The 54,148-nt window shown below is 65.8% G+C and carries 60 protein-coding genes (1 of these 60 cut by a window edge); 34 read left to right on the plus strand and 26 right to left on the minus strand.

The features are described 5' to 3' along the window. Positions 1 to 369 (minus strand): PLP-dependent transferase (locus BMZ97_RS22135; protein WP_139221286.1); only part of this gene is annotated, 369 nt, incomplete at its 3' end. Positions 370 to 390: 21 nt separating this feature from the next. Here BMZ97_RS22135 and BMZ97_RS22140 point away from each other — a divergent pair. Continuing rightward, complete coding sequence (locus BMZ97_RS22140) at positions 391 to 990, plus strand: TspO/MBR family protein (protein ID WP_348272126.1); 600 nt, start codon at positions 391 to 393, stop codon at positions 988 to 990. Positions 991 to 993: 3 nt separating this feature from the next. On the opposite strand, the gene BMZ97_RS22145 is transcribed toward BMZ97_RS22140, so the two are convergent. The 3 genes from BMZ97_RS22145 to BMZ97_RS22155 all read right to left on the minus strand — a co-directional run bounded on the left by BMZ97_RS22145 (position 994) and on the right by BMZ97_RS22155 (position 2,901). After that, positions 994 to 1,368 (minus strand): response regulator, encoded by a 375-nt coding sequence (locus BMZ97_RS22145; RefSeq protein ID WP_069688669.1) that lies wholly within the window; start codon positions 1,366 to 1,368, stop codon positions 994 to 996. 3 nt (positions 1,369 to 1,371) lie between these two features. Continuing rightward, the gene (gene hpt / locus BMZ97_RS22150; protein ID WP_092174793.1) at positions 1,372 to 1,932 is read right to left on the minus strand and encodes a hypoxanthine phosphoribosyltransferase; all 561 of its coding nucleotides are present in this window, start codon (positions 1,930 to 1,932) and stop codon (positions 1,372 to 1,374) included. A 189-nt stretch (positions 1,933 to 2,121) separates the two neighbouring features. After that, entirely contained in the window at positions 2,122 to 2,901 is a 780-nt protein-coding gene (locus tag BMZ97_RS22155; protein WP_092174796.1) for a zinc-ribbon domain-containing protein, read from the minus strand. Positions 2,902 to 3,194: 293 nt separating this feature from the next. Between BMZ97_RS22155 and ftsE the strand changes: the two genes are divergently transcribed. The 5 genes from ftsE (at position 3,195) to BMZ97_RS22180 (ending at position 7,007) form a co-directional block, all read left to right on the plus strand. Further along, positions 3,195 to 3,854, plus strand: a complete 660-nt coding sequence (gene ftsE / locus BMZ97_RS22160; RefSeq protein ID WP_092174798.1) for a cell division ATP-binding protein FtsE — start codon at positions 3,195 to 3,197, stop codon at positions 3,852 to 3,854. After that, on the plus strand, positions 3,841 to 4,803 hold the full coding sequence (locus BMZ97_RS22165) for a cell division protein FtsX (protein WP_244546547.1): 963 nt from the start codon (positions 3,841 to 3,843) through the stop codon (positions 4,801 to 4,803). The genes ftsE and BMZ97_RS22165 overlap by 14 nt, the downstream gene beginning before the upstream one ends. 136 nt (positions 4,804 to 4,939) lie before the next feature. After that, positions 4,940 to 5,695, plus strand: a complete 756-nt coding sequence (locus BMZ97_RS22170; RefSeq protein WP_175525670.1) for a YdcF family protein — start codon at positions 4,940 to 4,942, stop codon at positions 5,693 to 5,695. 50 nt (positions 5,696 to 5,745) lie between these two features. Continuing rightward, a complete protein-coding gene (locus tag BMZ97_RS22175) occupies positions 5,746 to 6,510 on the plus strand; it encodes a lysophospholipid acyltransferase family protein (protein ID WP_092174801.1) in 765 nt (254 codons plus the stop codon). A 107-nt stretch (positions 6,511 to 6,617) separates the two neighbouring features. Further along, entirely contained in the window at positions 6,618 to 7,007 is a 390-nt protein-coding gene (locus tag BMZ97_RS22180) for a hypothetical protein (RefSeq protein ID WP_092174803.1), read from the plus strand. A gap of 218 nt (positions 7,008 to 7,225) precedes the next feature. Here the strand turns inward: BMZ97_RS22180 and BMZ97_RS22185 are convergent, their stop codons facing one another. Then, complete coding sequence (locus BMZ97_RS22185) at positions 7,226 to 7,789, minus strand: gamma-glutamylcyclotransferase (RefSeq protein ID WP_092174806.1); 564 nt, start codon at positions 7,787 to 7,789, stop codon at positions 7,226 to 7,228. Between the two features lie 107 nt (positions 7,790 to 7,896). Here BMZ97_RS22185 and BMZ97_RS22190 point away from each other — a divergent pair, with 107 nt between their 5' ends. Then, positions 7,897 to 8,949: a DUF2125 domain-containing protein gene (locus tag BMZ97_RS22190; RefSeq protein ID WP_175525671.1), complete on the plus strand. Its 1,053-nt coding sequence runs from the start codon at positions 7,897 to 7,899 to the stop codon at positions 8,947 to 8,949. 75 nt (positions 8,950 to 9,024) lie between these two features. Here BMZ97_RS22190 and rpoH read toward each other — a convergent pair whose 3' ends face one another. The 4 genes from rpoH to BMZ97_RS22210 all read right to left on the minus strand — a co-directional run bounded on the left by rpoH (position 9,025) and on the right by BMZ97_RS22210 (position 14,948). Next, a complete protein-coding gene (rpoH, locus tag BMZ97_RS22195; protein ID WP_092174811.1) occupies positions 9,025 to 9,921 on the minus strand; it encodes an RNA polymerase sigma factor RpoH in 897 nt (298 codons plus the stop codon). A gap of 214 nt (positions 9,922 to 10,135) precedes the next feature. Next, a complete protein-coding gene (locus BMZ97_RS22200; RefSeq protein WP_348272127.1) occupies positions 10,136 to 11,122 on the minus strand; it encodes an RluA family pseudouridine synthase in 987 nt (328 codons plus the stop codon). A 154-nt stretch (positions 11,123 to 11,276) separates the two neighbouring features. Beyond that, positions 11,277 to 12,956 (minus strand): heme biosynthesis HemY N-terminal domain-containing protein, encoded by a 1,680-nt coding sequence (locus tag BMZ97_RS22205; RefSeq protein WP_092174816.1) that lies wholly within the window; start codon positions 12,954 to 12,956, stop codon positions 11,277 to 11,279. Between the two features lie 15 nt (positions 12,957 to 12,971). Continuing rightward, the gene (locus BMZ97_RS22210; RefSeq protein WP_175525673.1) at positions 12,972 to 14,948 is read right to left on the minus strand and encodes a uroporphyrinogen-III synthase; all 1,977 of its coding nucleotides are present in this window, start codon (positions 14,946 to 14,948) and stop codon (positions 12,972 to 12,974) included. Positions 14,949 to 15,376: 428 nt separating this feature from the next. Between BMZ97_RS22210 and tsaD the strand changes: the two genes are divergently transcribed. The 6 genes from tsaD to acs all read left to right on the plus strand — a co-directional run bounded on the left by tsaD (position 15,377) and on the right by acs (position 20,891). After that, positions 15,377 to 16,465, plus strand: coding sequence for a tRNA (adenosine(37)-N6)-threonylcarbamoyltransferase complex transferase subunit TsaD (tsaD, locus tag BMZ97_RS22215; protein ID WP_092174822.1), 1,089 nt, complete (start codon positions 15,377 to 15,379; stop codon positions 16,463 to 16,465). Then, positions 16,462 to 17,460: an NAD(P)H-dependent glycerol-3-phosphate dehydrogenase gene (locus BMZ97_RS22220; protein WP_092174824.1), complete on the plus strand. Its 999-nt coding sequence runs from the start codon at positions 16,462 to 16,464 to the stop codon at positions 17,458 to 17,460. The genes tsaD and BMZ97_RS22220 overlap by 4 nt, the downstream gene beginning before the upstream one ends. 13 nt (positions 17,461 to 17,473) lie before the next feature. After that, positions 17,474 to 18,004 carry a L,D-transpeptidase family protein gene (locus BMZ97_RS22225; RefSeq protein WP_244546548.1) on the plus strand — a complete coding sequence of 177 codons (531 nt, stop codon included), beginning with the start codon at positions 17,474 to 17,476 and terminating at the stop codon, positions 18,002 to 18,004. Between the two features lie 24 nt (positions 18,005 to 18,028). After that, positions 18,029 to 18,358: a hypothetical protein gene (locus tag BMZ97_RS22230; RefSeq protein WP_092174829.1), complete on the plus strand. Its 330-nt coding sequence runs from the start codon at positions 18,029 to 18,031 to the stop codon at positions 18,356 to 18,358. Continuing rightward, positions 18,358 to 18,765 carry an EVE domain-containing protein gene (locus BMZ97_RS22235; protein ID WP_092174832.1) on the plus strand — a complete coding sequence of 136 codons (408 nt, stop codon included), beginning with the start codon at positions 18,358 to 18,360 and terminating at the stop codon, positions 18,763 to 18,765. The genes BMZ97_RS22230 and BMZ97_RS22235 overlap by 1 nt, the downstream gene beginning before the upstream one ends. Positions 18,766 to 18,938: 173 nt before the next feature. Continuing rightward, positions 18,939 to 20,891 carry an acetate--CoA ligase gene (acs, locus tag BMZ97_RS22240; protein ID WP_092174834.1) on the plus strand — a complete coding sequence of 651 codons (1,953 nt, stop codon included), beginning with the start codon at positions 18,939 to 18,941 and terminating at the stop codon, positions 20,889 to 20,891. Positions 20,892 to 21,123: 232 nt separating this feature from the next. Here the strand turns inward: acs and BMZ97_RS22245 are convergent, their stop codons facing one another. Further along, positions 21,124 to 21,582 (minus strand): Fur family transcriptional regulator, encoded by a 459-nt coding sequence (locus tag BMZ97_RS22245; RefSeq protein ID WP_092174837.1) that lies wholly within the window; start codon positions 21,580 to 21,582, stop codon positions 21,124 to 21,126. Between the two features lie 310 nt (positions 21,583 to 21,892). Here BMZ97_RS22245 and BMZ97_RS22250 point away from each other — a divergent pair, with 310 nt between their 5' ends. After that, a complete protein-coding gene (locus BMZ97_RS22250; RefSeq protein ID WP_092174840.1) occupies positions 21,893 to 22,132 on the plus strand; it encodes a metal ABC transporter permease in 240 nt (79 codons plus the stop codon). A 4-nt stretch (positions 22,133 to 22,136) separates the two neighbouring features. On the opposite strand, the gene BMZ97_RS22255 is transcribed toward BMZ97_RS22250, so the two are convergent. The 4 genes from BMZ97_RS22255 to BMZ97_RS22270 all read right to left on the minus strand — a co-directional run bounded on the left by BMZ97_RS22255 (position 22,137) and on the right by BMZ97_RS22270 (position 25,329). Next, positions 22,137 to 22,943: a transglutaminase-like domain-containing protein gene (locus tag BMZ97_RS22255; RefSeq protein ID WP_092174842.1), complete on the minus strand. Its 807-nt coding sequence runs from the start codon at positions 22,941 to 22,943 to the stop codon at positions 22,137 to 22,139. Between the two features lie 73 nt (positions 22,944 to 23,016). Further along, on the minus strand, positions 23,017 to 24,024 hold the full coding sequence (locus BMZ97_RS22260; RefSeq protein ID WP_092174845.1) for an LLM class flavin-dependent oxidoreductase: 1,008 nt from the start codon (positions 24,022 to 24,024) through the stop codon (positions 23,017 to 23,019). A gap of 196 nt (positions 24,025 to 24,220) precedes the next feature. Continuing rightward, positions 24,221 to 24,991: an SGNH/GDSL hydrolase family protein gene (locus BMZ97_RS22265; RefSeq protein WP_092174848.1), complete on the minus strand. Its 771-nt coding sequence runs from the start codon at positions 24,989 to 24,991 to the stop codon at positions 24,221 to 24,223. Further along, the gene (locus BMZ97_RS22270; protein ID WP_139221287.1) at positions 24,988 to 25,329 is read right to left on the minus strand and encodes a hypothetical protein; all 342 of its coding nucleotides are present in this window, start codon (positions 25,327 to 25,329) and stop codon (positions 24,988 to 24,990) included. Before BMZ97_RS22270 ends, BMZ97_RS22265 begins: the two co-directional genes overlap by 4 nt. Positions 25,330 to 25,478: 149 nt before the next feature. Here BMZ97_RS22270 and BMZ97_RS22275 point away from each other — a divergent pair, with 149 nt between their 5' ends. From BMZ97_RS22275 to BMZ97_RS22285, 3 genes are all read left to right on the plus strand, one after another. Further along, the gene (locus tag BMZ97_RS22275) at positions 25,479 to 26,195 is read left to right on the plus strand and encodes a response regulator (protein ID WP_092174853.1); all 717 of its coding nucleotides are present in this window, start codon (positions 25,479 to 25,481) and stop codon (positions 26,193 to 26,195) included. Next, positions 26,192 to 27,541 (plus strand): sensor histidine kinase, encoded by a 1,350-nt coding sequence (locus BMZ97_RS22280; protein ID WP_092174857.1) that lies wholly within the window; start codon positions 26,192 to 26,194, stop codon positions 27,539 to 27,541. Before BMZ97_RS22275 ends, BMZ97_RS22280 begins: the two co-directional genes overlap by 4 nt. An 81-nt stretch (positions 27,542 to 27,622) precedes the next feature. Continuing rightward, on the plus strand, positions 27,623 to 27,808 hold the full coding sequence (locus BMZ97_RS22285; RefSeq protein WP_092174860.1) for a hypothetical protein: 186 nt from the start codon (positions 27,623 to 27,625) through the stop codon (positions 27,806 to 27,808). A gap of 7 nt (positions 27,809 to 27,815) precedes the next feature. Here the strand turns inward: BMZ97_RS22285 and BMZ97_RS22290 are convergent, their stop codons facing one another. Further along, a complete protein-coding gene (locus BMZ97_RS22290) occupies positions 27,816 to 28,418 on the minus strand; it encodes a HutD/Ves family protein (protein ID WP_092174862.1) in 603 nt (200 codons plus the stop codon). Positions 28,419 to 28,580: 162 nt separating this feature from the next. Next, positions 28,581 to 29,267, minus strand: a complete 687-nt coding sequence (locus BMZ97_RS22295; protein ID WP_092174865.1) for an IclR family transcriptional regulator — start codon at positions 29,265 to 29,267, stop codon at positions 28,581 to 28,583. A gap of 160 nt (positions 29,268 to 29,427) precedes the next feature. Here BMZ97_RS22295 and BMZ97_RS22300 point away from each other — a divergent pair, with 160 nt between their 5' ends. The 12 genes from BMZ97_RS22300 to soxA all read left to right on the plus strand — a co-directional run bounded on the left by BMZ97_RS22300 (position 29,428) and on the right by soxA (position 40,613). Further along, positions 29,428 to 30,216 carry an ABC transporter ATP-binding protein gene (locus tag BMZ97_RS22300; protein WP_092174867.1) on the plus strand — a complete coding sequence of 263 codons (789 nt, stop codon included), beginning with the start codon at positions 29,428 to 29,430 and terminating at the stop codon, positions 30,214 to 30,216. Continuing rightward, complete coding sequence (locus tag BMZ97_RS22305; RefSeq protein WP_092174870.1) at positions 30,200 to 30,973, plus strand: ABC transporter permease; 774 nt, start codon at positions 30,200 to 30,202, stop codon at positions 30,971 to 30,973. Before BMZ97_RS22300 ends, BMZ97_RS22305 begins: the two co-directional genes overlap by 17 nt. A 45-nt stretch (positions 30,974 to 31,018) precedes the next feature. Continuing rightward, entirely contained in the window at positions 31,019 to 32,038 is a 1,020-nt protein-coding gene (locus BMZ97_RS22310) for an ABC transporter substrate-binding protein (protein ID WP_092174872.1), read from the plus strand. 29 nt (positions 32,039 to 32,067) lie between these two features. After that, positions 32,068 to 33,321, plus strand: a complete 1,254-nt coding sequence (locus tag BMZ97_RS22315; RefSeq protein WP_092174875.1) for a CaiB/BaiF CoA transferase family protein — start codon at positions 32,068 to 32,070, stop codon at positions 33,319 to 33,321. Further along, on the plus strand, positions 33,318 to 34,145 hold the full coding sequence (locus BMZ97_RS22320; RefSeq protein ID WP_092175356.1) for a citryl-CoA lyase: 828 nt from the start codon (positions 33,318 to 33,320) through the stop codon (positions 34,143 to 34,145). The genes BMZ97_RS22315 and BMZ97_RS22320 overlap by 4 nt, the downstream gene beginning before the upstream one ends. A gap of 26 nt (positions 34,146 to 34,171) precedes the next feature. Continuing rightward, positions 34,172 to 35,062, plus strand: coding sequence for an SMP-30/gluconolactonase/LRE family protein (locus BMZ97_RS22325; RefSeq protein WP_175525674.1), 891 nt, complete (start codon positions 34,172 to 34,174; stop codon positions 35,060 to 35,062). 753 nt (positions 35,063 to 35,815) lie between these two features. Next, positions 35,816 to 36,283 (plus strand): (2Fe-2S)-binding protein, encoded by a 468-nt coding sequence (locus BMZ97_RS22330; protein ID WP_092174877.1) that lies wholly within the window; start codon positions 35,816 to 35,818, stop codon positions 36,281 to 36,283. Between the two features lie 97 nt (positions 36,284 to 36,380). Then, a complete protein-coding gene (locus BMZ97_RS22335) occupies positions 36,381 to 38,591 on the plus strand; it encodes a xanthine dehydrogenase family protein molybdopterin-binding subunit (protein WP_092174880.1) in 2,211 nt (736 codons plus the stop codon). A 10-nt stretch (positions 38,592 to 38,601) separates the two neighbouring features. Further along, entirely contained in the window at positions 38,602 to 39,048 is a 447-nt protein-coding gene (soxX, locus tag BMZ97_RS22340) for a sulfur oxidation c-type cytochrome SoxX (protein WP_210188309.1), read from the plus strand. A 22-nt stretch (positions 39,049 to 39,070) separates the two neighbouring features. Further along, positions 39,071 to 39,505: a thiosulfate oxidation carrier protein SoxY gene (locus BMZ97_RS22345; RefSeq protein WP_244546550.1), complete on the plus strand. Its 435-nt coding sequence runs from the start codon at positions 39,071 to 39,073 to the stop codon at positions 39,503 to 39,505. 11 nt (positions 39,506 to 39,516) lie between these two features. Further along, positions 39,517 to 39,840 carry a thiosulfate oxidation carrier complex protein SoxZ gene (locus tag BMZ97_RS22350; protein WP_092175361.1) on the plus strand — a complete coding sequence of 108 codons (324 nt, stop codon included), beginning with the start codon at positions 39,517 to 39,519 and terminating at the stop codon, positions 39,838 to 39,840. Continuing rightward, positions 39,837 to 40,613, plus strand: a complete 777-nt coding sequence (gene soxA / locus BMZ97_RS22355) for a sulfur oxidation c-type cytochrome SoxA (protein ID WP_210188310.1) — start codon at positions 39,837 to 39,839, stop codon at positions 40,611 to 40,613. The genes BMZ97_RS22350 and soxA overlap by 4 nt, the downstream gene beginning before the upstream one ends. Positions 40,614 to 40,670: 57 nt before the next feature. Here soxA and BMZ97_RS22360 read toward each other — a convergent pair whose 3' ends face one another. The 5 genes from BMZ97_RS22360 to BMZ97_RS22380 form a co-directional block, all read right to left on the minus strand. Further along, entirely contained in the window at positions 40,671 to 41,054 is a 384-nt protein-coding gene (locus BMZ97_RS22360; RefSeq protein ID WP_092175364.1) for a c-type cytochrome, read from the minus strand. Positions 41,055 to 41,164: 110 nt separating this feature from the next. Further along, complete coding sequence (locus BMZ97_RS22365) at positions 41,165 to 42,442, minus strand: NAD(P)/FAD-dependent oxidoreductase (RefSeq protein ID WP_092175366.1); 1,278 nt, start codon at positions 42,440 to 42,442, stop codon at positions 41,165 to 41,167. 19 nt (positions 42,443 to 42,461) lie between these two features. After that, complete coding sequence (locus BMZ97_RS22370; RefSeq protein WP_244546551.1) at positions 42,462 to 42,812, minus strand: c-type cytochrome; 351 nt, start codon at positions 42,810 to 42,812, stop codon at positions 42,462 to 42,464. Positions 42,813 to 43,250: 438 nt separating this feature from the next. Next, positions 43,251 to 44,180 carry a site-specific tyrosine recombinase XerD gene (locus BMZ97_RS22375; RefSeq protein ID WP_092174890.1) on the minus strand — a complete coding sequence of 310 codons (930 nt, stop codon included), beginning with the start codon at positions 44,178 to 44,180 and terminating at the stop codon, positions 43,251 to 43,253. Next, complete coding sequence (locus BMZ97_RS22380) at positions 44,177 to 44,323, minus strand: histidine kinase (RefSeq protein WP_092174892.1); 147 nt, start codon at positions 44,321 to 44,323, stop codon at positions 44,177 to 44,179. The genes BMZ97_RS22375 and BMZ97_RS22380 overlap by 4 nt, the downstream gene beginning before the upstream one ends. A gap of 274 nt (positions 44,324 to 44,597) precedes the next feature. On the opposite strand from BMZ97_RS22380, the gene BMZ97_RS22385 reads away from it, so the two are divergent. Both BMZ97_RS22385 and aroB read left to right on the plus strand, forming a co-directional pair. Next, positions 44,598 to 45,116 carry a shikimate kinase gene (locus BMZ97_RS22385; RefSeq protein ID WP_244546562.1) on the plus strand — a complete coding sequence of 173 codons (519 nt, stop codon included), beginning with the start codon at positions 44,598 to 44,600 and terminating at the stop codon, positions 45,114 to 45,116. After that, on the plus strand, positions 45,113 to 46,267 hold the full coding sequence (gene aroB / locus BMZ97_RS22390) for a 3-dehydroquinate synthase (protein ID WP_092174895.1): 1,155 nt from the start codon (positions 45,113 to 45,115) through the stop codon (positions 46,265 to 46,267). Before BMZ97_RS22385 ends, aroB begins: the two co-directional genes overlap by 4 nt. A 9-nt stretch (positions 46,268 to 46,276) precedes the next feature. Here the strand turns inward: aroB and BMZ97_RS22395 are convergent, their stop codons facing one another. From BMZ97_RS22395 to BMZ97_RS22405, 3 genes are all read right to left on the minus strand, one after another. Next, a complete protein-coding gene (locus BMZ97_RS22395; RefSeq protein WP_092174897.1) occupies positions 46,277 to 46,606 on the minus strand; it encodes a DUF1330 domain-containing protein in 330 nt (109 codons plus the stop codon). Between the two features lie 100 nt (positions 46,607 to 46,706). After that, positions 46,707 to 47,834, minus strand: a complete 1,128-nt coding sequence (locus BMZ97_RS22400) for a calcium:cation antiporter (protein WP_092174899.1) — start codon at positions 47,832 to 47,834, stop codon at positions 46,707 to 46,709. Between the two features lie 156 nt (positions 47,835 to 47,990). Continuing rightward, entirely contained in the window at positions 47,991 to 49,805 is a 1,815-nt protein-coding gene (locus BMZ97_RS22405; RefSeq protein ID WP_092174901.1) for a glucan ABC transporter ATP-binding protein/ permease, read from the minus strand. 141 nt (positions 49,806 to 49,946) lie between these two features. Between BMZ97_RS22405 and BMZ97_RS22410 the strand changes: the two genes are divergently transcribed. The 3 genes from BMZ97_RS22410 to BMZ97_RS22420 all read left to right on the plus strand — a co-directional run bounded on the left by BMZ97_RS22410 (position 49,947) and on the right by BMZ97_RS22420 (position 52,432). Continuing rightward, positions 49,947 to 50,714, plus strand: a complete 768-nt coding sequence (locus BMZ97_RS22410; RefSeq protein ID WP_092174904.1) for a motility protein A — start codon at positions 49,947 to 49,949, stop codon at positions 50,712 to 50,714. 86 nt (positions 50,715 to 50,800) lie between these two features. After that, complete coding sequence (locus tag BMZ97_RS22415; protein WP_092174906.1) at positions 50,801 to 51,625, plus strand: OmpA/MotB family protein; 825 nt, start codon at positions 50,801 to 50,803, stop codon at positions 51,623 to 51,625. A gap of 39 nt (positions 51,626 to 51,664) precedes the next feature. Next, complete coding sequence (locus BMZ97_RS22420; protein WP_092174909.1) at positions 51,665 to 52,432, plus strand: M15 family metallopeptidase; 768 nt, start codon at positions 51,665 to 51,667, stop codon at positions 52,430 to 52,432. A 55-nt stretch (positions 52,433 to 52,487) separates the two neighbouring features. On the opposite strand, the gene BMZ97_RS22425 is transcribed toward BMZ97_RS22420, so the two are convergent. Continuing rightward, entirely contained in the window at positions 52,488 to 52,973 is a 486-nt protein-coding gene (locus BMZ97_RS22425; protein WP_244546552.1) for a CAP domain-containing protein, read from the minus strand. A 43-nt stretch (positions 52,974 to 53,016) separates the two neighbouring features. Then, positions 53,017 to 54,148, minus strand: the 3' end of a protein-coding gene (locus tag BMZ97_RS22430) for a DUF3772 domain-containing protein (RefSeq protein ID WP_092174914.1). Its footprint extends 1,493 nt past the window's final position; only the last 1,132 of its 2,625 coding nucleotides appear in the window; its start codon lies off the right edge, out of view; the stop codon is at positions 53,017 to 53,019.

Here is a 54,148-nt window from a genome sequence, read left to right on the forward strand (position 1 = left end):
GACGATCAGCCCCCAGCGCGTCGCTTCGGTCAGGAGCCAGGCGCGCAGCGCCCAGTACATCACCTTGGAGGCGACGACATGGTCGCCCGGCGACAGTGCCTGGAAGACGGCGGTCGCCGCCGCCATGCCGGAGCCGAAGAGCAGCGCGCCGGCCTTGGCTTCCTCCAGCATGGCGAGCACGCTCTCGGCCTCGCGGATCGTCTCGTTGTCGGGGCGGCCATAGACGAAGCCCGAGGAATAGGCGTTGTCCTCGTCGCGGATATAGGTCGTGGCGATATGGATCGGGGTGACCACGCCCTTGGTCAGCGGGTCGATCTTGCCCATGGCCTGCGCGGCGAGAGAGCGGGGATGGAGCGAGCGCTTGGACATGAGGCGATCCCGAATGGTTCCATGGGTGACGAGAACGGCCATCTGGAGCAGGGCAGGCAGGTGACGCAAGTGCGCGGCCTTGCCGGGGCCGCGCGCCTGCCCCATTTCGTGCGCATGAGCGCCCCGTCCGCACCCCGCACCCATATCTCCGGACCCTGGCGCAATGCGCTGATCGCGATCGTCCCTGTCGTCGTCGCCTCGATTGTCGGCAGCGCAGTGACCGTGCCGCAGATCCCTGGTTGGTATGCGGGCCTCGCCAAGCCGGTCTTCAATCCACCGAACTGGGTGTTCGGGCCGGTCTGGACCCTGCTCTTTGCGATGATGGCCTATGCCGTCTATCGCATCCTGCGTCTGCCGGCGGTGACGCCGGGCAAGGCGCGGGCGCTCTGCGTCTATCATGTCCAGCTCGCGCTGAACCTGCTGTGGTCCTGCGTTTTCTTTGGGCTCAATAGCCCGGTTGGCGGAATCCTGGTGATCCTGCCACTGCTGGCGCTGGTTCTGACGACGATCGCGCAATTCCGGCCGCTTGACCGGCTTTCGGCCGGTCTGCTCTGGCCCTATGCGGCCTGGGTTTCGTTCGCGGCGCTGCTCAACGTCTCGATTTGGTGGCTAAACAAATAGGCTTTAGCCGATCGAGCGCTCGATGACCTTCATCACGGTCGCGCGCAGGTCGGCGATGGTGAACGGCTTTACCATGACCTCGGAGATGATCGCCTCCAGGCTCTTCGCCCGCTCGCGCTGCTCGGCATAGCCCGTCATCAGCATGATGGTCAGTTCGGGGAACTCCTGCTTCGCCGCGAGGGCAAGCGCGATCCCGTCCATCAACGGCATGCGGATATCCGTAAGCAGCAGGTCGAAGCGGCCCTTCTCGGCGATCAGGATATCGAGCGCCTCGGCGCCGTCGGCCGCCATCAGGCAGGTATGCCCATCCATGGTGAGGCCGCGCGCCACGAGCGTGCGCAGGGGTTCCTCGTCATCGACGACCAGAATTCGCGACATCGTTCAGATCCCGGGCAGGCCAGCCTGATCGGCGGTCTCGATGACGCCGACATAGGGTAATTGCCGATAGGCATGAGCAACGTCCATGCCATAGCCGACGACGAAATAGTCCGGGCATTCGAAGCCGATATAATCCGCCTTGATGTTGACGGCGCGCTTGCCCGGCTTTTCCAGCAACACGGCGCTCGAGACCTTGGCGGCTCCGCGCGCCGACAGCAGATCCTTGGCGAAGGCGAGCGTGCGCCCGGATTCAAGAATATCGTCGACCAGCAGCACCTCGCGGCCGCGCACGTCGCTTTGGACGTCGCGCAGGATCTCGACCTGGCCGGACGAGATCGTGGCGTTGCGATAGCTGGAGAGGTGCACGAATTCGACTTGCGGGGTCATGCCGGCGCGATGCATGGCACGGATCAGGTCGGCGACGAACATGAAGCTGCCCTTCAGCACTGCCACTACGAGCAGATCCGGCGGCGAATTCGCCGCGATCATCCGCGCCATTTCCTCATTGCGCTGCGCGATCGCGCCTTCGTCGTAGAGCACCCTGATGCGCCGGGCTTCAGCCATCGTCTCGTCGTCCTTTCGCGGCTGGCCGGGAACCGGCCAGCCTTTCGGCGCAGAATGTCGCGCGGTTCGTCTTTCAGGCAGGTTTATAGCATCCACCTGGATCGGCCAGAGGCTCTATTCGCCTAGTGCATTGTGTAAGAAAGGTGGGCGCCGGCTTTTCGCAAGAGCAGTGCTTTCAAGAGCAGTGCTTTAATGCGCGCTGGCGAGGCCTGCCGGCTTGGCCGAGGTGAAGCGTACCAGCACGGATTTTCCGGCCTCGGGCGGGGAGGCGAGCCTGGCACGGAAGCGGACGAGCTCGGCTGGCTCCAGGCTCGGTCGCGGCGGCTCGGTCGTCCATGTGTAGAGTGTCTGGCCGGCGGCATCCTTGACCGCAACCTCGATCGGCGGCATCGGCGCTCTGCCTTTGCTGATATTGGTCACGTCGCCCTCGACGACAAGGAAGCGATTCTGCCCGTCTTCGACCAGCCCGCTTTCGACCGCGCTCCAGCTGAGGCCGCGGACATTGATGGGAAGGCCGAGCTTCTCGAAGACGATGGCGAGCTGCGGTGCGCCACGCACGGCGAGATTGCGCTGCCAGACGAGGAGGCCGAGCAGCGCTGCGCCGCCAAGGCCGAGTGCGACGAAGGTTGCAGCATGGCGCGGGCGTGGTTGGCCGGTCTGGGCGCCGTTCGCCGGGGAGTGCTTGCCTTTGCCGGGCTTGCGCGGCTGCGGTGGGAGGGCCTCGACCGTGTCCGTGTGTTCGGAGGCGACGGCGCTGATCTGCGCGTCGATTTCGCTGGCGCGCTCGAGCTCCTCGTTCAGGAGGGCCTGCGTTTCCGCCGCGCTCGGAGCCTCCGGAAAATCCTCCTGCGCCGGGTCGACATGCCACGAAGTCTGGCAGGAGGCGCAGCGAACCTTGCGCCCGGCCGGGCCGAGCTTGGCCGCGTCGAGTTCATACCGGCTGGAGCAGGATGGACAGACGATCAGCATGGGCTTGCCAGGCTCGCTCCTTGCCTTGCGTTGAATAGTCTTGGCGTTGAACAGTCTTGCCGTTGAACAGTCTTGGCCGGCCTCGCCAGGAAGCCTTCACCGCGCGCCATCGCGGTTCAAGCTCCGTTACCCATGGTTGCGGGCGCCGTTCTCCATTGAGCCGATTTATGGTTAACGCCTCGTGAAGAACCTGTGCGCCAAGGTGCCTGTCGCTCACGTCGCATTCCGGGGCGGCGCGCTTGAGGTGTAGGATCGCAAGCGAGATTCGCAATGCGGCTCGAAGGGATGGCGGTTTGGTTCGGTTCGAGAATGTCGGCCTGCGATATGGCATGGGCCCGGAGGTGCTGAAGGACATCAACTTCAGCATCGCGCCGCGTTCGTTCCAGTATCTCACCGGCCCTTCGGGCGCCGGCAAGACCACGCTGATCCGTCTCGTCCTGATGGCGCTGAAGCCGACGCGGGGACTGGTCAACCTGTTCGGGCAGGATGTCTCGCGCCTGGACGCGACGACGCTGACCGGCTTTCGCCGCCGCATGGGCGTGGTGTTCCAGGATTTCCGCCTGCTCGATCATCTCACGCTCTATGAGAATGTGGCGTTGCCCCTGCGCGTGCTTGGCAAGGAAGAGACGAGCTATCGCGCCGAGGTCGTCGAACTGCTCCGCTGGGTTGGGCTGGGCGAGCGCATGCATGCGGTGCCGCCGGTCCTGTCGGGCGGCGAGAAGCAGCGCGCCGCGATCGCTCGCGCGCTGATCAGCCGGCCTGAATTGCTGCTGGCCGACGAGCCCACAGGCAATGTCGATCCCGGCCTAGGCCGGCGCCTGCTCCGGCTGTTCATGGAGTTGCAATCGCTGGGCACGGCGGTGGTGATCGCGACGCATGATCTTGCGCTGATGGAGCTCTACGACGCGCCGCGTCTTGTCCTCGTCGACGGGCATCTGCATGTCGATGCATGAAGCCGACAGCGATGAAGTCGGACATGACGGGCTGGCCTTGCCGCCGAACCTGCGGCGTGACCAGCCTCTGGTGCCGCTCGATTCGGTGGCGGGGCGGGCGCTGATGGCGGTCATCGCTATCCTCACCTTCCTGGCGGCGTTGAGCGCCGGCGCGGCCGTGCTGGCGGCGCGCGCCTCGGAGCAATGGCGCGGCGCGGTCGCCAATGAGATGACGATCCAGATCAGGCCGGATTCGCGCCGCGACATGGAGGCGGATCTTTCGCGGGCGGTGGCGATGGCGGCGGGCGTCGCCAGCATCGAGACGGTCCGCGTGGTGCCGAAGGCGGAATCGGACAAGCTGCTCGAGCCCTGGCTCGGCACGGGGCTCGACCTCGTCGAATTGCCGGTGCCCCGATTGATCGTGATCAAGCTGAGTTCGAATGTCGGGCCGGATCTTTCCACTTTCAGCGCTGCGCTGCGCCACGAGATCCCGAGCGCAATCCTCGACGATCACCGCCTCTGGGTGCGCCGGCTTTCGACCATGGCGAGCACCATCATCCTGTCCGGCGCCGCCGTCGTACTGCTGGTGCTGACGGCGGCTGCGCTCGCCGTCGCCTTCGCCACGCGCGGCGCCATGGCCGGCAGCCGCGACAGCGTCGAGGTGCTGCATCTTGTGGGGGCCGACGATGCCTTCATCGCGCGTGAATTCCAGAGCCGCTTCGTCAGGCTGGGCCTGAGGGGCGGCGCGATCGGTGGAGCGGGTGCGATTGTCGTGATCGCCCTGCTCGGCTTCGTAGCATCGCGCTTGGGCGCGGCGCCCGAGGCAGAACAATTGCAGGCTTTATTCGGGGCTTTCGAGATTGGCTGGTCGGGCTATGTCGCGGTGATCATGGTGGCGGCAGTCGTGGCGGCAATCGCGGGGCTCGTCTCACGCTTCACGGTGCGGCATTATTTACGCGCGTTGGCTTAACAAGCCTTAACCCTTGTGGCGGCAGGAATGCCGAGCCCGCCGCCGTTATGCCCGATTGGCGGTTTAACCTAACCAAGACATGGTGATGATCGGAAGCAGTCACGAGCATCTGCTGGCAGGACGAAACGAGCGATCCATGGCGCCCGGGCAGTCCGGCATGCATGCGGCCGGCTGGAGTTGGCCAAGGCGTCTGGGATGGCTCCTGGGCTGCCTGCTGGTTGCCGCCTCCGTGGCGCTCGGATTGGGCTATGCCGAATTCGCCTCCGGAATCGAGCCGCGGGAGCCTGTCGCCGTGCCGCGTACGGACGCGATCGTCGTCGTCACCGGCGGCTCGCAGCGTATCGGCGACGCCATCGGCCTGCTCGGTGCCGAGCGCGGTTCGCGCCTGCTGATCAGCGGCGTCAATGAGAAGACGAGTCGCGAGGAGCTCGCCAAGCTCAACCCCTCGGCGCGCGAGCTGCTCGCTTGCTGCGTCGATCTCGACTACCGCGCCCGCAACACCATCGGCAATGCCATCGAGACCCGCCGCTGGGTCCGCCAGCATGAATTCCAGTCGCTTTTGGTCGTAACCTCGAACTACCACATGCCGCGCGTGCTGGCCGAATTCGCCCATGCGATGCCGGGCGTGCGCCTTGTGCCGCATCCGGTCGTGACCGACCAGATCGACACCACCGGCTGGTGGCGGAGTTGGAACACAGTCCGGCTGCTCGGGCCCGAATACGGCAAATATCTTGTCGCGCGCCTGCGCAGCGCCTTCGAGGGAGATCCCGAGACGTCGCGGCTCTCGGTCATCATAGGCGGCCGCAAGCCGGTTTCGCCGAAGCCCGCGGGGTTGCTCGGGCCAGACTATGAGAAGCGTACGCGCCTGCATGACCATCGCAACAACGCCTGATCCGCGTTCGCACGCTTGACGGCGGCGAGCTGACGGGGTCTTTGCGCGCCATGCTGATCCTGCGCTCCCTGCTCGCCAATGTCGCGTTCTACGTCAACCTGTCACTCTGGCTGGTGTTTGCGGCATTTCCCGCTCTGCTGCTGCCGCGACGCTACCTGATGAAGGTCGCTGCCGGCTGGTCCCGCAGCGCGCTGTTCCTGATGCGGCTGACGTCGGGCACGGGCCTTGAGATCAAGGGGCTCGAGAATATCCCGAGCGGTGGGCTCATCGTCGCGTCGAAGCACCAGTCTTCCTGGGAAACCTTCGTCCTGATCGGGCTGTTTCCCGATCCGGTCTTCATCCTGAAGCGCGAACTGACCTGGATTCCGTTCTTTGGCTGGTGCCTGCTCAAGCTCAGGATGATCCCGGTGGATCGCGGTGGGCGGGCGCGGGCTCTGGCCCAGGTCACGCGGCGCTCGCGGATCGAGATGCGCGAGAACGGGCGCCAGCTCCTGATCTTTCCGGAAGGCACGCGCCGGCCGGCCGGGGCTCCGCCCGACTACAAATACGGCGTTGCGCATCTCTATGCCGATCTCAACGTGCCTTGTGTGCCCGTCGCGCTGAATTCCGGCCTGTACTGGCCGCGCCGCAAGTTCCTGCGCCCGCCAGGCACGATCCGCCTGACATTCCTGCCGGCGATTCCGCCAGGGCTGAACAAGATGGAGTTCCAGGCACTGCTGCAGGACAGGATCGAGACGGAAAGCGACCGGCTGCTGGCACTGGGGCGGAGCGAACTGGCCAAGCTCGGTCTCGATCCGCTGGCGAAAGGCTCCTGACAGCAGCTGTCAGCAAAGCCGACTGACCAAGCCGGCTGACCGGGCCGTCGGCCCTTGACAGTTAGCGTGTTCGTTCTCATTTTGTTCTGGAACAAAAGGAGGAACGGATGGCCGCTCTCGCCTATTCCCACGCCGATCTTTTCGCTGACGAGCCCGTGGTCTCGGCGCGCGAAATGCCGCTGCGCAGTACGGCTGGCCTGTCCGAGCGTCGTTTCACCGCCTGGCGCGGACGTTCGGGCCGGCGCTACGTCGCCTCGGTCTTCACGGTCTCGGACGATCACGCGCTCGGCTTCACCGATGCGGTGCTGCTGGCGGTCTCGCCGGATCGCCAGATTCTTGCCGCGCGCGACAGCGGGCCGTTCGGGGTCGAGGCGGCGCTGACGCGTTGGCGGCAGGCGGTGACGCAAGCCGGCGCGCGCGAAATCCATGTCCATCTGCTGGCGGAGGACGGCATGAGCCGCCGCGCGGCGCTGCTCGACCTGATGCCCGAGGTTTGAGCCGATATCAGAGCATTTTGTTTTGACGCGTTTTCTCCGCGCAAACGCTTCGCGTTTGTCGCGGGGGAACCGGCATCCACTTCGCTCGAAAACGCTCTAGAGCCGGATGATTTCAGACGGGATCACGAAGCGACCCCGTCTGAAATCATCCGGCTCTCATCTAAGAGATAGCGCAGGATCAATGCGAAAAAACGGTTCCCACTTTTTCGCATCCTGCTCTAGAGCGGCGGGCGCGGCTCTCCGAGGCCGGGTGCGAGTTTTTGCGCGAGATCGGCGAGGACAGGATCGAAGACGCCCATCTTGCGCAGATGCTCATGGGTCTGCAGCACATAGTCCGGGTTCTCGCCCGAGCCGCCGCGCCCGTTGCGCACCAGCTCCAGCACCTTGTCCGGCGGCAGCCGCCCGGCATATTGCAGGTGCCTGCGGTCGGCGACATAGACCAGCGCCTTGACGTTGCGCCCGTCGTCAAGCCGCACCGGCATGTGGCGCTCGAGATAGACCGCGGTCGCCTGTTCGCGGGCGCGCAGATAGGTCACGGTCTCGGCCGCCTCACGGGCTGCGACCCGGAAGGCGAGGCCGCGGCAGATGCCGCCGCGATCGAGGCCCAGTACGAGGCCGGGACGTTCGGGCGTGCCGCGATGGACATGCGAGAAGATGCAAAGCGAACGGTGGTAGCCGTGCAGCCGCGCGACGACGCTTTCCTCAAAGGGAAAACCCGGCCGCCAGATCAGCGAGCCATAGCCGAAGACCCAGAGATCGCCCGCACCGAGATCAGCTGTCATCGTCACCCCATAATTTAGCCGTGGCAGCCTGCTTGATGGGCGCACTGGCGTCCTTGCTCGGCGGCAGCTAACAATCCGCTCGCTTTTTCGCAATGGACTGCCGCCGTATGACCGATCTTGCTCCCACGCGTCGCCGCAGCCGGTTTTGGCTCTATGCGCCCTTCGTACTGCTCGCATTATTGGCCGCCGCCTGGAGCGGCTTCTGGTTCGTGGTGCGCGGACGCGTCGCCGATGCGGTCGATACGGCGCTGGCGCGCGAGGCTGGGCTCGGCCGCAGGTGGAGCTGCCTGGACCGTTCGATCAGTGGTTTTCCGTTTCGCGTCGAACTGCGTTGCGCATCGCTGGAACTGACCTCGACGCGCTGGGGCGATGCGGTGAAACTGCAGACGGGCCCGAGCCTGGCGCTCGGACAGATCTATTCGCCTGGGCTCGTCATTGTGCAGATCACCGGCCCGCTGCAGGCCAGCCTGCCCGAGGGCCGCAAGCTCGATCTGGCCTGGGCCCGGCTTGAGGCCAGCCTGACGCATAATGGCACGGCACCCCAGCAGGTCTCGCTCGTCATGACCGAGCCGAATGCGACCCTCGCCGCACCGGGCCAGGCCAATGAAGCTTGGCGCGCGGCCAGCCTTGAAATCCATCTGCGCCGCAATCCGACACGCCCGGCGAGCGATCAGGCCACCGATCTTGCCATCAGCACCAAGGGTTCCGTCCTGCCCGCGCTCGATGCCCTGCTCGGCATGAGTGAGGCCGGCGATGTCGACATCCAGGCGACCCTGACGCAGGCCGAGGCCTTCAAGCTCGGTTTCAATCCCGATGCGCTGGAGCGCTGGCGCAGCGCTGGCGGGCAGATCGAGTTGACGAAGCTGGTCTCCGTCAAGGGCCCGGCCCGCGTCGAGGCGAGCGGCCTGCTGCTGCTCGACCAGACCCATCGTGTCTCCGGGCAGATCCAGGCCTCGCTCGCCGGCATCAGGCAGATCGCCGGCGTTCCGGTCGGGGGCTTGCTCGGGGGTCTTGGAGGCCTGCTCGGCGGCAAGGCCAGCGCGCAGGCGCCGGGTGCGGCGCCCGGCCTGACAGCGTTGCCGCCGGTCGTGCTGCGCGAGGGCCGCGTCTATCTCGGGCCGATCCGACTGCCGGTCCAGCCGCTCCTACCCTTGTACTGATCTTGCCCTTGTACTGAGGCGACATGAAAAAGGGGCGCAGCGCGCCCCTTTTTTGTGCTCATGAACGGCGGCGGATCACGCCGCCGGCAGTGCCGCGCGCGGCGCCTCGATGCGGGTCAGGGCCTTCTTGACCGCATCCTGCACCTTCTCGAAGGCGCGCACCTCGATCTGGCGGACGCGTTCGCGCGAGACGTTGAACTCCTCGGAGAGCTCCTCCAGCGTGATCGGGTCCTCGGCCAGCCGGCGCGCCTCGAAGATGCGCCGCTCGCGCGGGTTCAGGACATCGAGCGCCTCGCGCAGGGCCGAGTGGCGGTTGTCGCTCTCCTGCGATTCCGCATAGCGGCGCTCCTGGCTCTCGCTGTCGTCGACCAGCCAGTCCTGCCATTCGCCATCGCCATCCTCGCGCAGCGGCGTGTTCAGCGAGGCGTCGCCGCCGAGGCGGCGGTTCATGTCGATGACGTCCTGCTCGTTGACGCCGAGCTTGGTGGCGATGGTCTTGACCTGTTCGGGGCGCAGATCGCCCTCGCCAAGCGCCGAGATCTTGCTCTTGGCTTTGCGCAGGTTGAAGAACAGCTTCTTCTGGTTGGCGGTGGTGCCCATCTTCACCAGCGACCAAGACCGCAGGATGTATTCCTGGATCGAGGCCTTGATCCACCACATTGCATAGGTCGCAAGCCGGAAGCCCTTGTCGGGCTCAAAGCGCTTGACCGCCTGCATCAGGCCGACATTGCCTTCGGACACGACCTCGCCGATCGGCAGGCCATAGCCGCGATAACCCATGGCGATCTTGGCCACGAGCCGCAGATGGGACGTAACGAGCCGGTGCGCCGCATCGCGGTCGCCATGCTCGCGCCAGCGTTTCGCCAGCATGAATTCCTCGTTCGGTTCCAGCATCGGGAACTTACGAATTTCGTCGAGGTAACGTGACAGTCCGCCTTCCGCGGACATGACGGGCAGCGACGCAATCGCCATGCTCGTTCTCCTTCTTGGCCCCCGCTTCGCGGCAAACCAACCGCGCGATCAACCTTCGCGCAGGCTTTGGACGTCGTGAAAGATACAACGCCGGAACCGGCTAACGGTTCGGCGTTGTTTCAAGCCACGTGCGGCGCCCCTTAGCCATCCGCATCCAACACGCACTCTATGCCAAGACAGCTTGGCGGAAAATGGGCAGGATGGCGAGATTGCCTCACAGCCTCGCGAGTTCTTCTTGCAATTTTGCAAACTCAGGCGGCGGCTCGGATTCGAAAAGCAACTCTTCGCCCGTGGCGGGATGAGCAAAACCCAGTAGCGCCGCATGCAGCGCCTGCCGTCCCAATTGCGCCAGCGCCAGGCGGGCCGGCTCGGGCAGGCGGCTCGCCTTGGTCGCGAAGCCGGAGCCGTAGAGCTGGTCGCCGAGCAGGGGATGGCCGAGATGGCTCATATGGACGCGGATCTGATGCGTGCGGCCGGTCTCGAGCCGGCACTCGACCAGGCTGGCGAGCGCCTCGGTCTCCTCCCGCCCCTTGAGCAAGGCGGGGTAGCGTTCCAAGACCGTGAAGTGGGTGATGGCCTCGCGCCCGCGCTCCTCGCCCACGACCATCATCTTTTCGCGGTTCTTGTTCGAGCGTTCGATATTGGCCTCGATCGTGCCGTGCGCTCGGCGCGGAAAGCCCCAGACAATGGCGAGATAGGCGCGCTGGAGCGGGCCGGTGCGGCCATGATCGGCGAACTGCTTCGCCAGGCCCTGATGGGCCTTGTCGTTCTTGGCGACGACGAGGAGCCCGCTGGTGTCCTTGTCGAGCCGATGCACGATGCCCGGTCGCCTGACGCCGCCAATGCCTGAGAGGCTTTCGCCGCAATGGGCGATCAGGGCATTGACCAACGTGCCGTCCTCATGGCCGCCGGCAGGATGCACGACGAGGCCGGCGGGCTTGTCGATGACGATCAGGTGCTCGTCCTCGAACACCACGGTGAGCGGGATGTCCTGCCCCGCCGGGGCAGGGGGCTTGGCCTCCGGCATGATCAGCGTCAAAGCGTCGCCCTCAACGACCTTGCGGCTGCCGTCGGTTGTGACCGCGCCGTTCAGGCTGACGCCGCCATCCTTGACGATCTGCTGCAGGCGGGCGCGCGAGATCTCGCCGGCCAGCAAGGCGAGCGCCTTGTCGAGGCGCGCGCCGGCCTGTTCGGCTGTCACATGCAAGGTCACGCCCGCAGGCGGGGCGGTCTCAAATTGGCTTGGCTGCGATGTCATGACCGACGCTATAAGCGCCCGGGCCGAAAGCCGCACTTCTTTTCGCACGCGCCTTGCGTCGCGTGCGAGCGGGCTTGCCTCAGCCGACGATCTTGCCTCAGCTGAAGATGCGGAACTTCGCCTTCTTCTCCTCGACGATCTGCGCCTCGTCCGGTCCCGGATCGTCGGGCGCATGCGAGACGGGGAAGATCACGGGCGTGGCGCGCGCGTCGCCCTTCACCGGTGCCGCGTCGGGTTTGGCTGCGGCCGGCTTTGGCTCCACGGCAGATTTGGGCTCCACGGCAGGCTTTGCCTCCGCGGCGGATTTGGGCTCCGCGGCAGGTTTGGCCTCCTCGGGCGGCGTGGGCGCCGGCATGGGCTCGACGATAACCGGCGGCGGCATGGCTGGAATGCCGGCAGGTTCGGTCGTCACGGTTTCGGCGCGGGCCTCGATCAGGGGCGTGGAATCGTCGAGATCGGCCAGGACGTCGTCGAGCGCCGGAGCATGGCTGCCGAGCGTGGCGGGCGGCACCGTCCAGACGAAGGCATCGAGCCGGCCCGAAATCGGCGAGACCGGCAGCCATTGATCGGAAACCAGCCCGTCGGCGACCCAGGCGGCGTCACGCGGTGCGCGGGTCGCCCGCGCCAGCCATTCGCGCACCTTGCCGGCTGCACCGTGCTCGGCCTCCTCGAGCTCCGCCATTAGCAGGCAGGCGCGCACCGAGGCGCCGCCGGCGAGCAGCGGCTTCAGGGTCGTGCGGGCTTTGGCGAAATCGCGGGCGTGGATGGCGGCGCCGGCAAGTGCCAGCACGCCTTCAGGGTCGGCCGGGCGCAATTTCGTCAGCGTGATCGCGCGGTTGAGCCGGTCCTGGGCGCTGTCGCCGGAGCGGACATCGAGATAGGCGGCGGCGATGTCGGGATGGGAGACCTCTTTCCAGGCCGCCTCCAGGATCTTGGAGGCTTTGCGGATGTCGCCGCGCTCGGCCAGCATGCGGCCCGCCAGCACCGCGGCCGGCGTCAGGCCGGGCGCGAGCTTGGTCGCCTCCAGCGCGGCGGCGAGCGCCTTTTCCGGCTCTCCGTCACGGGCCTGCAGGGCTTCCGCCGCGAGCAGCACGGCGCGCTGGCGCTTGGCCTCGGCCTTCTCGGCCAGCCTCAGGGCGGCGCGGCGTTCGACGGCGGTGCGCGCCGCCTGCCAGTCGCCGGCGCTGGTGTGGAAATCGAGCAAGGCGTCATTGGCCCAGGCGAGCGAGGGCGAGCGGCGCACGGCGTCGTCGGCGAAGGCGCGCGCGGCGGTCATGTCGCCGCGACGCCTGGCCTCGACGAAGAGGCCGCGCAGGCCGAGCACGCGGGTCTCGGGCTTGTCGAGCATGGTCTTGAAGGCGGCTTCGGCCCGGCCGCGATCGCCCGAGAGCTGGGCGGCCTGCGCCTCCAGCAGCAGGGTCAGGGGCTCGTTGCCGGAGAAGCGGCGGGCATCGACGGCGTGGCGGCTGGCGGCGATGGGGTCGCCCGCGCCGATCGCGACCATGCCGCGCGAGACAGCTTCAAAGCCGCGGGCGCGGCGGCGTGCCCGCGAGGCGAAGCTGAAGGCCGAGGGCAGGCCGAGCACGAAGCGCGCAAGCGCCCAGGCGAGCATCGCCAGCATCGCCAACACGACGACGCCGATGGCGGCGATCGCGACGCTGGTTTCGATGCGGTAGCCCTGCCACAGAATCGAAACCTCACCGGGACGATCGGCGAGCCAGACGGCGCCGACGGCGAGGCAGGCGAAGACAAGGAGATAGAGCAGAACCCGAACCATGAACTCTATCCTCCGTCAGCCCGCCGCGCCGAGCGCGGCGATGGCATCCTGTGCGATTTTTGCAATCGCGGCATCTGCCTGGGCTCGTTTTTGCAAAGCCGCGCCGAAATCGGCGCTGGCGCGCCGCGCCGGCTCGGGCAGCTGGTTCCAGAGGCCGGCTGCCACGACGATATTCCCGCTCGCCAGCGCGTTCTCCAGCCGGATCAGCAATGTGGCGGGATCATTGGAGCCGGTGTCGCCCACGGGGCGGATCGTGACGATGCGGCTGGCGAGCCCGAGCAGGCGGTCCTGCCAGTTGGCGGTCGCCGGCGTCATTTCCCTGGCGAACATGGCCCGCTGCTCACGGAATTGCGCGAGCAGCGCGTCGCGGGTCGGGGCGCCGGTCGTCGCGACCGCGTTCAGCGCCGCGATCTGCTCGGGCGCGCCGCCGCCCTTGGCGAGCGCGGTGACATCGCCGGCGAAGGGCTGCCCCGAGGCGATGGCGCTCTGGATGCGTTCGGCCAGGACGATGCGAGCGGCGGCAAGAGCCTGCGGGCTGGGGGCGGAGGCGGTCTTGGCGAGGGTCTCGACCATGCCGAGCCGCTGGCCGAGCGCATTGGCGGCGGCTTCGGCGCGCTGGGCCTGGGCACTCAAACTTGCGATGGCACCGGCATCGGCGCTCTGGGTACCTTGCGCCTTCGCCTGCTCAACGAGCCGGGTCGCGGCGGCCTGCGCCTCCGTCCCGGCCTTGACGGCGGCCTCCGCCTTGCGGTCGAGCGCGGTGGTGGCGCCTTGCAGGCTGTCGATCCGGGCGCGGAGCTCGGCGATCTGCGCGACGTCGACGGCAGGCGTCGCGCGGCTCCAGGCCAACATGGTGAACCCGGCGCCGACCACGCCGCCGACGATGCCCGCGAGCGCCAGGGCAGGCCAGGGCAGGCGCGATCTCGTCTCTGGGAGAGATGGTGTTCCGGTAGCGCCGGGGTGATGCGATCCTTCGTCGCCGGGGCCGGCATGCCCGGTCGAGGGCTTGGCCTCGGGCGCGGCGAACTCTTGGGGCAGCGCCTCGGTCGGCAGCACAGCCTCGGATGCGGCTGCGCTTGCGGTCGCCGTGTCCGGGGCGGATGGCGTGGTGTCCCGCGCCTGTGACGACGTATCCCGTGCTGTCAGATCGATGGTCGGCGGCGTGCGGCGAGCACGGCCACGCTTCATCGCTTCAGCGTCGGGCTCGTTCATCGGGCCTGTCTCCGTCTCGACGCCTGTCGTCGCAGCCGGTTCGTCTCTAACATCGTCGCGCAGGCGATTGCGAGCGGACACTTGATCGAGGGCGGCGAGCAGGCCCGCTTCCTCCGGATGCTCGGCGACCAGAACCGTGCTGGCTCCAGCCGTGATCAATGGCGCCGCAACGTCTGCCGAGAGCGCGACATGGGTCAGCGCCAAGGCAGGCTCTGCGAGGCCAGCCTCCCGCGCCAGCGCCAGGAAGGTTCGGGCGCCGCGCGGGGAATAATGCAGGGCGGCATCGACCTTGCCATCGCGTAGGGCCTCGGCTGCATTGGCCGGGAGCGCGGTCACTGCCTCGGCTGCATAAGCCGTCCAGATCGTCACGTCGTAACCGGCGTCCCGCAAGCGCTGCGGCACATCCTCATGGTTGTCGCGGCCGGCGATCAGGAGCAGCCGCGACGGCGGCGGCACATTGCGGCTGATCAGATCGATCAGGTCATGGCGATTGCCGTCGGCGCTGCGGGCATCGGCATAGCCGGCTTCGCGGGCCTTGCCGGCGGTGCGCGCGCCGACGCTGAAGACGGGCAGGTTGCGCCAGCCCAGGGGCGCGTCGGCAAGCGCGCCAACTGCATTGGCGCTGGTCAGGACCAGGGCGGAGAAATCTCCGACCGGCGCAGGCTCAGGCAGGCGCACGATTGTGAATAGCGGCGCGATCAACGGCTCGCAGCCGCGCGCGGCAACCGCGCGGGCGCTGCGCTCGGCATCGGCCTGCGGCCTCAGGACGAGTATGCGCATGCGGTCTCCTCTCGCGCCGGGTATCATCAGGCAAGGCTCCCATCTGAAGCATGAACGCCTGGACTGCGCTCGTGTTCGCCGTCGAATTGGTTAGCGATCGCGGCTGGGCCGCCATTCGGACCGATGACGATGCAGCTCGGGGTTTTGTCGCGGAGCGAGGTTGCGATTTCGGCCATGCCTCAGGTCCCCCCTCAAATGGCCGCTCTGCCGGCGGCTTCGGATATGTCGTCCCAGACCGGCATCCCGGACTCGGTAATCCCAGACTTGGTATTCCAGACTTGCATCCGGGCTGCATAACGGCCTCTTGGCCTTATGCTCGCTCGCGCACTATACGGGGGAATTCCCGGCGCGAAACTGCCGGTTCTTCACGACCGAATTCCTGCGCCCGCCTATTCCGTCACAGCTGCTGCGAGACCAACCGGCCGATCATGCGAGTTTTGGGCATAGAGACGACTTGTGACGAGACCGCGGCTGCGATCGTCGAGGTCACGCGCTCCGGCGAGGCAAAAATCCTGTCGAACGAGGTGCTGAGTCAGATCGCCGCACATGCGGCTTTTGGCGGCGTCGTGCCGGAGATTGCGGCGCGTGCCCATGTCGAGGCGATCGACCGCATCGTCGGCAGCGCCTTCGCGCGCGCCGGGCTCAAGCCCGCCGAGATCGATGCGGTGGCGGCCGCCGCCGGTCCGGGGCTCGTCGGCGGCGTCATGGTCGGGCTGACCACGGGGAAAGCCATTGCGCTGGTGACGGGCAAGCCCTTCATCGCGATCAACCATCTCGAGGCCCATGCGCTGACGGCGCGACTGACCGACGATCTCGCCTTTCCCTATCTGCTGCTGCTGGTGTCGGGCGGGCACACGCAGTTGCTCGCCGTGCGCGGCGTCGGCGACTATCTCAAGCTCGGCGGCACGATCGACGACGCCGTCGGTGAGGCCTTCGACAAGATCGCCAAGATGCTGGGCCTGGCCTATCCGGGCGGCCCTTCGGTGGAGCGCGAGGCGGAGAAGGGCGATCCCGAGCGCTTCGACTTTCCCCGCCCGATGAGCGGCCGGCCGAATCCGGATTTCTCGCTGTCTGGCCTCAAGACGGCCGTGCGTCTCGTCGCCGAGCGGATCGCACCCTTGTCGGATCGCGATGTCGCCGATCTCTGCGCCTCCTTCCAGGCGGCGGTCGTGGATGTGATGGTCGACCGGACACGGGCCGGCCTGCGCGCCTGCCGCGCCGCCGGTATCACGCCGTCGGCGCTGGTCGTGGCAGGTGGCGTCGCCGCCAATCAGCCGATCCGGCGCGGGCTGACGCGGCTTGCAACCGAAGCCGGCCTGCCGATGGTGGCGCCGCCGGTCGCGCTCTGCGGGGATAATGGCGCGATGATCGCCTGGGCCGGGTTGGAGCGGCTGCGCCTGGGGCTGATCGACGATATGAGCGCGGTCGCGCGCCCGCGCTGGCCGCTGGACGAGCTCAGGCCGCAAGATCTCGTACCGCAAGATCTTGCGCCGCGCGACGCCAAGGCTGGGGAATGAGCGGGCACACGGCCTCTTCCGTCATCGGCATCGTCGGCGGCGGCGCCTATGGCACGGCCCTGGCGTTGGCCGCAGCGCGCGCGGGCCGCGAGGTCCTGTTCTGGGCTCGCGATGCGGCGACAATCACGGCGATCCGGGAGACCCGCCAGACGCCGCATCTGCCAGGTGTGATCCTGCCGGAGGCGATCGCCGCGACATCGTCGCTTGCGGCGTTGAGCGCCGCTGGCGCCTTCGTGGTCGCGGTGCCGACGCAGAGCCTGAGGCAGGTCTGCGAGGGGCTGGCGCAGGCGCTGCCGGCCGGCCGGCCGGTGATCTCGGCTGCCAAGGGCATCGAGCAGGCGACCGGCCTGTTCACCACGCAAGTGATCGCGCAGGCCTGGCCCGGCTCGCCGGCTGCGATCCTGTCGGGTCCAAGCTTCGCCGCGGATATCGGGCGCGGCCTGCCCACGGCGGTGACGCTTGCCGCGCGGGACGCCGATCTGGCACGGGCTCTGGCCGAGGCGCTGAGCTCCTCGGCTTTCCGCATCTATCACAGCGCTGATCCGCGCGGCGTCGAGATCGGCGGAGCGGCCAAGAACGTGCTCGCCATCGCGGCCGGAATCACGATCGGCCTCGGCTATGGCGAGAGCGCCCGCGCCGCGCTGGTGGCGCGCGGTTTCTCCGAATTGCGCCGCTTCGGTGAGGCTTTTGGCGCGCAAGGCGAGACGCTGATGGGGTTGTCGGGGCTCGGCGATGTCGTGCTGAGCTGCGCCTCGCCGCAATCGCGCAACTTCGCCTTCGGCCTGGCGCTGGGGCAGGGGCGGCCGATTGCGGAAGCCTCGGGCGGCAAGCTGGCGGAGGGGGCGTTCACCGCCTCGGTGCTGGCGCGCATTGCGCGGGAGCACAAGGTCGAGATGCCGATCGCGGATGCGGTCGCGGCGATCATCGCAGGCGAGATCGGCGTGCGCGAGGCTGTGGCCGGGCTCCTGGCACGACCGATCCGCGCCGAGAATTGAGGCGGGCCGGAGCGTGCTGAAGCGAGCTGCGGTCTTGCTCTCCGTCGGGCTCGTCCTTGCCCTGGGCTTGGAGGTCTCGCAGTTCTTGCGAGTGACGCCGGTGCTTGCAGCTCAAAACGAGCAGGCGACGCGTGTCGTGATCGAGAAGGGTAGGCGGAGGCTGACGCTGGAGCGAGATGGCCAAGTGCTGGCGCGCTATGCGGTGGCCCTCGGCTCAGACCCGGTTGGCCAAAAGCAGAAGGAGGGCGACGGCCGCACTCCGGAAGGCGTCTATGCTGTCGACTTCAAGCATCCGCGCAGCCGCTATCACCTGGCCCTGCGCATCTCCTATCCGGATCAGCAGGCGCGCGAGACTGCGCTGCGGGCCGGTGTTTCGCCCGGCGGCGACATCATGATCCACGGCATCCGCAATGGCCTCGGCTGGCTCGGCTGGCTGCATCGCAACCGCGACTGGACGGATGGCTGCATTGCGGTCACCAATGCCGAGATTCGCGAGATTTGGTCGCGTGTTCCGGATGGGACGCGCGTGGAGATCCGGCCGTGAGACGGTGGGACGAAGGAGGCGGCAATGGCCAATGACTGGTCCGACCTGACGAAGCGCGTGGCGCGCGGCATCGCCGAAGTCCGCAAGACGACGGGCTCGGAGCTCGTCGCCGAGAGCCTGCCGGTGGCGCTGGCGGGCCGTGTGCCGGCCGGCCCCGTGATCCAGCATCGCCGCCGCCGCGCCGAGGATACGCATCGCTTCGTGCTGATCCTGCCTTTCGGCGAGGGCGAGGTCCGGGTCGAGCTTGATCCGCAGGACTACGCCGCCCTGACGCGCGAGATGGTGCGGTTCTGGAACGAGCAGGGGCAAGCGGCCTCGAAACCGCCGAGCCCGATGAAAGAGGAAGAGGCCTGATGGCACATTGGCTGATCAAATCCGAACCGGTGAAATGGTCCTGGGAACAGCAGGTCGCGGCCGGTGCCAAGGGCACGCATTGGGACGGCGTCAAGAACCATACCGCCAAGCTCAACCTGATGGCGATGAAGCAGGGCGAACAGGTCTTCTTCTATCACTCCAATGAGGGGCTGGAGGTCGTCGGCATCGTCGAGGTGATCAAGGAGGCCTATATCTGGATTCCGGGCGAGCCCTGGGTGCTGGTCGACTTCAAGGCGGTGAAGCCGTTGCCGAAGCCGGTGACGCTGGCGCAGGTCAAGGCGGAACCGAAGCTCGCCAAGATGTCGCTCGTCACTTCGTTTCGCCTCTCGGTGCAGCCGGTGACCGACGAGGAATGGGCGCTGGTCTGCAAGATGGGCGGGCTTTGAACCCCGGCGCGGCAGCCGAAAGTCTTTGAAACGAAAGTGCGAGGCCATCCAGCTTGCCGCCTTGGCTGCCGGGACTATGATGCAGCGCATTCAAACCAAGCGGACGAGGCGAATCCCGCGATGCGCCCCCGAAGCCGCAATTCAGACGGCCCAGGTCTGGGGAGACGCCTACAATGTCCGAGACGATCTATGATGTGCCCGCCGCCTGGGCCAAGAAGGCGCATCTGAACGACGCCAAATACAAGAAGATGTATGCGGCTTCGATCAAGGATCCCGACAAGTTCTGGGGCGAGCAAGGCCAGCGCATCGACTGGTTCAAGCCCTACAGCAAAGTCCGCAACGCCAGCTACAAGCCCGGCAAGGTCTCGATCAAATGGTACGAGGACGGCACCACCAACGTCGCCTATAACTGCGTCGACCGGCATCTGGCGACGCGGGCCAAGCAGACCGCGATCATCTGGGAGGGCGATGACCCCTCGGAATCCAAGAAGATCAGCTACGGCCAGCTTTATACCGAGGTCTGCAAGTTTGCGAACGTGCTGAAGGCTAACGGGGTCAAGAAGGGCGATCGCGTCACCATCTACCTGCCGATGATCCCCGAGGCGGCCTATGCGATGCTCGCCTGCGCGCGTATCGGCGCGATCCATTCCGTGGTGTTCGGAGGCTTCTCGCCCGATTCACTGGCGAGCCGGATCGAGGACAGCGATTCCAAGATCGTGATCACTGCCGATGAGGGTTTGCGCGGGGGCCGTCCCGTGCCGCTCAAGAAGAACGTCGATGCTGCCGACCCCAAGGTCAAGGGCGGCATCGGCAAGGTCATCGTGGTCAAGCGCACCGGCGGCAATGCTCATATGGTCGACGGCCGCGACGTCTGGTACCATGACGAGGCTGCCAAGGTTTCGGGTCATTGCCCGCCCGTTGAGATGAAGGCGGAGGATCCACTCTTCCTGCTCTACACCTCCGGGTCGACCGGCAAGCCCAAGGGCGTGCTTCACACGACGGCCGGCTATCTCGTCTACACCTCGATGACGCATCAATACGTCTTCGACTATCATGATGGCGACATCTACTGGTGCACGGCCGATGTCGGCTGGGTCACCGGACACAGCTACATCCTCTATGGCCCGCTCGCCAACGGCGCGACGACGCTGATGTTCGAGGGCATCCCGACCTATCCGACGATCTCCCGCTTCTGGGAGGTGATCGACAAGCACAAGGTCAACACCTTCTACACCGCGCCGACCGCAATCCGCTCGCTGATGGGGGCGGGCGAGGAGCCGGTGAAGAAGACCAAGCGCAAATCGCTGCGGTTGCTCGGCTCGGTCGGCGAGCCGATCAACCCGGAAGCCTGGGAGTGGTATCACCGCGTCGTCGGCGACAGCCGTTGCCCGATCGTTGACACCTGGTGGCAGACCGAGACCGGCGGCATCCTGATCACGCCGCTGCCGGGCGCGACCAAGCTCAAGCCCGGCTCGGCGACGCGGCCCTTCTTCGGCGTCAAGCCCGAGATCGTCGATGCCGAGGGCAAGATCCTGGAAGGCGCCTGCGAGGGCAACCTCGTCATCGCCGAGAGCTGGCCCGGCCAGATGCGTACGGTCTATGGCGACCATAAGCGCTTCGAGGAAACCTATTTCGCCACCTATCCGAACAAGTATTTCACCGGCGATGGCTGCCGGCGCGATGCCGACGGCTATTATTGGATCACCGGGCGCGTCGACGACGTGATCAACGTCTCCGGGCACCGCATGGGCACGGCCGAAGTCGAATCGGCGCTGGTGGCGCATCCCAAGGTCTCGGAAGCCGCGGTTGTCGGCTATCCCCACGACATCAAGGGGCAGGGCATCTACGCCTATGTCACGCTGATGGCCGGCGAGACGCCGAGCGAGGAGTTGCGCAAGGATCTGGTGTCCTATGTGCGCAAGGAGATCGGCCCGATCGCCTCGCCAGACCTGATCCAGTTCTCGCCCGGTCTGCCCAAGACCCGCTCGGGCAAGATCATGCGCCGCATCCTGCGCAAGATCGCCGAGGACGAGTTCGGCGCGCTCGGCGACACCTCGACCCTGGCCGATCCGGCGGTGGTCGACGACCTGATCGCCAACCGGCAGAACAAGCGCAAAGCGGGGTAAGGCGGGAAGGCCGCTTCGACGTCATGCTCGGGCTTGTCCCGAGCACCCACGTCTTGAACTCGACCTTCGACCAACGAAGGCGTGGATGGTCGCCACAAGAGCATTGCGCGAAAAAGTGGGTACCGGTTTTTCGCGTGAGCGATGCTCTCAACTTTTAGAATCGATCACGTCGCATTCGGACGGCATCGTCCGAATGCGACGTGATCTGGGGCGATCATGACGGAAAGGCGCGTCAAACGTCTTTTTTGACGCGCTTCCGCCCAGCCTTGGACAGCTTGCGCCCATAAAGCTCGAGCCGGTGGCGAACGATCTCGTAGCCCAGCTCGGCTGCAATCTTCGCCTGCAGCGCCTCGATCTCCGGCGATGAGAATTCCACCACCTGGCCGGTCTCGACATCGATCAGATGGTCGTGATGCTGCTGGTCGGCATGCTCGTAGCGCGAGACGCCGTCCTCGAAGGCGTGGCGCTCGATCGCGCCCTGCGATTCCAAGAGCTTCATGGTCCGGTAGACCGTCGAGAGCGACAAGGTCGGGTCGTGCGCGAAGGCGCGGGTGAAAATGCCCTTGGCGTCGGGGTGGTCGTGCGCCTCGGCGAGAATGCGCAGGATCAGCCGGCGCTGCTGCGTCATCCGCAAGCCCGCTTGCTTCAACTGGCCCTCGAAAATGGCCACGCGCTGCTCGATTCCGATCATCGTCCGCAGATAGCAAGGCTGCGACGCATTTGCAAAATAGGCTTAATGCAAATCACTTGCAATTGTTTTGACAGATGCAAATCGTTTGCAATAGCCGTTGGAGAGATTTGATAGCCGGCAGGAGAGAGCATGCGTCCGCGTCGTCATTTCATGGGTCGGTATTTCTTGGGTCTGTGGTCGGCCCTCGCTGTCATGGGCGGTCTTTGCGCCGCGGCAGTTCCGGCGCTGGCGCAGCTGGCGCCGGGCAAGCCGCTGCGCGTGGTCACGACCTTCACCATCATTCAAGACATGGCGCAGAACGTTGCCGGCGATGCTGGTTGCGCCCGGCGCCATCGGCTATCTGGCGACGCGGCAGTTCGACCGGATGCTGCTGGTCGCTGTCGGCGCCGCGACGCTGTCGAGCGTCTTCGGCACCATCCTGAGCTTCCATCTCGATGCTGCCACCGGCCCCTGCATCGTGGTGGTGCAGGCCGCCTTCTTCCTGCTGGCGCTCGCCGGCAATCTGATGCGGGCGTCGCGGCGAGCGAGCGCGGTTCAGCCAGCCGGCTGAGCTTTCAGGCGGCCTGCTGGTCGGCCTCGTCCAGCAGGCGCACCACGGTGATGCTCTGGTTCAGGCATTGGCAATTGTATTCGCTGGTCAGGAAAGCGATGTCGGCGGCGTCGCGCCCGCTTGCGATTCTGACCAGCCCTTCGACGGGGGCAAGCCGCGTCGGGTCGACGAGCCACCAGCGCCCGCCGAGAAACACCTCGTAGACGGCGTGGAAATCCGGGGGATCGAGGTCGAGCGCGTAGGCGCTGACCGCGCGCGCCGGGATGTTCAGGGCCCGGGTCAAGGCGATGCCGAGATGGGTGAAGTCGCGGCAGACGCCGGCCCGATCGATGAAGGTCTGCTCGGCGGTGGTCAGTGCGTGGCTGACGCCATGGACATAGTCGAGATGGGTATGGAGCCAGTCGAGGACGCTGAGAACGCGCGCACCGCCGCCCTGGACCATGCGGAACTCGCGCTGGGCGAAGCGCATGAATTCGTCGGAGGGGCAGAAGCGGCTGGGCAGCAGGTAAGGCAATACGTCGCGGGGCAGTTCCGACCAGTCGTGCTGGCGGGCGCTGGCTGAGAGCGGCGCCCGCATGCCGTTATCGACGATGGCGTTGTACCGGATCTCGACCTGGCCGGAGAGCGCCGCGCGAAAGCGTCTCTCGCCTGTCGTGGGATCCTCGTCGCGGATCAATGCGGCTCCCGGCGTGACGCTGAGCTCTTCCGAAAGGATCACCTGGTCGGGCGAGCGGGCGGCTTCGAGCGCGGCGATGATCTGTGTCGCGCCGCCAAAACCATAGGTCAGCGTCGCCGCGATCGAGAGCTTCATGAAATTCCCCGAGACGTGCGTGTGAGAACGCGACGGTCAAACGCCGTCCCGGGATTGAAGTTCCGGCGCGGCGTCAGGCTGCCGAGCGTGCCAGACCGATCTCCGGCGCGATCTGCGCCAGGATCTCGTAGGACCGCTTGCGCGCCGCTTGGTCGTAAATCGGCGCGGTGACCATGATCTCATCGGCGGATGTCGTTGCGATGAAGGCGCCAAGCTCCCGCTTGATCGTCTCGGGCGAGCCGATGAAGGCGTAGCGCAGCATCTGCGAGACATGCGCCTTCTCGGCTGGCGACCAATATTGCTCGATATCGGCGATCGGTGGCTGGAGCTTGCCGCGCGCGCCGCGGACCATGCCGACGAAGCGCTGCTGCAGGGAGGTCGCGAGATAGCGCGCCTCGGCGTCGGTCTCGGCGGCGACGACGTTGATGCCGGGCATGGCATAGGGCTTGGCCGCCTGTTCCGACGGCTTGAAGCGTTCGCGATAGATCGCAAGGGCCTGGATCAGCGCATCCGGCGCGAAATGCGAGGCGAAGGCGTAGGGCAGGCCGAGCTCGGCGGCGAGCTGCGCGCCGAACAGGCTCGATCCGAGGATCCAGAGCGGCACGCGCAGGCCCGCGCCCGGCACGGCCTGGACGGCCTGGTTCGGCCCGGCCGGCTCGAAAAAGGCCTGCACTTCGAGCACGTCCTGCGGAAACTGGTCCGAGGCCATCGGGTCGCGCCGCAGCGCCCGCAATGTACGCTGATCAGTTCCCGGCGCACGGCCGAGGCCGAGATCGATGCGGCCGGGAAAGAGCGCTTCCAGCGTGCCGAACTGTTCGGCGATGACCAGCGGGGCGTGGTTGGGCAGCATCACGCCGCCGGCGCCGACGCGGATCGTGCTGGTTGCTGCGGCGAGGGCGCCGATCACCACGGCGGTGGCAGCGCTGGCGATGCCGGTCATGTTGTGGTGCTCGGCGACCCAGTAGCGCCGATAGCCCAGGGCTTCGGCATGGCGGATGAGCTCGATCGAGTTCCGGAGCGCGTCACCCGGCTCCTGGCCTTCGACGACGGGAACGAGGTCGAGAACGGAAATGGCGACCATGGCGGCCTCTGCTCTGGCGCGTCGGCGGGAGATCGCGGTTGTGCCGCAGGCCGAGGCGCGAATCCTGAAAGGACCATGCAGATGGGTGTGGCGGCCAGGCAATCCAATGCGTGGCCATGCGTGTTCATGACGCGTCTGCGTCAGCTTCATGGCGCGGTGGCTGACCGCCCCGTCTTTATGATCGCGCCGCCTCGGCTCATCGCGTGCTGGCTGTGACGGCGTGCTCCCGTTCGAGCGCGGCGCAGAGCGCAGGGCCGATCCGGCGATAGACGGCGGCGTAGTCCCTGTAGTGAACGCCGTCGACCATAGGCAGGCCGGGCGTGAAGGGGTTGGCGACCAGGCAACCGCTCGTCGCCTTGCAGGTGCTTTCCGCCAGCGATCCGATGCGCTCGGCCGCCTCCGCCGAGAAGCCCTCGGCTCTGGCTGTGTCGATGGGCGGGACGCCGGTGACGAGCACGATGCGGGATGTGCGTTGCAAGGCGCCGAGCAGCGGCTCGAAACTCGCCTCGAAACGTATCGCCGCTTCGTATTCGTTGCTGAAACGCTTGGCGTTGGCGTCATTGGTGCCGATGGTCAGGATCACGGCGCGCGGCGGATGCGGTAGCGGCAATCTCGCAAGGAAATCGGCATAGGCCCCGGCGGTCGCCCCGGCGAGCCCGGCATTGACGAGCGGCAAGCCGCACAGCGTGCGCGTGGGCCAGCGCTCGATATGGGAATCGCCGGTAGCCAGCAGGTAATCGCCCTCGATCCGGCCGAGATCTGCGGTGACGGCCTGGAGCCGGGTGGCGCGATAGGGCGGCGCTGAGCCGGCACGGCCGAACCCGTAGCCAGCGAGCGAGCCGAGCAGCAAGGCGAGGGGCAGGACGATGAGCGCCAAAGTGAGGGGATGGCGCAGCACGATCTTGCCGAGACGTTCGAGCAGGGGTGGCAAACGCAAGGCGCCGTCCAACAGGCGGCGAGGGATCATCGGGCGCGTCCCCGTGGCGGCAGCAGGCAGCCATCGACATCGGCAGGTCCCGCTGGTGCGGCGGAGAGCTGTACCGGTCGGCCGGTCACAGGGTCGCGAAAGCCGCGCCGGCCGCAACTGTTCTCACCCGAGGGCAAGCCGCCATAGGTCATGAGGGCCGGCAGCATCAGCAGCCAGAGCGAGACGCCGGCGAGCAGCAGCAGCTGGATGGCGGCGCGCCGAAGCCATTGATGCGGTTTGCCGGGCAAGGTCTCGCCGGGCAAGATCTTGCCGGGCAGGATCTTGCCGGCAAGGCTGTCAGCGCCGACATGATTTGATATGATTTGGGTCGAGGTCATCATTCGCGCCTGAGTGTCGGCGCTGCGTTTTGCGAAATGACGTCCAGGATTCGGGTATCTGGTATCGGGGCTTTTCCAGAAGCTCACGCAGAAACAATTGGAAACAATTCCGTCGCGACCACGCCGCGCGCTGGGTTTAAGGCCGCCCGATGAACCGAACCGCACATATCCTCATCGTCGAGGACGACCGCGAGATCGCGACGCTCGTCTCGCGCTTCCTCCGTAACAACGACTATCGCGTCAAGACCGTGGCGAACGGGCGCGAGATGGATGTCGCCCTGCGCGACGGCCGTTTCGACCTGGTCGTGCTAGACCTGATGCTTCCGGGCGAGGACGGTCTGAGCCTGTGCCGCCGGTTGCGTGCCGACGGCGCGATACCGATCATCATGCTCACGGCCAAGGCCGAGGAGATCGACCGCATCCTCGGCCTCGAAATGGGGGCCGACGACTATCTCGTGAAGCCGTTCAACCCGCGCGAATTGCTCGCCCGTATCCGCGCCGTGCTCAGGCGGGCCTCCGCCCAGGGGCAACCCGAGATCGGTGAGAGCATCTTCCTCAGTTTTGCCGGCTGGAAGCTCGACAAGGCGGTTCGGCGGCTGTTCAACCCCGCCGGGGAACGCGTGGCTCTGACCGGCGCCGAGCTCGATCTGCTGCTCGCCTTCTGCGAGCGGCCGCGCCGTGTGCTTTCACGCGACCAGCTGCTCGATTTGACGCAGGGCCGCGCGGCCGCGCCGTTCGAGCGCTCGATCGATGTGCTCGTCAGCCGCCTCAGGCAGAAGATGGAGAGCAATCCGCGCGAACCGGAGATGATCCAGACCATCCGGTCGGGCGGCTACATGTTTTCGCCGGAGATCGAGGCGGGATGAAGCGTTTCCTGCTGCGCCTGCTGCCGGCCCGGGCCGCCGCGCAAATCGCGGTCATCGTCGTCGGTTCGCTGATCCTCGCCAATCTCGTCACGGTGGCCGTGCTGCTGACGTTTCTGCCGGCGGAGCTGCGGCGGGTTCCACGCTTCTCCTATGTGACCGAGTTGGTGTCGCTGGCACAATTGCACAATGCGGCGGCGACGCCGGAATTGAAGGCCGCCATCATCGAGGCCGCCACCCGGGCAAATCCGCGACTGTCGCGGTTGGAGCCGGGGCAAGGCACGCCCCTGCGCGACCCGAACAGGCATGACGAGGCCTTGCTGGAGCTGCTCGAACAGGACCTTTCCGGCCTTGGACAAGCGCAACTGCTCGAGAACGACAGTCAGTCCAGGCGGGAGCTGCCGCCCGCCGTGGCCTTGCGCTTCGCTGACGGAACCGGGTTGGTGGTCGAGCCGCCCGCCATGACGCCGCCGCCGCGCGGCACGGCGTTTATTTTCTACCTGATCACGACGCTGGCCTCGCTTGCCATGCTGATCGGGCTTTTGTCGCTCTGGGCGACGCGGGCGGTGGTCTCGCCGCTGTCGCAATTGGCTGCTGCCGCCGATCGCTTTGATCCAGATCGCGACGAGGCAGTCTCGCTCGAGCATGGCCCTGTCGAGGTCAAGCGGCTCGCGGCCGCCTTCGGGGCGATGGCGGCACGCATCCGGCGGCTCGTCGATGAGCGGACGCGGATGCTGGCAGCCGTCAGCCATGATCTGCGCACGCCGATAACGCGGCTGCGCTTGCGCACCGAGGAGATCGGCGATGACGACAAGCGCCGCGCCATCCTGGCTGATCTGGCGTTGATGGAGCGTATGGTGAGCGGGGCCTTGTCCTATCTGCGCGAGGGGCGCGCCTCGGGCAGCATGGTCGCGACCGATGTGCCGGCGCTGCTCCAGACGGTTTGCGATGATTTCGCCGATCTCGGGCATATCGTCGTCTATGAAGGGCCGATTCGCGCCTCGGCCTTGTGCGATGCCGACCAGATGACGCGCGCCGTCACCAACCTCGTCGACAATGCGATCAAGTTCGGCGGCAAGGCGGTGGTGCGGCTCGATGATGATGAGGCCGAGACTGTCGCCATCGTGGTCGAGGATGATGGCCCGGGCATTGCCCCGGAGCATCGCGAGAAGGTGTTCGAGCCGTTTTATCGCGCCGACCTCGCCCGCACCTTACGCGAAAGCAGCGGTTTCGGTCTGGGGCTTGCCATCGTGCGCGCCATTGCCGAGGCGCATCGCGGTGGGCTGACGCTGTCCGAGCGGGCGGGTGGTGGGCTCGTGGCGCGGATCGCCTGGCCACGGCACTGGTGAGCCTGGCGCGGAACGAGCACAGGTTTTGCGCGTTCACTCCTCAGCGAAGGCGTCCGGGGCGCCTCAAAGAGGAGATTTCACATGGCAACTGTCAATCCGGCCAGGGAGAGCCTGCGCAAGGAACAGCAGGAGCAGCGACGAGCCCGGCGCGGCGAGGGCCGAGATGCCGATCTGACCGAAGCGCTGAAGGGCACGTTCCCGGCGAGCGACCCCATCGCCTTGCTGACCGCGACCGAACCCGGCGCGAAGACGCCCAGGGTGCACTGAGACGGCGTCAGGGCGCGGCTGATCGCGGGATGATGCTGGCGACGATGGCCAGCCCCGTCTCGGCGCCGAGCGTCACGAAGTCTTTGGTTTCGATCAGCAGCGCGTGCCCGGTGTCCATGCAAAATGAGCTTGCGCCGCAGGAGCCGGCGAAGGCGATGTGTGGCGCGTAGACGACATGCAGGCCGGCGCGCAGCTTCGTGGCATGGCCGGCATCCGTGACGATGAGGTCGATCTCGCAGAGCGTCCTGTCGGCGATCAGGTTCACCACTTCGACCGGACCGTTCTCGAGACGGCTGACGATCGGCGTGCCGCCATCATAGCGGACGGGTTTGGAGGGGCTGCGCAGGTCGATCTCGCCTGCCGGCGTTTCGAGGACGAGGCCGCTCCCAGCGATGACGAGTTGCAGGCGTTCATAGCCGGTGAGATCGGAGAACGGCCCGGGCGCGACGATGCTGGTGCGGCCGAAGCGCCAGATCATGCCCTCCCAGCTGCCCGGCGCGGCACCCTCACGATAGGCGTCGGCGATGTCGATGGTGACGCCGCCGCCATTCTTCCAAGGCGTGCGCCGGAAACTCTCGGGCGGAAGCGGAGTGAAGCTGGCATCGCTCATTGGGTGCAATCCTGGCCTTTGCTTTTACGCGCTGTCTTCGCGCGAATTCTTGTCCGCTTCGCTCGAAAACGCCGCCTCAGTCTTGCCGTTGGTCAGCCAGGCAGCCTATGCGTCCCGTCTTCGATGCGCTGATCATCCGAACCTTCAGCGGTGGGCTCACATCTAGGCAAGCGTCGACAGTTTGCTGAGTTGATCAGCGGCAAGTTTTAGGGCGTCCAAAGCCCGGTCCTGAGCGGCCTTGTCGAAGCGCGTTAGGATTGCGGACACCGATAGCGCTCCTCGAAGTTGACCGGAAAGATCAATGACCGGCACGGCGACGGCACCGACTTCCGGGTCGCGCTCGCCCAAGGAAATACAGTATCGCTGCCGGCGCAATAATTCGCCGTCCGCCGGCCACGGCTCCGAGTAAGCGCAGAGAATGCGCCCGGCCGCGCCATTGTGGATCGGCAGGCGGATTCCCTCGTCGAGATGGTGCCTGACGGCGCGGGGCGAGTTCTTCCGATAAAGACAGACACGTTCTTCGCCATCGCGAATATAATATGACGCCGTCTCCCCGGTTTTTTCGACGAGAACCTCCAAGGCCGGCCTAATCAGTTCGGCGATGTCGAGCCGCCGGCTGTAAAGCGCGCCGAGCCGCCACAATTCGTGCCCCGGCCGATAGACCAAATCCGCGCCGCGCTCGAGAAATCCGCATTCCTCCAACGAGGCCGCGAGGCGAAGAACCGTGCTCTTGTAGAGCCCGGTGTGGTTCGCGATCTCGGTCAGCGTCATCGCCGAGCGCCCTTGGCCGAAGGCCTTCAAGATATCGAGCGCCCTTACGACCGCATCGACGCCAGCTCGTTTTTCCATAAAGTGACCAGTTCTGTCAGATAGAACAGTATGCGTAGCAATGCCAGGCAATCCAATCAAATCAAGATTTTTCTGTTCCGCTAGAGAAAACCTCTTGACGGCTTCTCATTGAGTATGATGAATTCTGCAGAACAAAATAAGTTCTGTGGAGCAGAACAATATGGGACAGGAAACGCTCGCAGTCGATCTGCGCGACGTTGTGGTGCGCTTCGGCGACTTCACTGCGGTTCGGAACATGAATCTGCAGGTCGGCGAGGCTGAATTCGTGGCCGTTGTCGGGCCGACAGGGTGCGGCAAGTCGACGATCTTGAACGCCGTGACGGGGCTGCTGAAGCCGGCTGCCGGCGACGTGCTGATCTTCGGAAAGCCCCTTGTCGGCCTCAACGAGCAATCGGGCTACATGCTGCAGCAGGAAGGTCTGCTGCCGTGGAAGACGGCCGAAGACAATGTCGGTCTCGGGCTGGTCTTCCAGGGTGCGCCTGTCGCTGACGCACGCGAGAAGGCCAGGGTCTGGCTCGCCAAGGTTGGGCTGAAGGGTTTCGAGGCGCGCTATCCCCATCAGCTCTCCGGCGGCCAGCGTAAGCGTGTCGCCATGGCCCAGACCCTAATCCTGGAGCCCAAGATCGTCTTGATGGACGAGCCCTTCTCAGCGCTCGACGTTCATACGCGCCGGTTGATGCACCGGATCCTGCTCGACCTCTGGCAGGCGGACCGGCGCTCCCTGGTTTTCATCACCCATGATCTCGACGAGGCGATCACGCTCGCCGACCGGGTCGTGGTGATGTCGGCCGGGCCTGGCAGCCGCATGGTCGGCGACGTGGCGATCACCCTGCCGCGTCCGCGCGACGTCTCGTCATTGCAGACCACCGACGCTTTCATCGCGCTGTATCGGCAGATCTGGTCGCTGCTGGGCGCCGAGGTGGAGAAGAGCTATGCGACGCAAGACTAAGGTTCTCACCACGCAGGTCGCCATCATCGTCGGCCTTCTGGTCCTCTGGGAAGCTGGCGTGCGCGCGAGCGTGATCGATCCGTTCTTCTTCCCCGCGCCATCGACCATCGTCGCCAGGATCGTCGAATGGATGGCGACGGCGGATTTCTGGACCGACCTGGGCATCACGCTGCTCGAAACGATCCTGTCCTTCGTGATCGGTATCGCGATCGGCACGATCCTTGGCATCTGGCTCGGCCTCACACCCTTCGCTGCGGATGTGTTCCAGCCCTTCATCAAGGTCTTCAACGCCATTCCGCGCATTCTGCTCGGCCCGATCTTCGTGATCTGGTTCGGGCTAGGGCTGGCTTCAAAAGTCGCGCTTGGTGTCACGCTGGTGCTGTTCGTGGCCTTCTTCAACACGTTTCAGGGCGTCCGGGAGGTCAACCCCGTCGTACTGGCGAATGCGCGCCTGCTGAGGGCCTCGAAATCGTCGCTGCTGCGGCATGTCTATCTGCCCTCGGCGACGACATGGATCCTGTCGAGCTTGCGGGTCTCGGTCGGCATGGCCGTCATGGGCGCGGTCGTCGCCGAATATCTCGGCTCGTCGGCAGGGCTCGGCCATCTGATCGCGCAGGCCGAGGGCGTGCTCGACGCAACAGGGGTCTTCTCTGGAATCATCGTCCTGTCGGTCTTCGTCGTCGCCTTGGACGCCATCGTCGACCGCATCGAGAAGCGGCTGCTGGTGTGGCGCCCGGCTCAGGCCCACGAGGCCTAGAACCACCTCAAGTCGATCAGCAAAACCAAGAACTGGGAGGTTCATATGCTCAAACCATTCGCCGTCGCGCTGGCAGCGCTGGCAACTGTCGCCTATGTCTCGGCCAAGGCGGCTGAACCGGAAAAGGCCAAGCTGAAGATCGCCGTCGGTTCGCAGATCCTGAACTACATGCCGCTCGAACTGGGCGTGAAGCTCGGCCACTTCAAGAACCAGGGCCTCGACGTCACGGTCGAGAATTTCCAGGCGGGCGGATCAAAGGCGCTTCAGGCGCTGATCGGTGGCTCGGTCGATGCCACGGTCGGCTTCTACGACCACACCATCCAGATGCAGGCGCAGGGGAAGTCGATTTCCTGTGTGTTCCTGCTCAACGATATTCCAGGCGTCCTCATCGGCGTTCGCAATGACCTGGCCGAGAGGGTCAAGACTGGCGCCGACCTGAAGGGCCTGAAGCTCGGGATCACCGCGCCCGGCTCCTCGACCGACACGATGTCGCGCTATTTCATCAAGAAGGCCGGCCTGGGTCCGCGCGACGTCAACATCATCGCGGTTGGTAGCGGCGCCCCCGGGATGGTGGCGCTCGAGGCCAAGAACATCGACGCGCTCGTCTATTTCGATCCAGTCGCAACCCTGCTTGCGCGCAAGGGGGTGGCGAAGCCGCTGTTCGATGCCCGGACCGTCGAGGGATCGAAGCTCGCCTTCGGCGGGGTCTATCCCACCGCCTGCCTCTATCTGAACGCGGACTTCATCGCCAAAAACCCCGAGACCGTGCAACGCCTGGTCGACGGCTTCCTGACCACGCATCGCTGGATCGCCTCGGTCTCGACGCAGGAACTCGTCGATGCGATTCCGCGCGGATACAAGACCGACGACGCAGCCGTGAACATCGATATTCTGAACGCCTCCAAGGCCCTGTTCTCAAAGACAGGCCTGATGGACGCGGAGACGGCGAAAGTGCCGCTCGCGGTCCTGTCGGAATACGATCCGAAGATCGATCCGGCCAAGATCGATCTCTCCAAGACCTTCACCAATACCTTCGTGGAAGAAGCCCAGCGCCGCCTGAAGTAGCGTCGCCGGCCATTTTCGGGACACTGCCCATGACCTTGCCATTGACCGGCATCCGCGTTCTCGATCTGTCCAACGTCCTGGCGGGCCCGTTCTGCGGATATAATCTCAGCCGTATGGGGGCGGAGGTGATCAAGGTCGAGAACCCCAATGGCGGCGACCTGGCGCGTCGCCTGGGTGCCGATCCCGCCATGGCCGCCAAGCTGTTGGGGCTGTCCTTCGTCGCAGTCAATGCTGGTAAGCAGTCGATCGCGCTCGACCTCAAGACGCCGGGTGGCAAGGAGGTCTTCCTGCGGCTCGTGCTGGAAGCGGATGTGCTCCTGGAGAATTTCCGCCCCGGGGTGATGGAGCGGCTCGGCCTCGGCTACGGCGTCCTGTCGCAGCATAATCCCCGGCTGGTTTACTGCGCGATCTCCGGCTTCGGGCAAGGTGGCCCCTGGGCCGGGCGGCCGGCCTACGACCAGATCGTCCAGGGCCTGTCGGGTGCGATGAGCATCACTGGCGACACGGCGTCCGCACCGCTGCGAACCGGCTTTCCCTTGTCGGACACGATCGCTGGAATGACGGCGGCCTTCGCCATCTCGGCAGCGCTGGTCGAGCAGCGCAGTTCGGGCCAGGGTCGTTTCATCGACGTCTCGCTGCTGGAATCGACCTTGGCGGCGATGGGCTGGGTCGTCTCGAACCATCTGAATGCAGGTGTCGATCCGCAGCCCCTGGGCAACGAGAATTTCACGGCGGCGCCGTCGGGCACCTTCCAGACCAGCAGCGGCCCGCTCAACATTTCCGCCAACGAGCAAAAGCAATTCGTCGCGCTCTGCGGCCTCATCGAGCGCCCCGATCTGCTGGAAGATCCGCGGTTCTCGGAACGCGAGGCGCGCAAGGCCCATCGTGAGGCGCTGAACTGCGAGATCACCCTGGCGTTAGCCGCCCGCCCGGCGCGCGAATGGGAGGCGTCGATGAATGCGGCAGGCATTCCCGCCGGATGCGTCCTGTCGGTCGGGGAAATCCTTGCTGAAGAACAGATCATTGGCCGCAGCTTCGTTGAGACGCTGCCGCAGGGCCCGGACGGACACAAGGCCTTGCGCATCACCCGCCCGGGGTTCCTGCTGAGCGAGGACCTGCCCGTGCCTCCACCGCCCCCGGAGCTGGGCGCCGACACGAGAATCTGGCTCGAACGGCTGGGCTACGGACAGGACGACATAGAGATCCTGACAGCGAAGGCGGCTGTCGGGATCGCGGACGGGCCAGATCGGGCGTCGCAAAGCAAGCAATGGCCAAACCCATGACCGAGACGCCACTTTCAGAGCAGGCCGCTACATGGTGGCGCACGTCCATCTGCGACATCAGCCCGGGCCAGATTGCGTTCCGGGGATACCCGATCGAGGACCTGATAGGCCGGGTGTCTTTCCCGGCGATGATCTGGCTCATGCTGCGGGGCGATCTTCCCGAGCCGCAGCATGAGGAGCTGCTGCAGGCGGCGCTGGTCGCGTCCGTCGACCATGGTCCTCACGCGCCCTCGATCGCCATCGCGCAGATGGCTGTGAGTTGCGGGTTGCCGCTCAACGGCGCGATGGCGTCGGCGATCAACACGCTCGATGACGTCCATGGCGGAGCCGGCGAACAGGCGCTGGAACTGTATGCCAACGTGCTGGAGCGGATGGACGCCGGTGCCAAAATCGGAGAGGCAGCCGCGGCCGCGATCGATGTCTTCACCGCAGCCAAAGGCGCCTACCTGCCGGGCTTTGGCCACCGCTTCCACCCGATCGATCCGCGCTCCGGGCGGCTGCTCGAGCTCGTCGACGCCTGTGTCGGCAAAGGCGGAGTCGCCGGCCGCCATGCCGCAGCCGCGCGCGCCGTCGAAGCCGCTCTCCGGATGCGCAAGGGCAAGCTCATACCGATGAACATCGATGGTGCCACCGCTGTGATCTATGGCGAACTCGGCTTCGCGCCGCCGCTTGCGAGAGGCGTCTTCTGCCTCTCGCGTGCGGTCGGGATTCTCGCTCATGCCTGGGAGCAGACCGGAAGGAAGGACCGGAACAAGGGGCCGATGCCCAAAGCCTTCGGCTACCGTTACGAGGGACAGCCACGGCGGCGACTGCCCGAGCGCTAGATGTGCCAGACGGAAGGGAGCAAGCGATGATGCATCTCGGGGCACCGCCCAGGGTCATTCAAACGACGGTTTTCTCGGCGATGCCGGAGGTATTCCGTCGGCCCCGACAGCGCAGCGCATGGGGCGACGCGAACAAGCCCGGGCAAAGCGTCGACAGTTTCATCGAAGGCCCGTGCTTCGACGAGTCAGGCAATCTTCTTGTCGTCGACATCCCCTATGGCCGCATCTTCAGCATTGCGCCGTCGGGCAGTTGGAGCCTGATCGTCGAGTATGACGGTGAGCCCAACGGGCTGGCGCGGCATCCCGACGGTCGCATTCTGATTGCCGATTATCGAAAAGGGCTGTTGGCCCTCAATACTAGGACAGGTCAGATCGATACCGTCTTGGCCCGCCGCAACGCCGAAGGCTTCAAGGGCCTGAATGATGTCATCGTCGGCCCATCCGGCGCGATCTATTTCACCGACCAGGGCCAGACCGGCTTGCACGATCCGACGGGACGGGTGTTTCGCCTGAAACCCGACGGGCGGCTGGATTGCCTGCTCTCTAACGGACCCAGCCCGAACGGGCTGGTGCTCAACCATGACGAGACGGTTCTGTTCGTCGCGATGACACGCGACAACTCGGTCTGGCGTGTTCCCCTGCTGAAGGACGGATCGACTGCCAAAGTCGGTCGGTTTTGCTCGTTGTTCGGCACCAGTGGGCCCGACGGCCTAGCTCTGGACGAGTCCGGGCGCCTGTTCGTGGCGCATGCTTCGCTTGGACATGTCTTCGCTTTCGCCTCCAACGGCGAATGCATCGCTCTGTTCAGATCATGTACGGGGCCGACTTGCACGAATGTGACGATCAGCCCGCCCGGCGAAGCGATCTTCATCACCGAATCGGCCACGGGAACGGTGATGATCGCCGATCTCGCATAAATGGCGTGGCTGCTTCGAAGGGACGAATCTGGGTCCAGATTCAGCGCATGACGGGTAGCGTGAGCAATGGCCGGGCAGCACGCCAGTCTACACGAAACGGTCGACGACATGCGCTCGCTGTAGGCGGCTGACGGCGAGCATCTGCAGCGGACTGGCCGTCGAAGGGAAAGGGCCATCGGCTGCTGGCCCGAAAGCGCCCTCCCGCAGCACGGCCCTGGTGCCGTGGCTTCCTCGGCCGGAGGTTTTCGAAAGCCGATCTTCCGCCCCGTCCGAACCCGCGCGCACCGACCGGCATCCGAAACCCTCACAGCAGTGGAACTAGGGCTGTTAGACCAAAGCCGTCATTGAGGTGCCTTCGTCGAGGTGCCGTGAGAGACTGCCTGCAATGTTGTAGAGGATCCGGCAAGCGGAGGCGTCGGCCATCGAAAAGCAACCGAAGGGGTCGCTCCGGCTCAGGTTTTATCACGTTCCCGTGATAGACTTCCTGCATCTCATCTCGCCATGATCAGGAACCGTTGCGCTCGAACACGGCGGCTGGGCGGCCAAATCGGCTGTTCTGGGCCAGGAAACCTCGACCCCGGCGGCCCATCACGCGGCGTGATCAGCCGACCCGCCGGCATTGGCTGATCCGCGTATCTGAGTTTCTAATACCTCCAATGAAATTCGACCGGCACGCTGATCAGCGCGCCGGGATTTCGGCGAGGTGCGTTGGCACTCTCGCCGTCCTTCTTGATCGAAACCGGGAGGTTTACGGTGGCGAAGCTCAATGTGAATGGCAAGGCGCTGGATGTTCAGGTCGCGGAGGATACGCCGCTGCTGTGGGTCATCCGCGAGCAGATCGGCCTGACCGGCACGAAATATGGCTGCGGCGTCGCGCAATGCGGCGCCTGTACCGTCCATATCGATGGCGTCGCGACCCGCAGTTGCTCGGTGCCGGTCAGCGCGGTGACGGCGGAACAGAAGATCGTCACGATCGAGGGTCTCTCGCCCGATGGCAGGCATCCGGTGCAGCAGGCCTGGATCAAGCACGACGTGCCGCAATGCGGCTTCTGCCAGAGCGGCATGATCATGGCCACAGTGGCGCTGCTCCAGGCCAACCCCAAGGCGACCGAAGCCGACATCGCCAGCGAGATCACCAATATCTGCCGCTGCGGCACCTATGCGCGGGTCAAGACCGCGATCCTCGACGTCGTCGCCGGCGGCACGCTCGGCCGCGGCTGAGCCTTCGCCAGTTTCGTATTCCCCAGCGCGGGGTCGAACGCGGCAGGTCACCAAGGGCTGCCGCATCCCTTGCGCCCATGCAGATTCGGAGGACGACATGACATCCGCCTCAACCGCTTCTTCCAAGACCCCTTCGTCGAAGGCTAACCTGTCCCGTCGCAGCCTGCTCGCGGGCTCGGTCGCCGCGGCCGGCGCCTTCAGCTTCGGCTTCGCGATTCCGTTCGGGAGCGAGGCTCAAGCGCAAGGCGCTACACCCGAGATCAACGCCTGGGTCGTGATCCATCCCGACGACAAGGTGGTGATCCGCATCGTCCGGTCCGAGATGGGCCAGGGCACGCTGACCGGGCTCGCCCAGCTCGTCGCCGAGGAGCTGAACTGCGACTGGACGAAGGTCACGACCGAATATCCGACACCCGGCCAGAGCGTCGCCCGCAATCGGGTCTGGGGCAATTTCTCGACCGGCGGCAGCCGCGGCATCCGCGAATCCAACGAATATGTCCGCAAGGGCGGCGCCGCGGCGCGCATGATGCTGATCCAAGCCGCCGCCAATGAGTGGAAGGTGCCCGCCGCCGAGTGTTCGGCCGAGAAGAGCGTGATCACGCACAAGGCCTCGGGCCGCTCCCTGCGTTATGGGCAGGTCGCTGCCGCGGCGGCAAAGATCGAGGCGCCCAAGGACGTCGCGTTGAAGGATCCAAAGGACTGGACCATAGCCGGCAAACCGTTGCCCCGGCTCGACACCGTCGACAAGACCAACGGCAAGAAGATCTACGGCATGGATCTGAAGATGCCGGGCATGCTCAACGCCGCGATCAAGGACTGCCCTGTTTTTGGGGGCAAGGTGAAGAGTTTCGACGCGGCTGCGATCAAGGCCATGCCTGGTGTCCGGCATGTGCTCCCCGTCGGCGACAGCGCTGTCACCGTCGTCGCTGAGACTTGGTGGCAGGCCAAGTCGGCTCTCGACGCGCTGCCCATCGTCTGGGACGAGGGCGAGCATGCCAAGGTCTCGAGCGAGAGTATCGCGGCCTGGCTCAAGGAAGGGCTCGATGCGCCCGTCGCCGTGGTCGGCAACCAGAATGGCGACGTGAAGGCTGCGATCGCGGCCGCCGCCAAAACCGTCGAGGCGGTCTACAGCTACCCCTACCAGAACCACGCCACCATGGAGACGATGAACGCCACCGCGGTCTGGACACCCGACCGGTGTGAGGTCTGGACGCCGACGCAGAACGGCGAGGCCGCACTGGCCGCGACCGCCGAGGCGGCGGGCCTACCGATCGCCAAATGCGAGGCCTACAAGATCGATCTCGGCGGCGGCTTCGGCCGGCGCGGCGCCTCGCAGGATTGGGTCCGCCAGGTCGTGGCCATCGCCAAGCAGATCCCCGGCACGCCAGTGAAGCTGATCTGGTCGCGCGAAGAGGATATGACGCATGGCCGCTACCACCCGGTCACGCAGTGCAAGATGGTCGGAGCCTTCGATAAGGACAACAACCTGACCGGATTGCACATGCGTATCTCCGGCCAATCGATCGTTGCGGGCCTGTTTCCGCAGACGATCCAGAACGGCCGTGATCCCGCCGTCTTTCAGGGTCTCAACGCGCCCGGCCCCGAGGCCTCGATCGGCTATGGCGTGCCCAATTTGCTGGTCGACCACGCCATGCGCAATCCGCATGTTCCGCCGGGCTTCTGGCGCGGCGTCAATCTGAACCAGAACACGATCTATCTCGAATCCTTCATGGACGAGCTGGCGCATTCCGTGGGCAAGGATCCGCTCGAATTCCGCCGCGGCCTGATGAAGAACCATCCCAAGCACCTCGCGGTGCTCAATGCCGTCGCGGAGAAGGCCGGCTGGGGCAAGCCCTTGCCGGATGGCGTCTTCCGCGGCATCTGCCAGACCATGGGCTTTGGCTCCTATGTCGCGGCCGTGGCCGAGGTTTCGGTCAGCCCGGCTGGTCAGCTCAAGATCCACCGCATCGTCGCCGCGACCGACCCCGGCCATGCGGTCAATCCGGCGCAGATCGAGCGCCAGGTCGAGGGCTCCTTCGTCTATGGCCTCTCGGCCTCGCTCTATGGCGAGATCACCATCAAGGACGGCCGTGTCGAGCAGGAGAATTTCGACACTTATGAGGTGATGCGGCTGGAGGCGATGCCCGCGGTCGAGACCGTGATCGTGCCGTCCGGCGGCTTCTGGGGCGGTGTCGGCGAACCGACGATCGCGGTTGCGGCTCCGGCCGTGCTGAACGCGATCTTCGCTGCGACCGGCAAGCGCATCCGCTCGCTGCCGCTGAAGAACGCCGATCTCAAAAAGGCGTGAGGCGGCCGAAATGCTGTGGCGCATGGCGCTTGTCGGGGCCATTCTGGCCGCCGGCGGCGTGATGTCGGTGGCTGCGCTCGAACCTTATACGGTCGTCGGCGACGCGATCCCGCGTCCGCTCGGCGGCCTTGCCGGGAACGCGACACGCGGCGCGGCGCTGGTGCGCGATCGCGAGCGCGGCAACTGCCTGATCTGCCATCAGGGGGTGGAGGCTGCCGAGCCCTTCCAGGGCACAATCGGGCCGCCGCTCGCGGGTGTGGGCACGCGCCTCGATGCCGGCCAGATCAGGCTGCGGCTGGTCGATTCCGCCAGGCTCAACCCGCAGACTGTGATGCCGCCCTATTTCCGGACGGAAAACCTGCATGATGTCGCCCAGCAATATCGGGGCAAGCCGGCCCTCTCGGCCCAGGAGATCGAGGATGTCGTCAGCTATCTCGCCTCGCTCAAGACATTCTGAGCCCGGCCCTGACCGCCGCAGCGTGCTTGCGGGCGCAACGGCCGGTCTTCTGGTCGCAGCCTTACCTGCCCGTGCCGCCACCGAACCCTCGCCGGAACTGGCGCAACTGATCGCGCGTATCACCGAGGGTGCGGTGCCGGAGCGTGGCCGCATCACGCTCGACATCCCCGCTCTGGTCGAGAACGGCAATTCGGTCGATACGCGGATCGTGGTCGAAAGCCCGATGACGGATGCCGATCATGTCCGCTGGATCCACCTGATCGCCGAGAAGAACCCTTTTCCCGACATGGCGCGCTTTCATCTCGGCCCTCGAGCTGGCCGCGCCGAGGTCGCGACCACCTTGCGGCTCGCGCAATCGCAGAAGGTCACGGCGGTCGCAGCACTCAGCGGCGGCGGCTTCGTCCTGGCGGATGCCGACATCGTCGTGACGTTGAGCGCCTGCATCGACGGCGGCTGAGGAGAGCTAGGATGACCTTCAACGCCCGCATCACCCTGCCCCCCACAGCCAGCGTCGGCGAGATTGTCGAGATCAAGGTGCTGACCCGCCATCCGATGGATCGCGGCGGCCAGTCCGACGGTCGGGGCGGCACGGTGCCGCGCAAGATCCTGAACCGCCTGACCGCGACCTATGCCGGCGAGCCGATCTTCCGGTTCGACATGCATACGGGCGTCGCCGCCAATCCCTTCGTATCCTTCACGACACGGGCGGTCGCGACCGGAGACATCGTCTTCGAATGGCGCGAGGACGGCGGCGCGACCTACACGCGAACCGCAAGGCTGACCGTAACGTGAGCGGGCGACAACGGCTGACCCAAGGAGCCTTTGCGCTCGTCCTGGCCGCGCTTGCCGCCGTCCCGGCCCTGGCGGAGATCAAGTCCGGCACGGAGTTCCTCTCACCCGAGATGCGCCGGCAGCAGGCGGACGAGACCCGCAATCCGGCCTTCTTCTGGGTCGAGCAGGGCCGCGAGCTGTTCAGCCGCAAGCCGACGCCCGACGGCCAGGCCTGCGTCTCCTGCCATGCCGACCCGCAGCAGAGCCTGCGTGGCGCCGCGACGCATTATCCGCAGGTCGATGCGGCGACGGCTAAGCTGCTCAACCTCGAAGGCCGGATCGAGCAATGCCGCGTCGAGCGGCAGCGGCAGCCGGCCTTCGGCTACGAGAGCCCCGAGCTTCTGGCGATGACCGCCTATCTCGGCTCGCTTTCACGCGGCCTGCCGGTCGACGTGAAGACCAATGGCGCGGCCAGGCCCTATTACGAGGCGGGCAAGGCTTTCTTCGAGCGCCGGCAGGGCCAGCTCAACCTGTCCTGCCAGCAATGCCATGACGGCCTTGTCGGCCAGAAGCTGCGCGGCGACACCGTCAGCCATGGCGCGGGCACGGGTTACCCGGCCTATCGCCTAGAATGGAACGATGTCGGCTCGCTGCACCGGCGCCTGCGCGCCTGCTCGCTCGGCGTCCGCGCGACGCAGTTCGACTACGGTTCGCCGGAATACCTTGCACTGGAGCTTTACCTGGCCGGACGGGCGAAGGGCCTGCCCGTGGAGACGCCGGGCATGCGGCGCTAAAGACCATCCCACCCCCAATCGATCTGATCTTCCGTCATTGCGAGCATGAGCCGAAGCTCAGAGCTTCTTGCCGTCCTTGTCGAACTGCTTGAGATAGGCAGCGAGGTCCTTGATCTCCTGCTCGTTCTTGATGCCGGCGAAGATCATCTTGGTGCCGGGCATCTTCGCCTTCGGGTCCTTGATGTAGTCGGCGAAGGCCGCATCGTCCCAGGTCAGGCCGGCAGCCTTGTTGGCCGGGGAATAGCTGTAGCCCTCGACCGAGCCGGAGGACCGGCCGAACAACCCATTCAGCACCGGGCCGATCGTGTTCTTCGCGGTTTCGCCGAGCTGGTGGCATGCGCGGCACTTATTGAACGAGCGCTCGCCGGCCGAGGCGTCCTGGGCATGGGCGGAGGTCCCGAGCAGCAGCGCTGCGGCGAGGATCGAGGCGCTGGCGAGCATGGCTTTCAATATCGTCATCATCTGTTCCTTGTCGGCGGCATGGAGCCGCGAAAAGCGGCGTGGCAGTCGATCGGCTTTGAATGCGGGGCCCCGGCCTCGCAGGGCGGCCGTCACGTGAACATGTCGGCGCAGATGGCGTCGTACCAGGCGATGTTCTCGGCCTGGGTCTGCCGGCGGATCTCGGTACTTTCGCCCGGCTGCGAGATGAAGGTCTCGACCGCGGCAATGCGGCCGTCCTTGGGCTCGTAGCGACCGCCGACCTTAATGGCGTCGTCGGTGTCGACGAGGCTCCAGCAGGTGTTGAGATAGCGCGCCGGAAAGGTCGGAGCGCCAACGAGTTCGCCGCGCAGGATCATCGCCGCGACCTTGGCCTGGTTGTTGGCGGAGAAGGCCGATTTCGGCATGTCGCCGGCATTGCAGGCATCGCCGAGCACGACGATGTTGGCATCCGCCACGGACTTCATCGTCGCGGGATCGATGGCGCAATAGCCGCCAGCCGGAGCGAGCCCGGCATCGCGCGCGATCGCGCCGGCCATCTGGGCCGGAATGACGTTGACGAAGGCGCAGTTCTCGTAGGTCTCGAAGCCGGTGACGACGGTTTCTGTCTTCGGATCGACCGATTTGATGCCGTCATGCACCTTGGGCCCGAGCCATTCGATCATTGCGCCATAGCGCTTCTCCCAATCGGGCATGAACACGCCCTGCTTGGAGAAGCTCTCCTTGGGATCGAGGATGACGATGCGGGCCTTGCTGCGGCCTGTCGCCATCAGCACATGCGCGAACATCGAGGCGCGCTCATAGGGACCGGGCGGGCAGCGATAAGGGTTCGGCGGTGCGATCATCACGATGGTGCCGCCGTCGGGTACGGCGTCGAGCCTCTCGCGGATCAACTGCGTCTGCCGGCCGGGCTTCCAGCCATGTGGCATCACCTCCTCAGCTTCCTTCGACCAGCCGGGCACGGAATCATATTTCAGGTCGATACCCGGCGAGAGCACGAGCCGGTCGTAAGGCAGGCGCCGGCCATCGGCGAGCACCACCTCCTTACGATCTCGGTCGACCTGCATGGCGCGGCTGCGGGCGAGCGCGATGCCATAGGCCGAGGCCAGCGCGTCGTAGCGATGAACGATCTCATCGTATGTCTTGAAACCGCCGATATAGAGGTTGGAGTGGAAACAGGTCTGGTAGGTCTCGTTCTCCTCGACCAACGTCACGGCGATCGCGCCGTTGCTGTCCCTGGCTAGATATTTTGCCGCCGTGGCGCCTCCTGGACCGCCCCCGACGACGACGACGCGCGCCTTGGCCTGACCAAGGACTGCAGGTGCACCGATCGAGCTCGCAGCCAGCAGCGCGACCGAGCCGGCTGTCACATTGCGTCGCGTGAGTTTCATCAGCGCATCCTCCACAGGTTCAGGGCTTCGACGTCAGCGAGGCGAAATAAGTGGCGAGCGCTGTCACGTCGTCGCGGCTCAGGCGCGCGGCAATGGCCTGCATCGTCTGGCTGTCCCGCTCCTTGCGGGCATAGGAGTTGAGCACTGCGACGAACTGCTCCTCCGGCCAGCCGACGATCGCCGGAATGCCGCCGGAGCTGCGGCCCGAGAGCTGGTGGCACGAGGTGCATTCAGAGGCGAGGTATTCGCCCAATGCCCGATCCCCCGCCGCCTGGACCGGTGCCACTGCGAAAAGCAGGCCGAGGGCTCCCAGCAGGGCGAAACCCGCAGGGCTTTGCGTGTGACGCAGTTTTATCCCGTCCCAACCCAAGCCAGACTCCTGTCACAGTCTTCAGTCTGCCGCTCCACAGCCGCAGCGTGAGAGCAACAAACCCGCAAGGCGGGATCATGGTGATAATCTCTTTTTTGGAAGAGTTCGAAGGTCTCGCCTTTCACGATCGTGTCAGACCGTCTCGAGCAGGGTCGGTGGCGTAGCCCTTTGCAAAACAGTTGACGACCCTAGGCAGCCATTGCCCGTTTCGATGCCAGCAATCTGTCACGGTAATACATTGCTATTCGAGGCGGTAAGGGCCGCCATGCCGGCTTCATCGGCGTCCAATGTCGGCATAAGCAGCCACATTGGACAAAGTTGCTTCACACTGCGGAACGTCCACAGGCTTGGCGTCTCGCAGGAGTTCTACCAAATACGCCAATGAAGGCCCGAGGCTCAAACCTTGTGAAACAGGCTCAAACCTCGTGAGATCTGACACTAGCTCTCGTCGGCGAGCGGGTGCAGGTCGCGGACCATGCTTTTCAGCCGCTCGTCGAGGACGTGGGTGTAGATCTGGGTGGTGGCGATATCGGCATGGCCGAGCAATTCCTGCACGACGCGCAGATCGGCGCCGTTCTGCAGGAGGTGGCTGGCGAAGGCGTGGCGCAGCACATGCGGGCTCAAAGCGGCGGGTGAGAGCCCTGCCGCCGCGGCGAGCGTTTTGAGGTCGCGGGCGAAGGCCTGGCGGGTCAGGTGCCCGCTGTCGCCATCGGAGGGAAAGAGCCAGCGGCTGTCGGCTCCGCCCGCCTGGCGCAGCGCCTCGAGATAGGCAAGCCCGGCCTCGCGCGCGGCCTCGTTCAAGGGCACCAGCCGGTCCTTGTCGCCCTTACCGCGCACCACCAGGAAGCGTTCGCGCGTGGTCGCAGCCGAGAGCGGCAATGCGATCAGTTCCGAGACGCGCAGGCCCGTGGCGTAGAGCAGTTCGATCAGGCAGCGCATGCGCAGCGCCTTCAGGCGGGCGGGCCTCGACAAGCCGTCACGCTCGCTCGCCAGGCGCGCCGTTTCGATCAGCCGGTCGACATCGGCGACGGAGACCACTTTCGGCAAGGGACGGCCCTGTCTCGGTCCCTCGATGGCGGCCGAGGGATCGCCGGGCAAAAGCCCCTCGGTGTAGAGAAAGCGATGGAACTGGCGCACGGCCGAGAGCTTGCGCGCAGCCGAGGACGCCTTGAGGCCGCGCGCGGCGATATCGCCGAGCCAGCCGCGGATATCATCCGCCGCAAGATCGCCCAGCGCCTTGCCGCCAAGCCATTCCAAGTAGTCGTCGATGTCGCGCTCATAGGCTTCAAGCGTATTGCGCGCCGCGCCGCGCTCGGCCGCCAGCATGTCGAGGAAGGCCTTCAGCCTCGCACGGGCCTCGCGGCTCATCGTGGTTGCAGCTTTGCAGGCGGCACGATCTCGATGATCTCGCGCGGCTCGGGCTGGACGAAGGTCACCAGCGCGACCATGCCGCCGAAGACCAGCCCGCCGAGAATGGCGAGAAAGGCGATGAATCTGAACAGCGTCGGCACGGTGTGGCGACCCCCAGAAGTTCTGGCCCGGAATCGGGACTGATCGGTTATTCCCGAAGCGGCGGGGAAGGCGCAAGGGCAGGTGCGGGACTGCGGGGAGGGCAAGGTTTCGTGAGGGCATGACGGCGCGTGATCGCTCATGCTAAACGGGCGTTGAGGAAATGCCAGAATGATGATTGTCGAGACGCTCGACCAACGAGATAGCAAGGGTCTACGTGTGGATCGCGAAGATTTGCGTGCGGCATTGGGCCAGCGCGCGGTCGTGCTCGTCGGCATGATGGGTTCGGGCAAGAGTGCGGTCGGCCGCAGGCTGGCGACCCGGCTCGGTTTGCCCTTCGTCGATGCCGATACCGAGATCGAAACGGCGGCGGGCATGAGCATCCCCGAGATCTTCGCCCAGCGCGGCGAAACCGAGTTCCGCGACGGCGAGCGGCGGGTGATCGGCCGCATCCTGACCACGCGCGCGCCGCTCGTGCTGGCAACGGGCGGTGGCGCCTATATGAATGCCGAGACGCGCGAGCGCATCGCTAAGCTCGGCATCTCGGTCTGGCTCAAGGCCGAGCCGGATGTGCTGATGCGCCGCGTCCGTAAGCGTTCGAACCGGCCCTTGCTGCAGACCGCCGACCCCGACGCGACGCTGCGCCGGATGCTGACCGAGCGCGAGCCGGTCTATGCGCTGGCCGACCTCACCTTGATTTCGCGCGACGATCCCCTCGATGTCGTGGTCGAGGATGTCGTCGCGGCGCTCGGTCAGTATCTGCGGCAACCGCCATCCGGGTCACAAGAGTCATGACTATTCCAGCTCACGAAAACCCGGGCGGGCGGATCATCGTTCCGGTCGCGCTCGAAGGCCGCTCCTACGATATCCATATCGGCCGCCACCAGCTTTGCGAGGCGGCGGCACTGATCGCGCGGCTCGCGCCCGGCGCGAAGGCAGCGCTGGTGACGGACGCGCATGTCGCGGAATTGCATGCCCCGGCCTTCGAGGCCTGCCTGCACCAGGAGGGGATCGCGGCGACCCGCATCGTGATCCCGCCGGGCGAAGCCTCGAAATCCTATGCAAGGCTGATCGAGCTCTGCGAGGCGCTGCTGGCGGCCAAGATCGAGCGCCAGGATCTCGTCATCGCGCTTGGTGGCGGCGTCGTCGGCGATCTCACCGGCTTTGCGGCCGCGGTGCTGCGGCGCGGCGTGCGCTTCATCCAGATTCCGACGAGCCTCCTGGCCCAGGTCGATTCCTCTGTCGGTGGCAAGACCGGGATCAACTCCACCCATGGCAAGAACCTGATCGGCGCCTTCCACCAGCCCGCGCTGGTCATCGCCGACACCGCATTGCTCGACACGCTGAGCGAGCGCGAGTTCAAGGCCGGCTATGCCGAGGTGGTGAAATACGGGCTGATCGACGACGCCGGCTTCTTCGACTGGTGCGAGATCAATTGGAGCCGGATCATCACCGGCGGGCCCGAGCGTGACCACGCGGTGGCAGTCGCTTGCCGGGCCAAGGCTGCGATCGTCGCGCGTGACGAGCGCGAGGAGGGGGATCGGGCGCTGCTCAATCTCGGCCATACCTTCGCACATGCGCTGGAGCGATTGACGAATTACGATTCGGCGCGTCTCGTCCATGGCGAGGCGGTTGCGATCGGGCTTGCGCTCGCCTTCCGCTTCTCACAGCGCCTGGGGTTGTGCTCGGGACAGGACGCGGTCCGCGTCGCCCGTCATCTCGACCAGGTCGGGCTCCCGAGCCGGCTCCAGCAGGTCCCGGGCGGAGCAGGCCACGCCGACGAGATCGTGGCTGCAATGGCGCAGGACAAGAAGGTCAAACGCGGCGCCATGACCTTCATCCTGGCGCATGGCATCGGCAAAAGCTTCATCGCACCGGGCGTCGCGGCCGGGGAGGTCAAGGCGTTCATCGAGACCGAGCTTTCGGTCAACGGCAAGGCGGCCTGAGCGGTCGGTTCAGCCGAGCTTGGCTAGCACCTGCGTCGCCTTGTAGCCCTCGGGCACACCGTCGACCAGCACGGTGACGCTTGTCGAATTCCTCGTCCTCAACGGCTGGATTTCCCGGTAGGCGGGCGAAGCGTACCAGCCGCGCGCTGCCTCCATGTCGGGAAAAGCGATCATGACGAGATCGCCCGGCCATGGCCCTTCCACGACCTCTGGCGTCGCCCCATGAACCAGGAAGCGGCCGCCGAACGGGATGAGGGTCGCGTCGATCGTGCTGATGTAGCTCAAAATCTCCGGCCCGAGATCGACGTCCTGCAGATGGGCAATGGCGTAGGCGGTCATGGCGGTCTCTCTCGCGGGGGTCTGTTGCCGTGCTTCGCGGAGACCTTGGAGACATTCGGGGCGGAGGTCGATTACCTCTGGGGTGATGTCAGCGGCGCCCTTACGGGCTGAACACCAGCACTAAAAACACGAAGAACACCGCGAGATGCACCGCGCCCTCCAGCATCGTCGTGCGCGTGCCGGTGAAGGTCAGCGTCGAGAGCAGCAGCGTCATCGCCAGGATGACCATATTGGTTCCCGACAAGCCGAGCACGACCTCCTGTCCCGTCAACAGGCCGATCGCGAGCACGGCCGGCACGGTCAGGCCGAGCGTCGAGGCCGCCGCGCCGAGGCACAGATTGATCGCGCGCTGGAGCTGGTTGGCACTGATCGCCCGCAGCGCCGCGATGCATTCCGGCGTGAACACCACCATGGCGATCAGGATACCGCCGAGCGCGACGGGAGCACCGAGTTTGATGATGCCGAAATCCAGCACCGCCGCGAGGCTCTTCGCCAGGATGACGATCGGCAGGATGTTGGCGAGCAGCAGGACGACATGCGTCGCGGTCGCGCCGCCTGGATCGTCATGGCCGTGGTCGTTCTCGCTGGGCTCGTCATCGCTGGGCATGGCGGTACGAGGCAGCGGCGCCTGCTCGCGCGTCGGCTCCTGGAAAAAGGAGCGGTGGCGCCCGGTCTGGAGCACGAGGAAGGCGCCGTAGAGCGTGATGGTGAACAGCGAGAAAGAGACCGATTGCAGCGTCGTCAGCGTGCCGTTGCTGGTCGATGTCGTGAAATTCGGCAGCACAAGCGGGATCACGGTCAGGGGAATGATCACCGCGAGATAAGAAGACGCGCCTTTCAGATTGTAGCTCTGCGCGAAATGGCGTCGGCCGCCCACCAGCAGGCCGATGCCGACCACACCGTTGAGCACGATCATCAGCACCGCGAACATGGTGTCGCGCCCCAGCGTCGGCGCGCCCTTGGCCCCAAGCATCACGGCCGAGATCAGCGCCACCTCGATGATCACGATCGAGAGCGTCAGGATCAGCGTCCCGAAAGGCTCGCCGAGCCGACCGGCCAGGATCTCCGCCTCGTGAACCACACCGAACGCCGCCCAGATGATGATCCCCAGCAGCCACAGGAAGATCGCTGCAGACGCCAGCGGCGCGCCGAGCTGGCCGAGCAGGCCGCCTCCGAAGAGCAGGAAAGCGGCAACGGTTGTCCAGGCACAGGCGAGGCGGAGGATCATGGTATTCAAGGGGCCGTCCCGAAATGATTGGTTTGAAAAGGGCGTGCGGAAACTGGCCGCCAGGGCAACCTGCCTCAGCTTACCGCATTGGGATGGCGTTTTGCTCGCCTGTTTGCTGCACCGAGAACGATGCAAGATCGAGGCGAGGCGTTCGCCTCAATCGAATGTGATCTTGGCCGCCAGCGGGCTCGTAGCCTCCTCCGCCAGTGCCGCCGGCTTGTCGGCGACGAGATATTGTGCCCGCGCCAGCGCGGCGAAACGCCCGCCCTTGGCGACGAGCTCCTCGAAGGAGCCCATCTCGATGACCTGGCCCTGCTCGAAGACCAGGATGCGGTCGGCATTGCGGATGGTCGCGAGGCGGTGGGCGATGACGAAGGTGGTGCGCCCCTTCATCACCTCTTCCAGCGCCTTCTGCAGCTTGACCTCGGTCGCGGCGTCGAGTGCCGAGGTCGCCTCGTCGAGAATCAGGATCGGCGGGTTCTTGAGCAAGGCGCGCGCGATCGACAGACGCTGGCGCTCGCCGCCCGAGAGGGTCCGCCCGCGTTCGCCGACGAGAGTGTCGAGCCCGTCGGGCTGGCGCGCCATCACCTCGGTGGCCTGTGCGCGGTCGAGCGCCTCCATCATCTCGGCGTCGGTCGCGTCGGGCTTGCCGACGGTGAGGTTCTCGCGGATCGAGCGTGCGAACAGCATCGGCTCCTGGAAGACGACCCCGATATTGCGGCGCAGCGACAGCAGCGAGATCTCGCGGATGTCGAGACCATCGACGGTGATGCGGCCCGATTGCGGGTCGAAGGCCCTGTGCAGCAGGCCGAGCGTGGTCGATTTGCCCGAGCCGGTCGAGCCGACGATGGCGATGGTCTCGCCCGGCTTCACCGCAAAGGAGACGTCCTGCACGGCGGCGCGCTTGCCGTCATAGGAGAAGGACACGTCCTCGAAAGCGACCGCGCCCGACAAGCGCCCGGCGTCCTTGGCGCTGGGCAGGTCGCGCACGGCGGGCAACGTGTCCAGCACCTCGAAGAATTCGCGCATCTTCGGCGCCTGCATGAAGATGAAGTTCACGAAGGCGACGATCTGCTCGAGTCGACCGACCAGCATGGTGGCGAAGCCCATGAAGGTGACGATCTCGCCGACGGTCGTGAGGCCCTGCATCAAGAGCCAGGCGCCGACGACGAAGATCGCGAGCACGGTCAGCGTTGCCGAAGCGCGCGTCGCCACAGTCGCGATGGCCCACCAGGACAGGACCGGGAGCTGGGCTTCGAGCAGGCTCGCAATGGTCGAGCGCAGGCCGCGCACCTCGGCCTCGATGCGGGTGAAGCTCTGAATCACCGGCACATTGCCGAGCGCGTCCGAGGCGCGTTCAGCGAGGTTCGAGTGATAGGCCTCGACATTACTCTGCAATTTGTCGGTCTTGCGCAGCACATAGGCGGTCAACGCGCCGAAGAGCACGACGAGCGATATCAACAGCAGGCCGAGCTGCCAGTTCTTCCACAGCGTGAAAGGCAGCAGGATGAAGAGCGCGACGAGGCTGGCGCAATGCTCGCGGAAGAAGGAGAGCCAGAGCGCCCACATGCCGCTGGTGCCGTCGAGCATCACCTTGAGCACGCGGCCGGAATGGGTCTGGGTGTGGTAGGCGAGCGGCAGTGTCAGCGCGTGCTCGAAATAGTTCGCCATCACGGCGAGCCGACGGCGATGGGCGAGCCGGTCGGAATGCAGCGAGACGAAGACGCTGGCCGCGATGGTGAACAGGCCGAAGCCGACCCAGGCCAGGATCAGGGCGTTGAGGTCGCTCCAGGCGAGACGCTTGCCGGCGCCCTGCACGACTGACAGCTTGTCGATCAGTGCGCCAAACAGCATCGGCTCGGCGAAAGCCGCCGCCGCGAGCAGGATATTGGCGAGCGCCAAGATCAGGCCGAGCCGCTTTTCGGGACCGAGCTCGCCGAGCACACGAGTATAGATTGCAAACAGAGACATGCTCAGAGCTTTAGCTGACGTGGAGATGTGAGCAAGGCCTCAACCTTAACGCTTCGTTCAATGGCCGCCTTCTAAGGTTTTTGCGCTGCAGAAGCGGGGGCGTTTCGCGCGGCGCGCATCGGCCGGATCGAGGTGGTTTCCATGGATATCGCAACTGGCGTCGGCATCCTCGCCGGTATCGCCACGATCTGCTCGCTGATCATCATCGATGGCGGCAATTTCGCTGCCTATTACGACAAACACGCCATGATTATCATTTTCGGCGGCGCCACTGCCGCCACCATGGTGCGGTTTCCGTTCTCGGTGATCGCGCATGGCCTGCCGATGGGCCTGCGCTTCGCCTTCACCCTGCGTTCGGTCAATCCGCGCGAGCTGATCGAGGAGATCACCCGCGTCGCCGAGATCGCCCGCAAGAGCGGGCCGGTGGCTCTGGAAAGCGTCGAGGTTTCCGACACGTTCCTGGCGCAGGGGCTGCGCTATATCGCCGACGGCTACGACAAGGATTTCATCCGCGACACGATGGAGCGCGACCGCGACAACTTCCTGCAGCGGCTCGATGAAGGCTCGAAGGTCTATCGCGCCATCGGCGACTGCGCCCCGGCCTGGGGCATGGTCGGCACCATCATCGGCATGGTCTCGATGTTCGCCAATATGAGCGACCCGTCCAAGCTCGGCCCGGCGATGGCGACAGCCTTGCTCGCCACGCTCTACGGCGCGCTGGTCGCCAACATGATCACCCTGCCGATCGCCGACAAGCTGCATATCAAGCTCGAGGAAGAGGAGATCTCGCGCACGCTGATCATCGACGGCGTGCTGCAGATGCGCGACGCCAAGAGCGCGACGCTGGTGCGCGAGATGCTGCTCGCCTATCTGCCCGACCATCATCGCGCTGAGATGGCGGCGGCATGACGAGAGCATTGCGCGAAAAAGTGGGAACCGGTTTTCCGCATTCGGACGGTTCCGTCCGAATGCGGCGTGATCCAGGGGCCTGAGCGGTGGCGAAGAAGAAGCGCGGAGCCCATGGCGGTCACGGCTGGTTCGTGACCTTCGCCGATCTGATGGCGCTGCTGATGGCGTTCTTCGTCATGGTCGCGGCCTATTCGAGCCAGGACAAGAACAAGATGCAGATCGTCGCGGGCTCGATGCGCGAGGCCTTCGGCACACAAAAGGACATGCGGCTGGCCGGCATCGTCGAGGTCGACGGCATCCCGACCAAGACCCATATCAAGAACGCCTATATCCGGCCGCTGGAGGACGCCTCCGACACGACCGCGCCCAACCACAACAACCAGAAGGAAGACGGGCTGATCGCGGCGACGCATGATCGCGGTTTCGCGCTCGCCGCGGCCTCGCTGCGCCAGGCTTTGCGCGAGATGCCGGAGATCGCGGAAGTCTCGCGCAACATCCTGGTCGAGGTCTCGGAAGCCGGTATCGACATCCAGCTGGTCGATCAGGACGGCCGCGCCATGTTCGCGGAGGGCTCGAGCCAGCCCAATGAACGTATGCGCAAGGTGCTCGCGGCGGTGGCGCCTTCGCTGAGGCGCCTGCCCAACAAGATCACGCTGACCGGGCATACCGCGACGCCGCGCCCAGGCCAGTCGCCGGAGGGCGATCCATGGACCTTGTCGGTCGGCCGCGCGGCGGCGGTGCGCGAGATCCTGGCCAATGCCGGCGTGCCCAATGAGCGTTTCGCCTCGGTCACCGGCAAGGGTGATACCGATCCGTTGATCAAGGACAACCCTTACCTCGCCTTCAACCGCCGCGTCGGCATCGTGCTGAAGGCGGATGCGCCGCCCTTGCCGTTCGGGGCTAAGCCGTAGAGGGTCGCATACGGACAGCGCGCGGGTCATGACGCGGCGATGAAGCTCGCTTGGGCGACGAAATTCACCTGCCGGCTCGGTTGGATCGGTTGTCTGCTCCTGAGCGCGCTTGCGCCCGCCAAGGCCGGCGAGGCGCTGCCGGGCGGCTTCATCCGCCTGCGCGAGATCGCTCCCGGGATACGCCAGGACATCCGCTACGCATCCGCCTTCAACTTCACCGGCGCAGCTGTCGCCGGCTATGGCCGTGCCGATTGCGTGCTGACGCAGGCGGCGGGGCAGGCCCTGATCCGCGTGGAGGCGCGGCTGGGCACGTCCGGCTATGCGTTGAAGCTGTTCGATTGCTACCGGCCGGCGCGGGCGGTCCGGGCCTTTCTGGCCTGGGCGCAGGATGGGAAGGCAAGCGATTTCGGACGGATTTTCCATCCCGATGTTGCCAAGGACATGCTGGTCGCGCGCGGCTTCATCGCCTCGGTGTCGAGCCATTCGCGCGGATCGACCGTCGATGTCGGCCTCGTCAGCCGCAATGAACCTGCCTTGCCGACGCCCGCAAGAGGCGGGCGCTGCGATGGTCCCCTGCAGGAACGACCCCAGGAAATGAGTCTCGATCTTGGGACGAGCTTCGACTGCTTTTCGGCGAAAAGCGCCGGCCGCGATCCGTCCGTCGGTCCGGACGCGTTCAGGCACAGGACGATCCTGCGGGACGCGATGAAGGCCGAGGGGTTTCGCGGCTATGGCCGCGAATGGTGGCATTTCACCCTGGCGAACGAGCCCTTTCCGAAGACGATCTTCGATTTCGCGATCGAATGACCAGAGCCGGACGCGAAAACCGGCTGCGGCTCTCCCAGCGCAGTCTCTCTCTCGGTCAGGGCGCGAGGATCAGCGCCCAGTAGACCTGATATTTCGAGCCCGGCGCATAGGCCGTCGCGATACCCATGCGGGCCGCGCCCGGCGTCTTCATGACGCGGTCGTGCTGGGGCGAATCGCGCCAGCCGGAGAAGGCTTCCGCCAACCGGCGATAGCCGGCCGAGAGATTGGCTTCCGCCCCCTCCTGTCCGGCACGGGCGAGGCGCGCCTTCACGGCTTCCGCCTGGGCCGGCTTGTCGGCGGCCGCCATCGCGCTCGCCTCGTCCTGGGCCGCAGCATTGAGGGCCGGGTCGAGCGTCAGCGCGTTCAGCCCGGCATTCATCCGATAGGCCGAGATCATGGCGCGCGCCTCGCCGGTGTCGACGCGGGCCGAGGTCGAGCCAAGATCGCGGTAAAAGGCCGGCTGACTGGCGCGGGGGGCTTCCGTACAGCCGGCGAGGTTCAGAACCGCGAGCGCGCCGGCGAGCAAGGCAGGACAGGTCACGGCGAGAGCTTTCCGCCCGCCGCGTGGGAAACAAAACATCGCATCATTCCTTGCTGTCGTTTTTCGCGAAGTCCCTGGCCGGTTCGGGCGAGGGCTGCGGCTCCGGAGGGGCCTCCTCCGTGGATTCGTCTTCGCTCTTGTGGTGCCGCGCGCGACGGGCCGGCGCGGCGGACTTGGCCGGCTTGCGCGCCTCGATCTCGCGCCCGACCGCCTTGGCGATGCCGGCGAGCGATTGCTCGATGCCTTCCAGTCCCTTGACCGCGAGTTCGGGGACAGGCGGCGCGACCTCCATCTCGGCCAGGCGCTTGTGGATGACATAGTTGAGGTCGCTGGTCACGCGGCCGACGATATCGACCTCGGCGACGACGCAGATCAGGTCGAAATCCATCGTCGTGGTGCCGAGCTTCTTGAACAGCACGGTCGGCGGCGGCTTCTGCAGCACGTCGCCATGCGCGGTGGCGGCCTCCGACAGCATGGTGCGGACCTCGGCGGGGTCATAGGTGCGCGGTACCGCGATCGAAATCAGCACGCGCCCGGTCCGGTCGTTGCGGACCCGGTTGCGGACGACGCCCGAGATCAGGTTCGAATTGGGCACGATCACCGATGAGCGGTCGAAGGTCGCGATCTCGGTCGAGCGCACATTGATCTTCTTGACGATACCTTCCGCGTCGCCGACGACCACCTGATCGCCGACGCGGATCGGGCGCTCCCACAGCAGGATCAGGCCGGAGACGAAATTCGACACCACCGATTGCAGGCCGAAACCGATACCGACCGAGAGCGCGCTGGCGACCAGGGTCAATCGTTCGAGACTGAGGCCCAGCGACGAGAAGGCGAGCGCGACCGCCGCCGCGTAGCCGAGATAGCCGGCGGCGGTGGTGATCGAATTGCGCAGTCCGGTGTCGAGCTTCGTCGTCGGCAGGAATTTGCCGTCGAGCCAGCCCTGCATCGAGCGCGTCGCCATCAGGCCGAGCGCAAACAGGAAGGCGGCGATGATGATCGAGGACAGCGAGACCGTGACGCCGCCGACCTGGAAGCCGAAGAAGGCGGCGCGCAGCGAGGAGAAGAAGTCGGCCGACTCCAGGCCCCAGGGCGCCAGCGCCAGCATGATCGTGATGATGATCAGGATCAGCTTGAGAAGACCGGTGCCGACCACTGCGATCTTCTGCAGCGTC

It is taken from the genome of Allobosea sp. OK403 (genome assembly GCF_900113835.1).
GTDB lineage: Bacteria > Pseudomonadota > Alphaproteobacteria > Rhizobiales > Beijerinckiaceae > Allobosea.

Bases quoted from the DNA above. Each gene is read 5' to 3' on its own strand.
- BMZ97_RS22250 (WP_092174840.1), top strand. From the start codon at position 21,893: ATGCTGGTTGCGCCCGGCGCCATCGGCTATCTGGCGACGCGGCAGTTC.
- BMZ97_RS22230 (WP_092174829.1), top strand. From the start codon at position 18,029: ATGGCCAATGACTGGTCCGACCTGACGAAGCGCGTGGCGCGCGGCATC.
- BMZ97_RS22285 (WP_092174860.1), top strand. From the start codon at position 27,623: ATGGCAACTGTCAATCCGGCCAGGGAGAGCCTGCGCAAGGAACAGCAG.
- BMZ97_RS22295 (WP_092174865.1), bottom strand. From the start codon at position 29,267: ATGGAAAAACGAGCTGGCGTCGATGCGGTCGTAAGGGCGCTCGATATC.
- BMZ97_RS22310 (WP_092174872.1), top strand. From the start codon at position 31,019: ATGCTCAAACCATTCGCCGTCGCGCTGGCAGCGCTGGCAACTGTCGCC.
- BMZ97_RS22180 (WP_092174803.1), top strand. From the start codon at position 6,618: ATGGCCGCTCTCGCCTATTCCCACGCCGATCTTTTCGCTGACGAGCCC.
- hpt (WP_092174793.1), bottom strand. From the start codon at position 1,932: ATGGCTGAAGCCCGGCGCATCAGGGTGCTCTACGACGAAGGCGCGATC.
- BMZ97_RS22140 (WP_348272126.1), top strand. From the start codon at position 391: ATGGGTGACGAGAACGGCCATCTGGAGCAGGGCAGGCAGGTGACGCAA.
- BMZ97_RS22255 (WP_092174842.1), bottom strand. From the start codon at position 22,943: ATGAAGCTCTCGATCGCGGCGACGCTGACCTATGGTTTTGGCGGCGCG.
- aroB (WP_092174895.1), top strand. From the start codon at position 45,113: ATGACTATTCCAGCTCACGAAAACCCGGGCGGGCGGATCATCGTTCCG.
- BMZ97_RS22170 (WP_175525670.1), top strand. From the start codon at position 4,940: ATGGCGCCCGGGCAGTCCGGCATGCATGCGGCCGGCTGGAGTTGGCCA.
- acs (WP_092174834.1), top strand. From the start codon at position 18,939: ATGTCCGAGACGATCTATGATGTGCCCGCCGCCTGGGCCAAGAAGGCG.
- BMZ97_RS22245 (WP_092174837.1), bottom strand. From the start codon at position 21,582: ATGATCGGAATCGAGCAGCGCGTGGCCATTTTCGAGGGCCAGTTGAAG.
- BMZ97_RS22325 (WP_175525674.1), top strand. From the start codon at position 34,172: ATGATGCATCTCGGGGCACCGCCCAGGGTCATTCAAACGACGGTTTTC.
- BMZ97_RS22290 (WP_092174862.1), bottom strand. From the start codon at position 28,418: ATGAGCGATGCCAGCTTCACTCCGCTTCCGCCCGAGAGTTTCCGGCGC.
- BMZ97_RS22220 (WP_092174824.1), top strand. From the start codon at position 16,462: ATGAGCGGGCACACGGCCTCTTCCGTCATCGGCATCGTCGGCGGCGGC.
- BMZ97_RS22320 (WP_092175356.1), top strand. From the start codon at position 33,318: ATGACCGAGACGCCACTTTCAGAGCAGGCCGCTACATGGTGGCGCACG.
- BMZ97_RS22205 (WP_092174816.1), bottom strand. From the start codon at position 12,956: ATGGTTCGGGTTCTGCTCTATCTCCTTGTCTTCGCCTGCCTCGCCGTC.
- BMZ97_RS22410 (WP_092174904.1), top strand. From the start codon at position 49,947: ATGGATATCGCAACTGGCGTCGGCATCCTCGCCGGTATCGCCACGATC.
- BMZ97_RS22365 (WP_092175366.1), bottom strand. From the start codon at position 42,442: ATGAAACTCACGCGACGCAATGTGACAGCCGGCTCGGTCGCGCTGCTG.
- BMZ97_RS22305 (WP_092174870.1), top strand. From the start codon at position 30,200: ATGCGACGCAAGACTAAGGTTCTCACCACGCAGGTCGCCATCATCGTC.
- BMZ97_RS22315 (WP_092174875.1), top strand. From the start codon at position 32,068: ATGACCTTGCCATTGACCGGCATCCGCGTTCTCGATCTGTCCAACGTC.
- BMZ97_RS22300 (WP_092174867.1), top strand. From the start codon at position 29,428: ATGGGACAGGAAACGCTCGCAGTCGATCTGCGCGACGTTGTGGTGCGC.
- BMZ97_RS22210 (WP_175525673.1), bottom strand. From the start codon at position 14,948: ATGCGCATACTCGTCCTGAGGCCGCAGGCCGATGCCGAGCGCAGCGCC.
- BMZ97_RS22420 (WP_092174909.1), top strand. From the start codon at position 51,665: ATGAAGCTCGCTTGGGCGACGAAATTCACCTGCCGGCTCGGTTGGATC.
- BMZ97_RS22395 (WP_092174897.1), bottom strand. From the start codon at position 46,606: ATGACCGCCTACGCCATTGCCCATCTGCAGGACGTCGATCTCGGGCCG.
- BMZ97_RS22175 (WP_092174801.1), top strand. From the start codon at position 5,746: ATGCTGATCCTGCGCTCCCTGCTCGCCAATGTCGCGTTCTACGTCAAC.
- BMZ97_RS22335 (WP_092174880.1), top strand. From the start codon at position 36,381: ATGACATCCGCCTCAACCGCTTCTTCCAAGACCCCTTCGTCGAAGGCT.
- BMZ97_RS22260 (WP_092174845.1), bottom strand. From the start codon at position 24,024: ATGGTCGCCATTTCCGTTCTCGACCTCGTTCCCGTCGTCGAAGGCCAG.
- tsaD (WP_092174822.1), top strand. From the start codon at position 15,377: ATGCGAGTTTTGGGCATAGAGACGACTTGTGACGAGACCGCGGCTGCG.
- BMZ97_RS22185 (WP_092174806.1), bottom strand. From the start codon at position 7,789: ATGACAGCTGATCTCGGTGCGGGCGATCTCTGGGTCTTCGGCTATGGC.
- BMZ97_RS22190 (WP_175525671.1), top strand. From the start codon at position 7,897: ATGACCGATCTTGCTCCCACGCGTCGCCGCAGCCGGTTTTGGCTCTAT.
- BMZ97_RS22145 (WP_069688669.1), bottom strand. From the start codon at position 1,368: ATGTCGCGAATTCTGGTCGTCGATGACGAGGAACCCCTGCGCACGCTC.
- BMZ97_RS22360 (WP_092175364.1), bottom strand. From the start codon at position 41,054: ATGCTCGCCAGCGCCTCGATCCTCGCCGCAGCGCTGCTGCTCGGGACC.
- BMZ97_RS22375 (WP_092174890.1), bottom strand. From the start codon at position 44,180: ATGAGCCGCGAGGCCCGTGCGAGGCTGAAGGCCTTCCTCGACATGCTG.
- rpoH (WP_092174811.1), bottom strand. From the start codon at position 9,921: ATGGCGATTGCGTCGCTGCCCGTCATGTCCGCGGAAGGCGGACTGTCA.
- BMZ97_RS22265 (WP_092174848.1), bottom strand. From the start codon at position 24,991: ATGATCCCTCGCCGCCTGTTGGACGGCGCCTTGCGTTTGCCACCCCTG.
- BMZ97_RS22165 (WP_244546547.1), top strand. From the start codon at position 3,841: ATGTCGATGCATGAAGCCGACAGCGATGAAGTCGGACATGACGGGCTG.
- BMZ97_RS22275 (WP_092174853.1), top strand. From the start codon at position 25,479: ATGAACCGAACCGCACATATCCTCATCGTCGAGGACGACCGCGAGATC.
- BMZ97_RS22405 (WP_092174901.1), bottom strand. From the start codon at position 49,805: ATGTCTCTGTTTGCAATCTATACTCGTGTGCTCGGCGAGCTCGGTCCC.
- BMZ97_RS22270 (WP_139221287.1), bottom strand. From the start codon at position 25,329: ATGACCTCGACCCAAATCATATCAAATCATGTCGGCGCTGACAGCCTT.
- BMZ97_RS22235 (WP_092174832.1), top strand. From the start codon at position 18,358: ATGGCACATTGGCTGATCAAATCCGAACCGGTGAAATGGTCCTGGGAA.
- BMZ97_RS22280 (WP_092174857.1), top strand. From the start codon at position 26,192: ATGAAGCGTTTCCTGCTGCGCCTGCTGCCGGCCCGGGCCGCCGCGCAA.
- BMZ97_RS22400 (WP_092174899.1), bottom strand. From the start codon at position 47,834: ATGATCCTCCGCCTCGCCTGTGCCTGGACAACCGTTGCCGCTTTCCTG.
- BMZ97_RS22385 (WP_244546562.1), top strand. From the start codon at position 44,598: ATGATGGGTTCGGGCAAGAGTGCGGTCGGCCGCAGGCTGGCGACCCGG.
- BMZ97_RS22350 (WP_092175361.1), top strand. From the start codon at position 39,517: ATGACCTTCAACGCCCGCATCACCCTGCCCCCCACAGCCAGCGTCGGC.
- BMZ97_RS22155 (WP_092174796.1), bottom strand. From the start codon at position 2,901: ATGCTGATCGTCTGTCCATCCTGCTCCAGCCGGTATGAACTCGACGCG.
- soxX (WP_210188309.1), top strand. From the start codon at position 38,602: ATGCTGTGGCGCATGGCGCTTGTCGGGGCCATTCTGGCCGCCGGCGGC.